The organism is Nocardia sp. NPDC052566, from assembly GCF_044547285.1.
Lineage (GTDB): Bacteria > Actinomycetota > Actinomycetes > Mycobacteriales > Mycobacteriaceae > Nocardia.
This window is the reverse complement of sequence record NZ_JBIUAF010000003.1, coordinates 570,188-626,042: the sequence shown is the minus strand read 5'-3', so window position 1 is coordinate 626,042 and position 55,855 is coordinate 570,188. Positions and strand designations below refer to the sequence as shown.

The 55,855-nt window shown below is 68.0% G+C and carries 56 protein-coding genes and 1 pseudogene (2 of these 57 cut by a window edge); 26 read left to right on the top strand and 31 right to left on the bottom strand.

The genetic code is table 11. The features are described from left to right. Both ACIG5A_RS17115 and ACIG5A_RS17110 read left to right on the top strand, forming a co-directional pair. A protein-coding gene (locus ACIG5A_RS17115) for a VOC family protein (protein ID WP_397241162.1) crosses the window boundary here: on the top strand, window positions 1-73 show its 3' portion. It extends 302 nt beyond the left edge of the window; the window shows 73 of its 375 coding nt (coding positions 303-375); the start codon falls outside the window, past its left edge; its stop codon occupies window positions 71-73. A gap of 35 nt (window positions 74-108) precedes the next feature. After that, a complete protein-coding gene (locus ACIG5A_RS17110) occupies window positions 109-510 on the top strand; it encodes a VOC family protein (RefSeq protein WP_397241161.1) in 402 nt (133 codons plus the stop codon). Window positions 511-548: 38 nt separating this feature from the next. Here the strand turns inward: ACIG5A_RS17110 and ACIG5A_RS17105 are convergent, their stop codons facing one another. From ACIG5A_RS17105 to ACIG5A_RS17090, 4 genes are all read right to left on the bottom strand, one after another. Then, on the bottom strand, window positions 549-959 hold the full coding sequence (locus tag ACIG5A_RS17105; RefSeq protein ID WP_397241160.1) for a VOC family protein: 411 nt from the start codon (window positions 957-959) through the stop codon (window positions 549-551). Window positions 960-996: 37 nt separating this feature from the next. After that, window positions 997-1,344 (bottom strand): TfoX/Sxy family protein, encoded by a 348-nt coding sequence (locus tag ACIG5A_RS17100; protein ID WP_397241159.1) that lies wholly within the window; start codon window positions 1,342-1,344, stop codon window positions 997-999. A 71-nt stretch (window positions 1,345-1,415) separates the two neighbouring features. Beyond that, window positions 1,416-1,850, bottom strand: a complete 435-nt coding sequence (locus ACIG5A_RS17095) for a VOC family protein (protein ID WP_397241158.1) — start codon at window positions 1,848-1,850, stop codon at window positions 1,416-1,418. Window positions 1,851-1,886: 36 nt separating this feature from the next. Continuing rightward, window positions 1,887-2,234 (bottom strand): TfoX/Sxy family protein, encoded by a 348-nt coding sequence (locus ACIG5A_RS17090; protein WP_397241157.1) that lies wholly within the window; start codon window positions 2,232-2,234, stop codon window positions 1,887-1,889. Window positions 2,235-2,350: 116 nt separating this feature from the next. Here ACIG5A_RS17090 and ACIG5A_RS17085 point away from each other — a divergent pair, with 116 nt between their 5' ends. Then, window positions 2,351-3,361 (top strand): helix-turn-helix transcriptional regulator, encoded by a 1,011-nt coding sequence (locus ACIG5A_RS17085; RefSeq protein ID WP_397241156.1) that lies wholly within the window; start codon window positions 2,351-2,353, stop codon window positions 3,359-3,361. 544 nt (window positions 3,362-3,905) lie between these two features. Here ACIG5A_RS17085 and ACIG5A_RS17080 read toward each other — a convergent pair. The 9 genes and pseudogenes from ACIG5A_RS17080 to ACIG5A_RS17040 form a co-directional block, all read right to left on the bottom strand. Then, the gene (locus ACIG5A_RS17080) at window positions 3,906-4,571 is read right to left on the bottom strand and encodes a response regulator (RefSeq protein ID WP_397241155.1); all 666 of its coding nucleotides are present in this window, start codon (window positions 4,569-4,571) and stop codon (window positions 3,906-3,908) included. After that, entirely contained in the window at window positions 4,568-5,746 is a 1,179-nt protein-coding gene (locus ACIG5A_RS17075; RefSeq protein WP_397241154.1) for a sensor histidine kinase, read from the bottom strand. The genes ACIG5A_RS17080 and ACIG5A_RS17075 overlap by 4 nt, the downstream gene beginning before the upstream one ends. A 65-nt stretch (window positions 5,747-5,811) precedes the next feature. Further along, window positions 5,812-6,120, bottom strand: a complete 309-nt coding sequence (locus ACIG5A_RS17070; RefSeq protein WP_397241888.1) for a hypothetical protein — start codon at window positions 6,118-6,120, stop codon at window positions 5,812-5,814. A 201-nt stretch (window positions 6,121-6,321) separates the two neighbouring features. Then, a pseudogene (gene vanY-N, locus ACIG5A_RS17065) lies at window positions 6,322-6,924 on the bottom strand (D,D-peptidase/D,D-carboxypeptidase VanY-N); the annotation flags it as partial. Window positions 6,925-7,118: 194 nt separating this feature from the next. After that, window positions 7,119-7,394 (bottom strand): hypothetical protein, encoded by a 276-nt coding sequence (locus ACIG5A_RS17060; RefSeq protein WP_397241153.1) that lies wholly within the window; start codon window positions 7,392-7,394, stop codon window positions 7,119-7,121. 89 nt (window positions 7,395-7,483) lie between these two features. Then, the gene (locus ACIG5A_RS17055; RefSeq protein ID WP_397241152.1) at window positions 7,484-8,473 is read right to left on the bottom strand and encodes an LLM class flavin-dependent oxidoreductase; all 990 of its coding nucleotides are present in this window, start codon (window positions 8,471-8,473) and stop codon (window positions 7,484-7,486) included. Then, the gene (locus tag ACIG5A_RS17050; RefSeq protein WP_397241151.1) at window positions 8,470-9,375 is read right to left on the bottom strand and encodes a helix-turn-helix domain-containing protein; all 906 of its coding nucleotides are present in this window, start codon (window positions 9,373-9,375) and stop codon (window positions 8,470-8,472) included. Before ACIG5A_RS17050 ends, ACIG5A_RS17055 begins: the two co-directional genes overlap by 4 nt. 70 nt (window positions 9,376-9,445) lie before the next feature. Beyond that, window positions 9,446-9,961: a DUF1772 domain-containing protein gene (locus tag ACIG5A_RS17045; RefSeq protein ID WP_397241150.1), complete on the bottom strand. Its 516-nt coding sequence runs from the start codon at window positions 9,959-9,961 to the stop codon at window positions 9,446-9,448. Window positions 9,962-10,004: 43 nt separating this feature from the next. Continuing rightward, on the bottom strand, window positions 10,005-10,541 hold the full coding sequence (locus tag ACIG5A_RS17040; RefSeq protein WP_397241149.1) for an AAA family ATPase: 537 nt from the start codon (window positions 10,539-10,541) through the stop codon (window positions 10,005-10,007). A 131-nt stretch (window positions 10,542-10,672) separates the two neighbouring features. On the opposite strand from ACIG5A_RS17040, the gene ACIG5A_RS17035 reads away from it, so the two are divergent. Continuing rightward, the gene (locus ACIG5A_RS17035; RefSeq protein ID WP_397241148.1) at window positions 10,673-11,467 is read left to right on the top strand and encodes an HAD family hydrolase; all 795 of its coding nucleotides are present in this window, start codon (window positions 10,673-10,675) and stop codon (window positions 11,465-11,467) included. A 69-nt stretch (window positions 11,468-11,536) separates the two neighbouring features. Here ACIG5A_RS17035 and ACIG5A_RS17030 read toward each other — a convergent pair whose 3' ends face one another. Further along, complete coding sequence (locus tag ACIG5A_RS17030) at window positions 11,537-12,766, bottom strand: multiprotein-bridging factor 1 family protein (protein ID WP_397241147.1); 1,230 nt, start codon at window positions 12,764-12,766, stop codon at window positions 11,537-11,539. A 308-nt stretch (window positions 12,767-13,074) separates the two neighbouring features. Here ACIG5A_RS17030 and ACIG5A_RS17025 point away from each other — a divergent pair, with 308 nt between their 5' ends. Further along, entirely contained in the window at window positions 13,075-13,275 is a 201-nt protein-coding gene (locus tag ACIG5A_RS17025; protein ID WP_397241146.1) for a hypothetical protein, read from the top strand. Window positions 13,276-13,282: 7 nt separating this feature from the next. Here ACIG5A_RS17025 and ACIG5A_RS17020 read toward each other — a convergent pair whose 3' ends face one another. Then, window positions 13,283-14,524 carry a helix-turn-helix domain-containing protein gene (locus tag ACIG5A_RS17020; protein ID WP_397241145.1) on the bottom strand — a complete coding sequence of 414 codons (1,242 nt, stop codon included), beginning with the start codon at window positions 14,522-14,524 and terminating at the stop codon, window positions 13,283-13,285. Between the two features lie 312 nt (window positions 14,525-14,836). On the opposite strand from ACIG5A_RS17020, the gene ACIG5A_RS17015 reads away from it, so the two are divergent. Both ACIG5A_RS17015 and ACIG5A_RS17010 read left to right on the top strand, forming a co-directional pair. Next, window positions 14,837-15,607, top strand: coding sequence for an SDR family NAD(P)-dependent oxidoreductase (locus ACIG5A_RS17015; RefSeq protein WP_397241828.1), 771 nt, complete (start codon window positions 14,837-14,839; stop codon window positions 15,605-15,607). A 286-nt stretch (window positions 15,608-15,893) separates the two neighbouring features. After that, the gene (locus ACIG5A_RS17010) at window positions 15,894-17,045 is read left to right on the top strand and encodes a lipase family protein (RefSeq protein WP_397241144.1); all 1,152 of its coding nucleotides are present in this window, start codon (window positions 15,894-15,896) and stop codon (window positions 17,043-17,045) included. A 90-nt stretch (window positions 17,046-17,135) separates the two neighbouring features. Here the strand turns inward: ACIG5A_RS17010 and ACIG5A_RS17005 are convergent, their stop codons facing one another. Further along, entirely contained in the window at window positions 17,136-17,600 is a 465-nt protein-coding gene (locus tag ACIG5A_RS17005) for a hypothetical protein (RefSeq protein ID WP_397241143.1), read from the bottom strand. Between the two features lie 117 nt (window positions 17,601-17,717). On the opposite strand from ACIG5A_RS17005, the gene ACIG5A_RS17000 reads away from it, so the two are divergent. Next, complete coding sequence (locus ACIG5A_RS17000) at window positions 17,718-18,323, top strand: PadR family transcriptional regulator (RefSeq protein WP_397241142.1); 606 nt, start codon at window positions 17,718-17,720, stop codon at window positions 18,321-18,323. 106 nt (window positions 18,324-18,429) lie between these two features. Then, window positions 18,430-19,113: a hypothetical protein gene (locus tag ACIG5A_RS16995; RefSeq protein ID WP_397241141.1), complete on the top strand. Its 684-nt coding sequence runs from the start codon at window positions 18,430-18,432 to the stop codon at window positions 19,111-19,113. 213 nt (window positions 19,114-19,326) lie between these two features. On the opposite strand, the gene ACIG5A_RS16990 is transcribed toward ACIG5A_RS16995, so the two are convergent. Next, the gene (locus ACIG5A_RS16990; protein ID WP_397241140.1) at window positions 19,327-20,175 is read right to left on the bottom strand and encodes an alpha/beta fold hydrolase; all 849 of its coding nucleotides are present in this window, start codon (window positions 20,173-20,175) and stop codon (window positions 19,327-19,329) included. 283 nt (window positions 20,176-20,458) lie between these two features. On the opposite strand from ACIG5A_RS16990, the gene ACIG5A_RS16985 reads away from it, so the two are divergent. The 3 genes from ACIG5A_RS16985 to ACIG5A_RS16975 are packed head-to-tail and all read left to right on the top strand — an operon-like array spanning window position 20,459 to window position 24,607. Beyond that, window positions 20,459-22,789: a galactose oxidase-like domain-containing protein gene (locus ACIG5A_RS16985; RefSeq protein WP_397241139.1), complete on the top strand. Its 2,331-nt coding sequence runs from the start codon at window positions 20,459-20,461 to the stop codon at window positions 22,787-22,789. A 22-nt stretch (window positions 22,790-22,811) separates the two neighbouring features. Further along, on the top strand, window positions 22,812-23,816 hold the full coding sequence (locus tag ACIG5A_RS16980) for an adenylate/guanylate cyclase domain-containing protein (RefSeq protein WP_397241138.1): 1,005 nt from the start codon (window positions 22,812-22,814) through the stop codon (window positions 23,814-23,816). A 17-nt stretch (window positions 23,817-23,833) separates the two neighbouring features. Further along, window positions 23,834-24,607: an RluA family pseudouridine synthase gene (locus ACIG5A_RS16975; protein ID WP_397241137.1), complete on the top strand. Its 774-nt coding sequence runs from the start codon at window positions 23,834-23,836 to the stop codon at window positions 24,605-24,607. Window positions 24,608-24,625: 18 nt separating this feature from the next. Here the strand turns inward: ACIG5A_RS16975 and ACIG5A_RS16970 are convergent, their stop codons facing one another. Further along, window positions 24,626-25,246: a TIGR03086 family metal-binding protein gene (locus tag ACIG5A_RS16970; protein WP_397241136.1), complete on the bottom strand. Its 621-nt coding sequence runs from the start codon at window positions 25,244-25,246 to the stop codon at window positions 24,626-24,628. Between the two features lie 51 nt (window positions 25,247-25,297). On the opposite strand from ACIG5A_RS16970, the gene ACIG5A_RS16965 reads away from it, so the two are divergent. Further along, window positions 25,298-25,732 carry a MarR family winged helix-turn-helix transcriptional regulator gene (locus tag ACIG5A_RS16965; protein WP_397241135.1) on the top strand — a complete coding sequence of 145 codons (435 nt, stop codon included), beginning with the start codon at window positions 25,298-25,300 and terminating at the stop codon, window positions 25,730-25,732. Window positions 25,733-25,902: 170 nt separating this feature from the next. Continuing rightward, window positions 25,903-26,688, top strand: coding sequence for a metallophosphoesterase (locus ACIG5A_RS16960; RefSeq protein WP_397241134.1), 786 nt, complete (start codon window positions 25,903-25,905; stop codon window positions 26,686-26,688). 60 nt (window positions 26,689-26,748) lie between these two features. Here the strand turns inward: ACIG5A_RS16960 and ACIG5A_RS16955 are convergent, their stop codons facing one another. Next, window positions 26,749-27,936, bottom strand: coding sequence for an AraC family transcriptional regulator (locus ACIG5A_RS16955; protein WP_397241133.1), 1,188 nt, complete (start codon window positions 27,934-27,936; stop codon window positions 26,749-26,751). Between ACIG5A_RS16955 and ACIG5A_RS16950 the strand changes: the two genes are divergently transcribed. The 5 genes from ACIG5A_RS16950 (at window position 27,905) to ACIG5A_RS16930 (ending at window position 33,988) form a co-directional block, all read left to right on the top strand. Continuing rightward, on the top strand, window positions 27,905-29,362 hold the full coding sequence (locus ACIG5A_RS16950) for a flavin-containing monooxygenase (protein WP_397241132.1): 1,458 nt from the start codon (window positions 27,905-27,907) through the stop codon (window positions 29,360-29,362). The genes ACIG5A_RS16955 and ACIG5A_RS16950 overlap by 32 nt on opposite strands. 142 nt (window positions 29,363-29,504) lie before the next feature. Continuing rightward, window positions 29,505-31,622, top strand: a complete 2,118-nt coding sequence (locus ACIG5A_RS16945) for an ATP-binding cassette domain-containing protein (RefSeq protein ID WP_397241131.1) — start codon at window positions 29,505-29,507, stop codon at window positions 31,620-31,622. Between the two features lies 1 nt (window position 31,623). Further along, window positions 31,624-32,364: an energy-coupling factor transporter transmembrane component T family protein gene (locus tag ACIG5A_RS16940; protein ID WP_397241130.1), complete on the top strand. Its 741-nt coding sequence runs from the start codon at window positions 31,624-31,626 to the stop codon at window positions 32,362-32,364. Between the two features lie 48 nt (window positions 32,365-32,412). Continuing rightward, a complete protein-coding gene (locus ACIG5A_RS16935) occupies window positions 32,413-33,138 on the top strand; it encodes a hypothetical protein (RefSeq protein ID WP_397241129.1) in 726 nt (241 codons plus the stop codon). Window positions 33,139-33,328: 190 nt separating this feature from the next. Further along, window positions 33,329-33,988: an ammonium transporter gene (locus tag ACIG5A_RS16930; protein ID WP_397241128.1), complete on the top strand. Its 660-nt coding sequence runs from the start codon at window positions 33,329-33,331 to the stop codon at window positions 33,986-33,988. Window positions 33,989-34,191: 203 nt separating this feature from the next. On the opposite strand, the gene ACIG5A_RS16925 is transcribed toward ACIG5A_RS16930, so the two are convergent. After that, the gene (locus ACIG5A_RS16925; protein ID WP_397241127.1) at window positions 34,192-35,418 is read right to left on the bottom strand and encodes a lipase family protein; all 1,227 of its coding nucleotides are present in this window, start codon (window positions 35,416-35,418) and stop codon (window positions 34,192-34,194) included. Window positions 35,419-35,699: 281 nt separating this feature from the next. Here ACIG5A_RS16925 and ACIG5A_RS16920 point away from each other — a divergent pair, with 281 nt between their 5' ends. Beyond that, a complete protein-coding gene (locus tag ACIG5A_RS16920) occupies window positions 35,700-36,338 on the top strand; it encodes a cysteine hydrolase family protein (RefSeq protein WP_397241126.1) in 639 nt (212 codons plus the stop codon). Between the two features lie 78 nt (window positions 36,339-36,416). Here the strand turns inward: ACIG5A_RS16920 and ACIG5A_RS16915 are convergent, their stop codons facing one another. The 5 genes from ACIG5A_RS16915 to ACIG5A_RS16895 all read right to left on the bottom strand — a co-directional run bounded on the left by ACIG5A_RS16915 (window position 36,417) and on the right by ACIG5A_RS16895 (window position 41,166). Continuing rightward, window positions 36,417-36,596 (bottom strand): antitoxin, encoded by a 180-nt coding sequence (locus ACIG5A_RS16915; protein WP_397241125.1) that lies wholly within the window; start codon window positions 36,594-36,596, stop codon window positions 36,417-36,419. A gap of 9 nt (window positions 36,597-36,605) precedes the next feature. Beyond that, complete coding sequence (locus ACIG5A_RS16910) at window positions 36,606-38,921, bottom strand: ATP-dependent DNA ligase (RefSeq protein ID WP_397241124.1); 2,316 nt, start codon at window positions 38,919-38,921, stop codon at window positions 36,606-36,608. 65 nt (window positions 38,922-38,986) lie between these two features. After that, window positions 38,987-39,265, bottom strand: a complete 279-nt coding sequence (locus tag ACIG5A_RS16905; protein WP_397241123.1) for an antitoxin — start codon at window positions 39,263-39,265, stop codon at window positions 38,987-38,989. A gap of 33 nt (window positions 39,266-39,298) precedes the next feature. Beyond that, window positions 39,299-40,441, bottom strand: coding sequence for an MBL fold metallo-hydrolase (locus ACIG5A_RS16900; RefSeq protein ID WP_397241826.1), 1,143 nt, complete (start codon window positions 40,439-40,441; stop codon window positions 39,299-39,301). Then, complete coding sequence (locus tag ACIG5A_RS16895; RefSeq protein ID WP_397241122.1) at window positions 40,441-41,166, bottom strand: enoyl-CoA hydratase; 726 nt, start codon at window positions 41,164-41,166, stop codon at window positions 40,441-40,443. The genes ACIG5A_RS16900 and ACIG5A_RS16895 overlap by 1 nt, the downstream gene beginning before the upstream one ends. 90 nt (window positions 41,167-41,256) lie before the next feature. Here ACIG5A_RS16895 and ACIG5A_RS16890 point away from each other — a divergent pair, with 90 nt between their 5' ends. Beyond that, window positions 41,257-42,360: an NAD(P)-binding domain-containing protein gene (locus tag ACIG5A_RS16890; RefSeq protein ID WP_397241121.1), complete on the top strand. Its 1,104-nt coding sequence runs from the start codon at window positions 41,257-41,259 to the stop codon at window positions 42,358-42,360. A 65-nt stretch (window positions 42,361-42,425) separates the two neighbouring features. On the opposite strand, the gene ACIG5A_RS16885 is transcribed toward ACIG5A_RS16890, so the two are convergent. From ACIG5A_RS16885 to ACIG5A_RS16860, 6 genes are all read right to left on the bottom strand, one after another. Then, entirely contained in the window at window positions 42,426-43,280 is an 855-nt protein-coding gene (locus tag ACIG5A_RS16885) for an aldo/keto reductase (protein WP_397241120.1), read from the bottom strand. Window positions 43,281-43,783: 503 nt separating this feature from the next. Next, window positions 43,784-45,331 carry a carboxyl transferase domain-containing protein gene (locus tag ACIG5A_RS16880; RefSeq protein WP_397241119.1) on the bottom strand — a complete coding sequence of 516 codons (1,548 nt, stop codon included), beginning with the start codon at window positions 45,329-45,331 and terminating at the stop codon, window positions 43,784-43,786. Window position 45,332: 1 nt separating this feature from the next. Next, a complete protein-coding gene (locus ACIG5A_RS16875; RefSeq protein WP_174867263.1) occupies window positions 45,333-45,935 on the bottom strand; it encodes an ATP/GTP-binding protein in 603 nt (200 codons plus the stop codon). Continuing rightward, a complete protein-coding gene (locus tag ACIG5A_RS16870; RefSeq protein ID WP_014981573.1) occupies window positions 45,916-46,290 on the bottom strand; it encodes a DUF742 domain-containing protein in 375 nt (124 codons plus the stop codon). Before ACIG5A_RS16870 ends, ACIG5A_RS16875 begins: the two co-directional genes overlap by 20 nt. Before the next feature lie 7 nt (window positions 46,291-46,297). Further along, window positions 46,298-46,711, bottom strand: a complete 414-nt coding sequence (locus tag ACIG5A_RS16865) for a roadblock/LC7 domain-containing protein (RefSeq protein WP_011207200.1) — start codon at window positions 46,709-46,711, stop codon at window positions 46,298-46,300. Next, on the bottom strand, window positions 46,708-50,271 hold the full coding sequence (locus ACIG5A_RS16860) for an ATP-binding protein (RefSeq protein ID WP_397241118.1): 3,564 nt from the start codon (window positions 50,269-50,271) through the stop codon (window positions 46,708-46,710). Before ACIG5A_RS16860 ends, ACIG5A_RS16865 begins: the two co-directional genes overlap by 4 nt. A gap of 492 nt (window positions 50,272-50,763) precedes the next feature. Here ACIG5A_RS16860 and ACIG5A_RS16855 point away from each other — a divergent pair, with 492 nt between their 5' ends. From ACIG5A_RS16855 to ACIG5A_RS16835, 5 genes are all read left to right on the top strand, one after another. Next, on the top strand, window positions 50,764-52,797 hold the full coding sequence (locus ACIG5A_RS16855; RefSeq protein WP_397241117.1) for an AMP-binding protein: 2,034 nt from the start codon (window positions 50,764-50,766) through the stop codon (window positions 52,795-52,797). A 116-nt stretch (window positions 52,798-52,913) separates the two neighbouring features. Continuing rightward, window positions 52,914-53,300 (top strand): hemophore-related protein, encoded by a 387-nt coding sequence (locus tag ACIG5A_RS16850; protein WP_397241116.1) that lies wholly within the window; start codon window positions 52,914-52,916, stop codon window positions 53,298-53,300. A gap of 71 nt (window positions 53,301-53,371) precedes the next feature. Beyond that, entirely contained in the window at window positions 53,372-54,088 is a 717-nt protein-coding gene (locus ACIG5A_RS16845; RefSeq protein ID WP_397241115.1) for a response regulator transcription factor, read from the top strand. Beyond that, a complete protein-coding gene (locus tag ACIG5A_RS16840; protein WP_397241114.1) occupies window positions 54,085-55,449 on the top strand; it encodes a sensor histidine kinase in 1,365 nt (454 codons plus the stop codon). Before ACIG5A_RS16845 ends, ACIG5A_RS16840 begins: the two co-directional genes overlap by 4 nt. An 84-nt stretch (window positions 55,450-55,533) precedes the next feature. Continuing rightward, window positions 55,534-55,855, top strand: the 5' portion of a protein-coding gene (locus tag ACIG5A_RS16835; RefSeq protein WP_397241113.1) for a hypothetical protein. Its footprint extends 848 nt past the window's final position; the window shows 322 of its 1,170 coding nt (coding positions 1-322); the start codon lies at window positions 55,534-55,536; the stop codon falls past the right edge of the window.

Below are 55,855 nucleotides of genomic sequence, written 5' to 3'. Positions count from 1 at the left end.
GACCTCCGGCGGCGCGTACGCATTCTTCACCGACCCCAGCGGAAACACCCTCGGGCTACTCGAACGCCCCTGAATGACACCGAACAACCACGACCGGAAGGAATCTCGATGACCGTGTCCATCGGCCTGATCTGCGTCACCATCGACGCCGCCCATCCACCGACCCTGGCCGACTTCTACAGTCGGCTCCTCGGGTGGCAGATCCAGCACAGCGACACCGACTACGCATTGGTGGGCGACGGGCACACCACCTTGTGTTTCGGCGGTGTCGCCGGGCACACCCCCGCACCCTGGCCCGACGATCCCGAACATCCGAAACGCGTCCACCTCGACCTCCGCGTAGACGATCTCGCCGCCGCGACCGCCCGCGCGGTCGAACTCGGAGCCACCGTCCCCGACTTCCAACCCGGGGCCGACCCCGATTGGGCCGGACACCAGCCATGGACCATCGTGCTGGACCCCGAGGGCACCCCGATCTGTCTCAACCTCGACACGCAGCACGCGCACTGACCGGCCATCGGTCAGTGCGCGGTGCTGGCACTCGGGGGTCAGTGGGTGGGTTGCAGGATTTCGTAGGTGCTGCCGGTGCCGTCGGTGAAGATGGCGGACACGCCCCAGGGCAGGGGCTCGGGGGTGCGCAGGAAGGTGACGCCGCGACCGGAGAGTTCGGTGTAGACGGCGGCGACGTCCGCGACGGTGAAGGTGCAGGCGGTCAGAACGCCCTTAGCCAGTAGGGCTTTGAGCTGCTCGCCGGATTCGGGATCCAGGGCAGGCGGGCCCGGGATCAGCATGGCGAGCTGCACGTCGGGCTGGCCGGATGCGCCGAGGGCCAGCCAGCGCGCGCCGGGGCCCATCTCGATATCGGCGCGTACCTCGAGGTCGAGGGTTTCGGTGAAGAATTTCTTGGCCGCGTCCTGGTCGAGCACCCAGGCGATGGCGGTGTTGATTCCGGTGATCATGATGTGTCTCCTGTCGTGAATGGGATTGTGCGGCACGCTATTTCTTCGCTGTGGTCTTCCGCTTCTTCGGCGGCAGTTCGGCGACGAACGCCCACGCCGAGTCCAGCCAGTAGTCCAGGGCGTCGCCGTGGAGGGATTTCTCTGCGACCAGGACCCAGCCGTTGGCCGGTTTGCCCCGCGACGGGAGTGGTTTCGCGCCGCGGCGGGCAAGGGCTCGGTCCATTCCGTCGGGCCCGACACGTACCATCAGGCCCTCGTCGTAGAGGTTGAGCAGTGCGTTGTCCTGCCACAGGAAGGTCAGGCCCGCGAACATCTTCTTCGCGGTCACCCCGCGCGGAGCCAGCCGCGTGGTGATGCGGTCGGCGAGTACTTCGTTGTATGCCATGGCGTCCTCGCTTTCTGTTGCCGATCTAACGAACCGAAACCAACGGTAGAAGCCCTTTAGGACAGAAGTTGTCACCATGTGCGGGAGGGTTCCAACAGCTCGTAACAGCTGCCGGTCCCGTCGGTGAAAGAAGCCGACACGCCCCAGGGGAATGGCTCCGGTTCGCGGAAGAAGGTCACGCCGCGGGCGGCGAGGTCCGCGTGGACGGCGGCGCAGTCGTCGACGGTGAAGGTGCATGCGGTCAGGATTCCCTTGGAGACAAGGGCTCCTTCGGCGAGAAGCGCTTTGAGTCGCTCGCCGGATTCGGGGTCCAGCGCGGGCGGGCCCGGCACCAGCAGGGCCACCTGCACATCGGGCCGACCGGGCACGCCCACGGCCAGCCAGCGCGCGCCGGGACCCATCTCGACATCGGCGCGGACTTCCAGGTCGAGGGTTTCGGTGAAGAACTTCTTGGCCGCGTCCTGGTCGAGTACCCAGGCGATGGCGGTGTTGATTCCGGTGATCATGAAGATCTCCTGTCGTGAATCGACTTGTGCCGCACGCTATTTCTTCGCCGTGGTCCTGCGTTTCTTCGGCGGCAGTTCGACGACGAACTCCCAGGCGCGGTCGAGCCAGTCATCGAGGGCGTCGTCGTCGAGAGACTCCTCGTCGACCAGCACCCACCCCTTGACCGGCTTGCCATGTGACACGAACGGTTTCGCACCCGCACGTCCCAGCGCGTCGTCCATTCCGTCGGGTCCGACGCGCACCATCAGGCCCTCGTCGTACAGGTTGACCAGCGCGTTGTCCTGCCACAGGAAGGTCAGGCCCGCGAACATCTTCTTCGCGGTCACCCCGCGCCCAGCCAGCCGCTCGGAAATGCGGTCGGCCAGTACCTCGTCGTATGCCATGACGCCCTCGCTTTCTGTTGCCGATCGAACATGGTCACCGATGGAACGAAAACCGAAATCGACGGTAGAAGCCCTTTAGGACAGTATTTGTCACCAATGTCTGGCACCCTGTGAAAATGGCCTACGACCTGCCCGCACGCATGCTGCGACTGCTGTCACTGCTGCAAACCCGGCGCTCGTGGGGTGGCGGAGAGCTGGCCGAACGCCTCGGAGTCACCCTACGCACCGTGCGCCGCGACATCGAACGCCTGCGTGAGATGGGCTACCCCGTCGAAGCCACCACCGGGACCGCCGGGGGCTACCGGCTCGCCGCCGGAACCGATATGCCACCGCTGCTGCTCGACGACGACGAGGCCGTCGCCATCGCCATCGCCTTGCGCACCGCCGCGAACGAGATCACCGGCCTGGCCGACACCGCACTGCGAGCCCTGGCCAAACTCGAACAGGTACTGCCGAAACGGTTGCGGCACCGGGTCACCGCCTTCGACACCGCCGCACATCCGATGGGATCGCTGCCGTGGGCCCCACCCGGATCACGGGTCGATCCCGCCGTCCTGGCCACCCTCGCCGTCGCCTGCCGCGACCACGAGATCATCACCTTCGACTACCGCACCCGCGGCGGAGCGACCGCCGCCCGCCGCACCGAACCCCATGCCCTGGTGTTCGAGGCCAGCAACTGGTACCTGCTCGGTTACGACACCCGCCACGCCGACTGGCGCATCTACCGCGCAGATCGCCTCACCGAACCCGCGGGCACGGGCCACCGCGCTACCCCACGCGAGCTACCGGCCACAGATCCGGCCGCATATGTCGCCGCCCGCCTAGCCGTGGCTCCCGCCCGTCACCACCTGCACCTCACCGTCCCCCTGGACGCCGAAACCGCGGCGCCCCGCGCCTATGCGCTACCCGGCCGCGTCCACCGGGTCGACGACCACACCAGCCGCCTCGACCTGTCCTCGGACTATCCCCGCGATATCGCGTCGCAACTGCTCGGCCTCGCCCCCGAGGCCACCGACATCACCGGAAACCCCGATCTCGCACCGCATCTCGACCAACTCGGCACCTTCCTACTCGACATCGCCGAACAGCTCACCGGCCAGGAACATCAACGCGACATCCAAACCTGAATCATAAGATTGGCAGTTGTTCGGTCAGGTCTCGGATCGCCACTCCCAGTTGATCTTCCAACGCGGTGCGCCGACCGGGTTCAACCAGCGCGGTCAGCGGCATGAGCGGTTATTCGCGACCTGCCGCCGAAGCACGCGTCGGCCCCAACGAAATGGCTTCGCGGCAGGTCTCACCAAGGTGGTCGCCGAGTCAGGTTAGGTCCGCGCTCGAGGTTCACCGGTCGGTACCAGACACCTGGCCACACCGGGACTCCGAGAGCGCGAATGTTCACGGGAAGGTTCTCGTCCACCACGATGTCCGGCGTGATGCGCCGCACCAGCGGTAGCTCCGCGCAGTCGGTGAGCAGATCGGCCACCCCCTGGGCACCGACCACGTCCGCTCCGAGACCAACGCCGATGCCCTTAGCGCCTGCCGCCGTTCAGGGCGAAATCGGCTTCTATGACCAGCCGACCAACAAGAAGATGCTGGTCGGTACTGTTCCCATCTATATGGAGCCCCGCCGAGGGCACAGTCGAGATCATCATTCGCGCGGGTTGCGGTGTGTCACATCAGGCCGTGGTCGTGGGCGAAGACCACGACCTGTACTCGGTCGCGAAGACCCAGTTTTCGCAAGATGGCTCCGACGTGGGTCTTGACGGTGGACTCGCTGGCGAAGATGCGCTGGGCGATCTCGAGGTTCGAATGTCCTTTCGCGATGGCCGCGAATACCTCCTGCTCTTTGTCTGTCAGGAGGGTGTAGGACTCCGGAATGGCTGTGCGCGAACGGAATTGGCTATCGAGCAGGGCGGTGAGATCGCGTGGGGCCAGCACGGCATTACCGGTGTGTACGGTCCGGATCGCGTCGCACAGCATGGCCGGTGTGGCGTCCTTGAGCAGGAATCCGCTGGCTCCGTGGCGGATCGCGGTCGCGGCGCGGTCATCGAGATCGAATGTGGTCAGGACCAATACGCGCAGCGGCCGCCGCCGGCGGTTCACGCGTTCGGGGGAGAACAGCTGGCGGGTCGCCTCCACCCCGTCCATCTCCGGCATGCGGATATCCATCAGTACGACATCGGGTTCGAGTTCGTCGACGCGGTTGAGCGCGTCGAACCCGTCGGTGGCGTGACCGACGACCCGCATGTCCGGGTGTGCGTCGATGATCACCGCGATACCGGCACGGAACAGTTCTTGATCGTCGACCAGGAGCACTCGAATCTCGTTGTCGCTCATAGCGTGTACCTGCGGATGGGCATTCGAGCCGTGGCGATGAAGGTGGCGGTGCCTGCGGCGGACTCGGCTGGCTGGCGGTGTACCTCGAGGTCTCCCGCGATTGCTTCCAGTCGTTGTCGCATACCTTCGAGTCCGTGCCCGCCCGGTTCTGCGGCGATCGCGTCGCCGACGGGGTTGCGGGTCCGGATTCGGAGTTCGTCGGCCCAATCCACCTCCACCGTGGTGGGTCCGGTGCCGTGCCGGATCGCGTTGGTGAGCATCTCCTGTAGTACGCGGTAGGCGACGGTGGCCAGTTCGGGTGCCAGGGTCCGGGTAGTTCCGGTTTCGCTGAGGGTGATCTCGTGTCCGCTGCCGCGTACACCGTCGATCAAGGTGTGCAATTCGCCGGGAGGTTCGGGCTGCGCGGGCGCCGCGGTGAGAACTCGACGGACATCGCGCAGCGACGATCGTGCCAAGGTCGCGATATCGGCCATGGAATCCCGCAGCGGTGCGGGTTCGGTGATGAACTGCGCGGACTCGGCCTGCGCCAGGATCACCGCCAGCGAGTGACCGACCACATCGTGCACATCACGGGCGAGCTGAGCCTGTTCTTCGCGCAACCGCGCGATCTGCCGCGCTTCCCGCGTCTCGCGGTGCGCGAGGGTGGCGTCCTCTTCGGCCGCGGACTGGGCCGCCACCGCGCGGTCGGCACGGTCGCCCAACCGCCGCAACGCCAGCCCCGCGCCCCAGCACACGGCGAACACCGCCATGACCGGAACAGCGCTGTACAGGCGTGAGCGTTCGGCGGCCAGTACTCCGGCCCGGTCCGCCTCCGCTGCCAGCAGACCTGCCATCGGAACGAACACCGCCGCGAACACCGTGGCCGATCTGCCACCCCAGCGCGCCGCACCGAACACCACTCCCGCCAGTGTCACCTGTGTCAAGAGCATCGGCACACTCTCGAAGCTCTGATACACGAACAGCAACCAGGCCAGGGCAAGCGCCGCCTCCGGCCATCGTCGGCACACCCCGACCGCCACCGCGGTGAGGATCACCACGGGGATGAGCGCACCACGGACGAAGAACGAATGGGCGTGAATACCGATCAGCGCCTCCGCGATGGCCACCAGCAGTACTGCCGAGCCTGCCAGACCCGAGATGATCCAGCCGCGCCGATCAATCGGGGTTTCTTTCATACGTCCTCCTGCAAGAGGCGGCGGTGCCGCATCAGAAGATGCGATGTCAGCGCGGTGAGCGCCGGTCACTGCTGGCGGAATGAGGCAAGCCGGCCGAGTGCGGACCGGACAAGCAGGGCACAGATCAGGACGGCCGCACCGAACAGGAAGGCAATCAACCCCAGCAGCAGGGGCGCGTCCGCGCTCTGGCCGGTGGCGACGAATTCACCGCCCCAGGTGTGCTGCGCCTTGAAGGCCACGACCACCAGGGACACCGAGGCGGCGATGGCGAGTGCTCCGATCGCCCAGACAACGCGGAACAACCAGACCGGCGCCGCGGCGTCGGGCTCCGGTCGGCGCGGGCCGGTGACGGACGAATTCTCGTTGGTCGTCATGGTGTCTCCTTCGGTTTGTGCCGTCGTGGTTCGAGCGGACGATCTACGAAGGCCCCGAAGTGGAGACCCGGGGCCCGCGGGCAAATCCCACTCTCGTCCGCGGGGTGTGCGCGCGCCTCCATCTGAGGTACCGAAGGGCTGACTGGAAGTACTATCCCGCAAACCGCCAGAAACCTCGGGATCATCTCGCCTCGCGGGTGCGCCTGCGCCGGGGTGCGGCTGTCGCCGCGGTGGTTCACCGGCCGCTTCGGGTCGATGCTCGAAATGCCACCACTCGTTGTCATAGGTGCGGTAGAGGTCGTAGCGGGCACCGTGCCGTTCGAGCCAGCGCGCCCCTTCACGCGGCCGGATATCGAGTGCGATGCCGGCGACATGACTCGACTCGGACGCAGGCAGGACCAGCACCCGCGCGGACGCCGCCGATCCGGAGCGCCGCACCTCCTCGTCGAATAATTGCTGCTGAGTGACCGGGTCGCGGTATCCGGAAGTGACGGCGATGAGCCGACGGTGTCCCCAGAATGCCTCGGTGCGCGCGGCGTCGAATGCCGCCCGCGCCGCCGGATGGAGGCCATGGAGGTCTTGGGCGGGGAAACGCAGGTGTAATGCCCAGTGGCAGGCCAATTCTCGAGCACGGGCGGGGTGTCGAGCGAAGGCGACCGGCACCAGCAGCACGGCCAGCAGGAAGGTCAGCGCCCCGTACAGATGATCACGTGCCCGTGGCGGCACGGTCCGGAATTCGTCAGCGGAGGATGTCGCCGCCACCGCGCGCTGGGCTGTTGGAGTGTCGAAACGGCTGGTTCGCATGAATACGAGGCTCGTCAGCACGGGCCGATCGCACCTCCGCCTCAGGTGCTGAACATTTGCCGTAATGGATGAGAGACGCGCAACCAGTTACGTCGACGTTTCGAGTTTCGGGTCCGGCGTGCCGATGCCGAAGCGCGACTCTGCGATGCGTCGACGGGTTCGGTAATGCGAAGGAGCCCAAGCTATCCGGGGCGCTACGGATGCGGTAGGACTTCGGGTTGGGCGAGGGCGCTGAGGGTTTCGAGGATGCCGCCACCGTTTCGGGAACGGGTGTCGGCGACGCGGGTCGGCAACAGGAACTCGCTCAGGACCTCCTGGGGCGAGTCCAGTGGCACCTCGGTGCGTTCCAGGCGGCCGTCGGGGAATTGGACGGCGAACGCCTCGTTGGTGTGGTTGATGGCGACCACGGCGTAGCCGTGACTGGCGAGGTCTTCGGCCTGAGCGGTGCTCCAGCCGGTGGTGTCGTCCATTCCCGGCGAGTTCAGCAGGACCGGGAACCGGCCGCCGGTCGCGGCGGGCCCATCCTGACGACTGCGACTGGGACCACCGCATGGTGCGGTCAGTGACCAGTGGACAGTTCCTCGGCGAGCACTTCGTAGGTGCGGACTCGGTCCGCGTACTCGTGGGCGACGGCGAGGATCATGAGTTCGTCGGCGCCGGACTCGGTGACGAGTTCGGTTGCGCGGCGGTGGGCTTCGGCTGGGCCGCCGATTATCTGGGTGCTGAGGTATTCGGCTTGAAAGACGAGTTCGTCCGCGGTGTATGGCAGTGCGGCGGCCTGCGTAGGCGCCTCGTATGGCGCGTGCTCTCCGCGCCTGGCTCGCGTGGCGGCGGCACGTAACGTCTGCGCGACCCACGCGGCGTGCTCGTCGGTGTCGGCGACGACCGAGATGGCGGCGACGATCGCGTAGGGGCGCTGCAGGCTCACGCCGGGCTGGAATGATTCGCGGTACCTGCGCAGCGCCGGAATCGTTGCGCCCGGGGCGATATGGTGGGCGAAGGCGTAGGGAAGCCCACGAACGGCGGCGAATTCGGCGCTCGCCACCGAGGAACCCAGAATCCAGATCGGCGGCGCATTTCCTTCGGCGGGAATGGCTTTGATCGCTCCAGCGGCTGCCGAGCCGTTGAAATAGCCCACGAGCTCGTCGAGTTGCCGCGGGAATCCGGCGGGCTCCTCGGTGCGGCGTAGCGCGCGTGCGGTGCGCGGGTCGGTGCCGGGCGCACGCCCCACCCCCAGGTCGATACGCCCCGGATGCAGCGCCTCCAGTGTGCCGAACTGTTCGGCCACCACCAGCGGTGCGTGGTCGGGCAGCATGACCCCACCCGATCCGACCCGCAATACCGTTGTCGCATTGGCGATTTCGGCGATCAACACCGAGGGCGCGCAACTGGCGACCGAGGCCAGGTTGTGGTGTTCGGCGAGCCAATAGCGCAGGTAGCCGAGTTCCTCGACCCGCGGGGCCAGGCTGACCGATTCGCGCAGCGAATGGCTCGGCGGGATGCCGCGGCGCACCGGGGCGAGATCGAGAACCGACAGCGGGACGGTCATCCCGGCGCATCGCCTTCGACGAGAAACCGTCCGCCCGCCGCGATCGCACGACCACGCAACCGGCCCGGCGTCAACCCGCTGAGGTCGCGCACCTCACGGGAGAGATGCGACTGGTCGGTGTAGCCGCAGATCGACGCGATCTCCGACCATGGCTTGTCGCTCTCGGCCAGCGCGAGCGCGCGCTGAAAACGCACCACCCTGGCAGCGGCCTTGGGCGACAACCCGATTCGCTCGTCGAACTGCTTCTCCAAGTGCCTGCGGCTGACGCCGAGACGATCGGCGAGCGCGCCGATCCGGATCGCCCCCGCCGTCCGATTCACTTGCCGCCAAGCATGATCGACCAATCCGACGGACGGCTCGGACCGTGCCATTCGCGCACTGATCATGGCGTCGACAACCCGGGCCCGATCCGCTCCGGTGCCCGCGTCCGCGAGCCGCTCGACGAAGAACCGCCCCTCGTTGCCGAGCAGATCGGTGAAATCGACACTGGCATTTGCCAGTTCACGCATCGGGATGCCGAAGAGCGCGTACGCGCCGAGCGGTGTCAGGTCGACGCACACCGCACGGTGACGACCGCTCTGCTCGAATATCTGCGGCCGATCCCGCGGACCGTTCACCGGCAGCCGAATCGACGGTTCCACGACGCCGTCCACCGATTCGATGCGGCGGCGCGGCGGGATGAAATCGATCAGCACGGTGACGAGCAGGTGCGGTAGCAGGCGCCGGCGCACCGTCCGTGTCTGCACGGAGTCGAGGTCGAAGTAGCCGAGCACGTACTGCCGCAGGTTGCGCTGCGGCAGATGGAAGGCGGTAGTGGACGGCAATTTCCACTGTTCCGAATCGGTCCCGTCGTTCGCCTCGTCGCCGAACATCTCGTCGCCGAACATCTCGTCGCCGAACATCGCACCCCTCCGGCCTGGCAGAACCAGTCGAAGTCCACGGTACGCCCGGCCCCTCCGGCCCGGCACCGGTTCAGCGAGTGAGGCGACCATGCTGGACCACCGCCAGCGACAGCGCGACCAGAGCGGCGGTATTGATCAGGCCACGCACGATATTCCAAGCCACCCATGGCGTTTCGAAATCCTTGCGCAACCCGGCGAAGTCCACCGCACCCGTCGCGTCGTTCGCGGTGGCCAGGTGATTGTTGAGCGGAATGTTGAATACGGCGCTGACCACCAGGCTCAGGATGTTGAGCACGACGCCGACACCGATCCAGAGCAGCACCGAGCGCAAATCGGCGCGCAGATAGAACGCCCCCGCCAGTATCGATAGACCGACCGATCCGAGAAAGCTCAGCATGAACACCGGGTTCACGATCACGTCGTTGATCTTGTTGAATACCTCGACGAAGGTCTTGTCGTCGAGTCTGCGCATCGCGAGCATGACCGAGGTCGCGTACGCGTAATAGGTGCCCGCCAGCAGTCCGGTCACGACCACCGCGATGATGAGCGCGATCAGGCCCGCGACACCGGGCGACTTGTCGTTCATTGGTTCTCCTCCCGATGGCCAAAGGCTATGGCGCGGGCGCCCGCTACGTCTTGTACGAATGCGAACGACCGGTCCGGGTGAAATCCATAATGCGCTGGAGGCCGGGGCGATATCCATCGGAGGTGTCCACATCCAGGTTCGGCAGGTCCAGGGAGATCGGCACGAAGGAGTCGACGGAATACGCCCCGGCGGCGATCGCCTCGAGCAGCGCGCGATCGGCATGCGCGGTCCTGCTCGGGTCCCGTTCGGCGCGCCTGCTGATGCGGGTGTGCGCGACGGCCGCGGGCACGACGCAACGCACCATCCGGATATCCGCGAGTTCGACGAGCGGCTCCAGGATCGGACGCCACAGCTTGTCCTGGAACGCCGCCTCGGCGACCACCGTCACGCCCGCCCGCACCAGCGCACCAAGCACCTCGGAAAACACCGCGAGCGTCTTCCGATCGAACGATCCATCGGGCGCCGAAGCGCCATGAACCATGCCCTGCTTGATCTCGTCACGAATGACCGCGGGACAGCCGAGCGCCCCCGCCAGCTCATGCGCCAAAGTCGTCTTGCCCGTACCGGGCGGTCCACTCACCACAATCAACGTCGGAACCGGCATATCGCATTCTGACAGCGCGGCCAACGTGCGGCGAGCTCGCCGCGACGCGCACGGCGAAAAGGCCGTCGCCCGCCATTTCGCCGCGCCCGCCATTAACCTGCACAGTCATGCATCCCAAGGGCCCGCGCCCAGACCCCATCAAGGCCGTCGTCTTCGACTGGCGAGGCACGCTCGTCACGGAACTCACCCCCGAAGACTGGGCGCTAGAGGCACTAAAGCGGGTACGTACCGACGCCGACCCCGAGCCCGGCCACGATGCCGCCGTAGCGCTGTTGCAGCAGATCCGGACCGCCGCGGGCCAACCGAACCGTCTGCAATCACCACAGGGCAACACCAGCTACCAACGGCACAGGGACACCTACTTCGAGGTGTTCGAAGACGCCGGGCTCGCCCCCGACCTCGCCGAAGCGCTTTTCGACGTCGACTCCGACCCCGGCTACAACACATTCGCCGTCGACGCCGCGGACACGCTCAACGCACTCGCCGAAAACGGCTACCGGATAGGCATTCTCAGCAACATCCACTTCGACATTCGCGACTGCTTCAAGCAGGCACAACTGCTCGACGTGATCGATGAATTCGTCCTGTCCAACGAAGAAGGCATCCAAAAACCCGACCCCGCCATCTTTCGCCTGATACTCGATCGGCTCGACACTCCCGCCGAGCAGACCTTGATGGTCGGCGACCGGTCCAACCGCGACGGCGTCGCCGCCGACCCCGGCGTCCGCATGCCGACCTTGCTCGTTCCCACCCTGAGCGACCCCGGGCACCGCCGCCTCCACCTCGTGATGAACACCATCGGCGCCAACCAGGGACTGCGGAGCCTGCTGCCGAATCGCAGTCTGCACAAGGCTCGCCGGACCATCGGCCGATTGGTCGGTACCGCACCGGCGATGACCTAGCCGACCATGGAGTGAGGTCGAAGGCCGAGTCCGCGCTATCGCGGGGCGGACTCGGTTCGAGCCGCATGACTAGGTCGACCGAGTTATCGCGCGTTCGATCGCGCCGAGCCCGGCATCGACCGCACTGGGCTGCGCGCGATGGCACAGCTCGTCGACGAGGTCGCGCACGGTCGGATGGTTGTAGACATACTGCGGCGCCAGGTGGGCGCCCCGCTTGAGCTGATCGACCGCCGCGGCGTCACGTTTGAGCTGACCGTAGGCGCGGGCGACTTCGATGCGATGTCGCGTGTGACGCTCCTTCGACGCCAGAACTGTCAGGTCGATGCCGGCATGGCGCTTCAGGGCGATATCGGGCTGGTCGAGCGCGACGGCGATCTCGGTGGCGTGGATACCGCAGTTCGTCGGCCCGAACACGGTTTGGAAATCGTTGCGGTCCACCCCGAGTCGTGCCGCGGCCGCCTCCGCCGCGGCCAGGTAGGCCCATGCCGTCGGTGCGTCGTGGTGCCGCGCCGATGCGACGGCGCATCGCAGATGCAGCGCGCCCCAGAGCGAAAGCACTTGCGGCGTAGGCGCTGTCATGAGGTCTTGCAGGTCGGCGAGCGCGGCCTCGGCGATCATGAAGGCCTCGTCGTCTTCGTCCGTATGGAGCAGTACCCCGCAGCGATCCCACGCCGAGCAGGCACTCATGAGCGGGTCACCCAGCCTGGCGGCGGCGGTGGCGGCATTCTCGACCGCGGTCCAGGCCAGGTCGTGATAGCCGAGCTGGTTGAGCACCGTGCGGGCGACGTGCGATGTCTCGATGATCAGCCCGTCGACGACATCTCGCTCTACCCCCGAAGCAAGCAGAGCGCTCGTGTTCAGCGATTCGGTCAGCTCCGGTAGCTGTCGCATCACCTCGAAGAGGTTCGCCGCTTGACGGCGCCGGGTGATCCGGTCGACGTCGGCACGGAGGTCCGTCAGCAGCGGCCGCGGCGTCTTCGGATGCACGGATCCGCCGGACAGGGTGATGCTGGTGCGCCGCAGCGCCCTGCGCAGTACGGGTACCGCGTCGTGCCCGTTGTCCTGGCCGAACTCGAACGGCTGCCCGAGCAGCCAGGCGACATCGACCTCGAGCACACTGGCCAGGCGATCGATCACGGAGTGCTTGTCCAGGTTGATCCGGCCGGCCTCGATGCCGCGCATCCACGACTCGGACCGCTCGACGAACCCGGCCAGCGTCGCCTGGCTCATTTTCTTGGTCCGCCGTGCCCGCCGTATCCGGGAACCGATAGTGATTGCGGCGTCGGTGCTTTCAGCCACGCTTCGATTCTATTGCCGATTTTCCCGCGAAACCGTCAACTATGTGACGGTGCGACGCGCACGGACTTGCCACTATTCGAGCAGATGGAATTCGACGAAATTGATCTTCGACTGCGAGGTGACGCGATGGTGCCGACGGAAACAGCGGACCGCGCGCAAGAGCCACGTGGCCCGCCGCAACGCACTCGAAGGTCCACGGCCGCACCATGTCTGGCCGGACGCTTCATCCGCGCACCGTCCCTTTCCGGAGCACACCGGACAGGAAGGCAATTACCCGAATGCATTCGCAACAGAACACCGGAATCCGAATGACCATGGACAAACCGCCCGAGCGAAACGATCCGCAGCAAACTCCGAACGAATACCGATCAGCGATCTACCCGATGGCGGCACTCACGCTGAGTGCCGGGCTGGCCGCCGCCGCAGGCGTTCTCACCGACTGGAACACGGCCTCGTTGATCTTCCTCGCCACCACCACCCTCCTCGGCAACGCCCGGCGGACATCGTGACCACGGATCATCCGTTCAGGCCCATGGCGCGCTCGATACCGGACAGGCCGGCGTCGAGGGCGCTCGGCTGCGCCCTGCACAGCAGGTTGGCGACCAGCCCACGGGCGAGCGGATGGTTGTAGACATAGTGCGGTGCGACGTCGGCCGCCATGCGCAGCGTGGCAACGGCGGTCGCGTCGTCGCCGAGCTGTGCGTAGGCACGGGCAATGTCGATGCGATGCCGGGTATGGCGTTCCCTGCTCGGCACCGACGCGAGATCGACACCGGCATGACGTCGCAGGGCCACCTCGGGCTGGTCGAGCTCGACCGCGATCTCGGCAGCGTGGATCGCGACATTGCCAGGACCGAACACCGTCTGAAAGTCATTGCGGTCGAAGCCGATCCGGGATGCCATCCGGTCGGCTTCGCTCAGGTACTGCCAGGCGGACGCGGCATCACCACGGCGGGCCGCCGCCACCGCACACCGCAGGCCGAGCGCGCCGTACAGCGAAAACGCCTCCGGATTCGGGAAGTTCAGCTGATCACTCAAGTCATCCATCGCGGCCTCGGCCACGGTGAACACCAGCGGCAATGATCCCGTGTGCAGCAGCACACCGCAGCGGTCCCATGCCGAGCACGCCCGCATCAGCGGATCCCCCAGCCGAGCCGCCGCCGTCGCGGCGTTCTCGACCGCCGTCCACGCCAAATCGTGATAGCCAAGCTTGTTCAGCGCCATCCTCGCGACTTGACCGGTCTCGACGATCAGCCGGTGCACCACCTCCGACTCGGCGGTGCCGGCCGTATCGAGCGCCCGAGTGTTCAACGCCTCCACCAGATCCGGGAGCACCAGCATGACCTCCGGTAGCCTCGCCGCCTGTCTACCGCGGACCACCCGATCGACATCGACCCGCAACGACGCGAGCCGTTGCGGTGCCGCCACGGCGCGGATGCTCGGATGCCCGGACAGAATGAGGCCGGTGCGACGCAGCGCTGTCCGCAGCGCCGGAACCATGGTGTGCCCGGCATTCCGGGCCGGTTCGCCGGGCTGATACGGCTGCCCCAGCAACCACGGGACATCGATGTCGAGGACATCGGCCAACTTGTCGACCACCGAATACTTGTCCAGCCCGACCTGGTTGTGCTCCACCTTCGCTATCCAGGATTCCGGCGCGCCCACCATCGCGCCGAGCTCGGCCGCGCTGAGATTCTTCGCACGCCGCGAGCGCCGAACCCGTGCGCCGATACCGCCCGCAGTCGCATTGCTAGGCATAAGCCAATTTTAGACTCGCGGCGTTGCCAGACCGACAGGTCGGCCGAGAACCATCGGCGAAACTGTAAGTGCCCCTTGGAATAGGGATGAAGATACCTGTCGCCGTGATGACACGGATTCCCGATTGCCCTGCGCACCTATTCCAGGGGAGAAGTCGACTTCACCCGCAGTGCCGCACAGCGCGCGCACAACAAGGTGGTGCCTTCAGGAGGAATGACTACTGCGCGAATCACGGTGTGCGACAGCCCGCCGTGCACCAGCATCGAGCTGGACGCGCGCATCAGCGTCCGAATGCCGACCGGAAGGAACCCCATGACATATCCGAGCGTGCTCGATCGATTTCGCCTCGATGACAAGGTGGTGGTTGTGACGGGCGCGTCGTCCGGGCTGGGTGTGGCGTTCGCGCAGGCATGTGCGGAGGCGGGCGCGGATCTCGTGTTGGCGGCCAGGCGGGCCGATCGCTTGAAGTCGACGGCGGCGCTGGTCGAGGAGCGTGGGCGGCGCGCGCTCACCGTGCAGGCGGACGTCGCCGAGCCCGCGGACGCACAGCGGATCGCCGATGCCGCCGTCGCCGAGTTCGGCCGAGTCGACGTACTGATCAACAATGCGGGGATCGCTTCCGCCGTGCCGGCCTCCCGCGAAACCCCCGAGCAGTTCCGCGAGATCATCGACGTGAATCTGCATGGGGCGTATTGGGTTGCACAGGCATGCGGGCGAGTCATGCCGCGCGGCAGCGCCATTCTCAATATCGCCAGCGTCGCGGGCCTGGTCAGTGGACAACTGCCACAGGCGGCCTACTCGGCAAGCAAAGCCGGACTGATGGGCCTCACCCGCGATCTCGCCGTGCAGTGGACCGGACGCAAAGGCATCCGCGTGAACGCCCTTGTCCCCGGCTACTTCCCGACCGAAATGGGCGAGCAGTTCCCCGACGGCTACATCGACTCGCGCATACCTCTACTCCCCGCGGGCCGCGCAGGCGACCTCACCGAGCTCGCCGCCTGCGCCGTCTTCCTATGCAGCCCGGCCGCCGGCTACATCACCGGCGCCTCACTCGTCGTAGACGGCGGCATGACCATCATCTGACCGGTCGGCGAGCTACGCCCAATCGCCCATCGGCCAGAGCTGCCGACCACCGACCGCAAAGCACGGCCGGCCCGGTTCGCAAGCGCCGAGAGTGGTATCGACGAGCGGGCGGAGATCGACGCGATCAGGGCACCCGCCTGATCGGCTGAGAGCCTCGGCACACGCAGTATTCGTGCGCGTCGATTTCGAGTTAGCTCACAATTCGCCCCCGCACGGCGGCCTGGCGACTGACCAGTCTTACGCTTCTCTCCAGGTGAGCTGATCGGTCGAGCCAGGGAGGCGTGCGATGCGTGTTGTTCGAGGTTGGAAGGGTGCACTCGCCCTGGCGACCGCGTCGGCCTGCGCGGCGATCGCGGTACAGGCCACACCGGCGCTGGCCGATGCTCCGGGGACGCTGACATCCATTACGCCGCAGGCGGCCGGCTGGCACGGGATGGCCGACGGGTCGGTGGTGACCTACTGGATGGCCGATGCGGACGGGACGCCGCGCCCGGCCAGCGGCGCGTTGTTCGTGCCGACGGGTACGCCACCGGCGGGTGGGTGGCCGATCGTCGCCTGGGACCACGGCACCACCGGGCTCGGCAAGGGGTGCGGCTCGGAATCGGATCCGACGACGGCGCCGGATACGCACTGGCACGCCGAAGAGGACGGGGTGATGCAGCACCTGGTCGCGCGCGGGTTCGCGGTGATCGCCCCCGACTACCTCGGGCTCGGGTTGTTCGACACCGGTCCGCATCCGTATCTGCAGCGCCAGACCGAGGCGACCGCCACCCTCGATCTGCTGCGCGCCGCGCGCGCCGCGCGGCCCGAACTGTCGCGCACCTGGGCCGTGATGGGTCCGTCTCAGGGCGGCCACGCCGCGCTCAGCACCGGACACCTGCAGGCGAGCTATGCGCCAGAGCTGGACTTCCGCGGCACCATCGCGATCGACCCCGCCTCCGATGTCGAGAAGGCGCTGCCTGCCATCGGCCCCTCCACTCCGGCACTGCCCGGCGCGGACGGTTCGACCGGGTTCTTCGCCGACATCATGGCCGGGCTGCGCGCCGCACGCCCCGATATCGACGTGAACCAGTACCTGAGTCCACTGGGCCGCGCCGTGCTCGACGACATCGGCACCATGTGCTCACCGCAGATCGATGCGCGGGTGGCGGGCATCGGGATCGGCGATCTGTTGTCGAAACCCCTGTCCGACAACCGCATCCGCGACGCGTACACCGACTACCTCGCGCTGCCGACCAGCGGCTACAACCGCCCGATCCTGTTGCTGGTCAACATCACCGACACCATGGTCCCCTCCCCACTGCACGCCGCCCTCGCCGCCCAACTGGCCGCCAACGGCGTCGACTTCCGCACCGTCACCGGCACCGGCTCCCACACCCAACTCAACCCCGCCATGTGGTCCGCCATCGACACCTTCCTCGACCACATCCAAAACTGATCGTCCGCACGCCGATTTCACCTACCCCACAACAGAAATATGAGAAAGTGCCCCGGCTCGAGCTGGGGCACTTCACGTTTCGCGGGCGGGTCAACGCGGGGCGTTGGCCGGGTCGGCGAGGGTGGGGGTGCGGCCTTCGCGGTGGGCGCGGCGGGTGTCTTCGAAGAACTCGCGGCTGAACATGGCCGACAGGACGGCGATGCCCGCGCGGTGGACCCGAAATTCGCTCGTTGTGCTTGCGCCGGTCAGGCGGATGACGCGGCCTGCGGCGTCTTGCGGGCGGGCGAAATCCTTGACGCGGCCGCGGCCGGTCCAGCGCAGGCCGGTCTGGTCGATCACGGCGTCGTCGGGGACGAGCAGCTTGACCATGGCGTGGTCGAGGTCGGCGTGCACCTCGATCGGGCCGTCGCCCTCGATCCGCGGGGAACGCAGGTCGATGACGACGCTGCCGTAGCGGGCGGTGACGGCGACGGCGGTGGCGTCGGTCCAGTCGCCGAGGCGCTTGGCGGTCTCGTGGTCGACGTGGATCTTGACGGGGGCGGTGGTTGTGGTCATTTCGGGGTCCTCTCGTTGCGGCTGCTCCGCTGATGAATCAATAGTGACATGAGGACTAGTTTCAATGCAACTAGTTTTTGGGAAGCTAGTCATCCGGCTACCACTAGAATGGACGCCATGACGGCATCGGCGCAGCTCAAGCGCTCTCCCCTGGCGATGGCACTGCTCGGCATCCTGCAGTTGGAGCCGATGCACCCCTACGCGATCCAGCGCCGCATCAAGGAGTGGGGCAAGGACAAGGTCGTCAATGTCGCCCAGCGTGCCGCGCTCTACAAGACGATCGCCAGGCTGCAGGAGGCCGGGCTGGTCGCGGTGCGCGGGACCGGGCGCGACCAGCAGTATCCGGAGCGCACCGTCTACGAGATCACCGACGCGGGCCGTGCGGCCTGCACGAGTTGGCTGGCCGAGATGGTCGGCGAGCCGCGCTACGAATTCCCGGAGTTCCCCGCGGCCCTGTCGTTCCTGATGCTGCTCGGACCCGATGGTGCGCGCACCGAACTGGAACGCCGCGCAAAAGTGTTGCGCGCCAAGCTCACCGAGATGAACGCCGATGCCGAGCAGATGGCGCGGATGGAACTGCCGAGGGTGGTGACACTGGAGGACGAGTACCTGCGCGCGATCACCGAGGCCGAATTGCGCTGGCTCGACGGCGTTGTCGCCGATCTGGCGGCGGGCAGGCTGACCTGGTCGCGGGAATCCCTTGCGCCGCACCAGACACCGTAGGTCCGGTGAGCGAACCGGTGCCGCGCATCAGCGGGCATCGTCCTGGCCCGCGGCGTAGGGTGACCGTCTGATCGACTTCACCGGCCCCGAGTACACGGAGAACCGTATGGGTAGCTCGACGTTGATGGTTCGGATCACGGCGGCGTCGGCGGTATTTTTTGCCGCGCTCGTCGTCCAGGCGCCCGCGCAGGCCGGGCCGGCCTCGTGCGCGGCGGGAAATCCGTTGCAGCCCACCGCCGAACTGTTCGCCACCGACAACACCGCGACCATCACCGATCCGGACGACCAGCGCCTGCGCACCCGGCTGGAGGCCTTCGAGCTGACGGTCGACGGGATCGTCGTGCAGAACGTCGCGCTGCCGGTGGGTTCCACGCTGGTCAGCGGCGTCTTCTGGTCCGACGAGCGGCAACAGGCGACCTACGAGCGGTCACGCAACTTCCACATCGCCTGCGCCGCGGGGCCCGAACTGCAACGCCTCGCCGACCAGGTGCGCAGCCGGTTCCATCAGGAGTCGGTGCTGACCTTCGAACCGCTGCCGCAGAACGCGCCCGGCGTCGACGCGTTCACCGTCGAGGTAGCGGGCATCGACGTGCACCGGTTCCGTGACGCGCTGGTCGCCGACCCGGTAGCCAGGGAACATCTCGTCGGCGGCTCGGTCACCGAGGACAAAACCCTCATCCTGGTCGCCGACCTCGCCGACTACACCCTCACCCAGCAGTTCGTCACCGCACTCGGCGGCAACTGGAACACCGCCAAGGTGAAATACGGCGACCGCGAGTTCGTCGGCTGACACCGCACAGTCGCCCACTCGGACCTCTCCGGTAAACGAGCGCAGTCGAATGACCCCTGTCCACGGCGTATCGCACGGCCATTCGACTGCGCTCGCTCCTCCCCCGGCGTGTCGCGCTACGACACAACAGAAACCCCTTGCCGCCGAGCATCATTCAGGCCGTAACCACCGAGGTGGTCAAGCCCCGTTCACAGCCCGCTGCCGGAGTGCGGGTTAGCTGGGTTGCTCTGAAGTGGTTGGTGGGGTGAGGAATTCGCGGATCAGGCGGGCTACCTCGGCTGGGCGTTCGACATTCGGGGAGTGGCCCGCGCCCGCGACCACCTCGACGCGGGCATCGGTCGCGGCGTAGCGGGCGATGGTCTTTGCCGGGTCGTACATCTGGTCGCTGTCGCCGTGGAGCACCATGGCGGGTTTGGGTAGCGCGCGCAGTTGCGCGTCCAGTGGGTCGGCCGCGAGGCGGGTGCGGCGGGCGGTGACCGTCTCGCGATAGACGGCCGGGTGCATGGCGCGGTAGTCCCGCACCGGCTGGTCCCGGCGGTCGAAGGCGTCGTCGAAGCGGTAGCCGCGGGCGAACGCGGCGCGCAGGCCGAGCCTGATGGCGATGGGTGGCGTCAGCCGGTGCAGCAGCGGGCCGAGTATCGGCACGGTCATGATCACCGCGCCGGGCGGGAAGTTCGCGTAGCTGTAATCCGGTGCCTGCCCGATGATTCCGGCCTCGCGCACCCGGTCGGAGCGGCGCGCCAAGGCGAGCGCGATATCCGCGCCGAACGAGTGCCCGAACGCCGCGGCATCGGCGATCTCCAGGGAATCGAGCACGGCCGCGATGGTGCGCGCCTGCGACTCCGGCTCGAGCCCGGTATCGCCGCCCGTGCGTCCATGTCCGCGCAGATCTGCCCGCACCACACGGAAGGTGGTGGCGAGCATCGGGGCCAGCCGGTCGAACCAATGCAGCGAGCCGCCGAACCCGTGTATCAGCACGACAGCCTTCGCCGCGGCGGGACCTTCGGTGCGCACATGCATCGAGACACCGTCAGCGACGATCATCGCATCAGAAACGGTCATGCCCCATGGTCGCCCATTCCGGTGGAAACCGTGCAGGAGGTACCGCCGAAGCACCGCCCGCGCGGAGGGGCGGCTATGGCGACGCTCTGACGCCGCCCCCCTCAGGAACCGGGGTCCATCGCAACGGCGGGATGCCGCCCCTTGGTCGCGTACGCCGCGGCAGTCTGTCCGACCGCCGCACAGAGTATCGATGGGGTCCGACAGGTTCGAACGAGTCCCGCTGTGACACAGGATGATCGGGCGATTCGCTGACGGATCGCCCGCGGGCGGCGAGTATGGACCCGTGGCGGGAGAATTCGGTGCGGTACCCGGCTGGTTCGCGTGGGAGAACCAGGATTGCGGGGTGGCGGTCGCGGATGTCGACGGCGACGGCGCGCTGGACGTCGTCGTGCTCATGGTCGACGATCCGCAGGGACAGAATGCCGGGTGGTACCGCGTCGGCGGCGGCTTCGGCGCGAACGGAGCGGTGCGCGCGTGGGGGCCGTGGCTCGAGGTGCCGGACTGGTTCGGCTGGGAGAACCAGGGCGCGGGCATCGCGCTGGCGGATCTGACCGGTAGCGGACGCCTCGACCTGATCGTGTTCGTCGTCGACAATCCGCCGGGCCAGAACCAGGGCTACTACCGAATCGGGCGCGATGTCGCCGCCGACGGCACGGTGACCGGCGGCTGGACACCCTGGCTCCAGGTACCGGACTGGTTCGGCTGGGAGAACCAGGGCGCGGACATCTGCCTGACCCGCATCGACGGGCAGCCGACGCTGGTCATCCTGACCGTCGACAATCCGCCGGGACAGAACAGCGGGCAGTTCCGCCTGGCCAAGGGCCTGACCGCGGACGGCGCGGTGGCCGCGTGGACGCCGTGGGTCGCGGTGCCCGAGTGGTACGGCTGGGAGAACCAGGGCGCGGGCATCACGGCGGCGGATCTGGACGGCGACGGGCGGCCCGAGCTGATCGTGTTCGCGGTGGACAATCCCGGCGGCCTGAACTCGGGGGTGTACACCATCGGCTGGGGCCTGGACGGTACCGGGCACGCGGTCGACGGCTGGAGCCGATGGGCGAAGACCCCGGGCTGGGGCTTCAACGAAAACCAAGGCGCAGCAATAGCTCTGCGCACCGACGGCGATGCACCGGCGCTGGTGGTGTGCACCATCGACGCACCGGAGGGCCAGAACGCGGGCTACCTGAACGTGGTCGCGCTGGAAACCGATGTGGCACATGCCCATCACGAGGGTGTCTGGCGAATCCTCGACTTCGACACCGAGATCAACCCCGTGCACGCCGCCATGCTGTACACCGGCGATGTGCTGTTCTTCGCCGGTTCCGGCAACGATCCGGACCGGCACGACGCGCACGAATTCCGCACTCGGGTATGGCATTACCCGGCTCCCGGTCTCGACGCGCCCGCCACCCCGATCGACCTGTTCTGCGTCGGCCAGGCCTTCCTGCCCGATGGCAGGCTGCTCGCCGCCGGCGGCACCGAGCGCTACGACCCGTTCTACGGACTGCCCGACGCGCTGGTCTTCGACCCGGTGTCCCGCGCCTGGAATGCCGTGCCGGACATGGCCTTCGGCCGCTGGTATCCGTCGCTGGCCACGCTGCCGAGTGGCAACGTGGTCGCGGTCTCCGGGCTCGGCGCCGACAACTTCCTCTCGGTGGTCCCCGAACTGTTCGACACCGCGACCCAGACTTGGCGGCAGTTGCCGGTGCCAGGCCCGATCCCCATGTACGGCCATCTGATCCTGCTCGCCGACGGCAGGCTGTTCTACACCGGCGGACAGTACGGCGCGAACAACGGTATGCGCCCGTCGATCTGGGATCCGGTGACCGGCGCGACGGTCGAGGTGCCCGGCCTGGCCGAGCCGGGTTCGCGCAACCAGTCGACCAGCGTGCTGCTGCCGCCCGCACAGCAGCAGCGGGTGATGATCCTCGGCGGTGGCGGATTCGATATGCACAGTCCCGCACCGGCGCTGGCCGATACCAGGATCGTCGATTGCGCCGCACCCGCACCGGCCTACGAGGCGGGGCCGCCGATGGATCACGCGCGGATGCATCTCAGCGCGGTACTACTGCCGGACCGTACGGTGCTGGCCACCGGCGGCTCCGGCATGGAGGAGATGGCGCACGCCGCACCTCCGCACGCCGAGATCTTCGATCCGGCCATGGGCACCTGGATGCACACCGCGCCGAGCCGGATCGCCCGGCTCTATCACTCGGTCGCGCTGCTCGCCCCCGACGGCAAGGTGATCACCGCAGGCTCCAATCCCGGCCGCAAGACCGAGGAGCTGCGCATCGAGATCTATTGGCCGCCATACCTTTTCCACGGCCCCCGCCCGCGATTCGAGCTGGCCTCGCAGTCCGTCGGCTACGGCGCGACCATCACCGCGGCGGGCGAAACGGCCCTGCGCGAGGTGAACATGATGCGGCCGAGCGCGTGTACGCACTCCTGCGACAACGAACAGCGCCTCATCGATATCGAATTCACCACCGCCGCACCGGATTCGGTGACGATGACGATGCCGGCGGACCCGGCGCTCGCGCCGCCCGGCTGGTATCTGCTGTTCCTCGTCGACGCCGGCGGCGTGCCGTCGATCGGACGGTGGCTGCACCTGGGCTGACGAGGGTCGTAAGGTACCCAGCATGGAGGACAACCGGATGTCCGAGCTGGTGCAGTCGGTCGTCGAGTCATATCTGCTGGACGGCACCCGCCGGTACAACCGGGCCGAGGTGGCCGAGCGGTCCGGCGTGTCGTCGGAGGTGTCGAAGCGGCTGTGGGCCGCGCTCGGCTTTCCGGCCAACCCGGACGACGTCGCCGACTACACCGACGCCGACGTCAAGGCGGTGCGCGACTTCCGCAGCCTGAACGTCGTCGCCCTCTCCGATATCCGCCAGCAGGCCGCCGCCGCGCGCACCCTCGGCCAGTCCATGGCCAGGCTCGCGGAATGGCAGTCGGATCTGGTGCTCGCCGAGATCAAGTCACGCATCACCGAAGCCATCGCCGCCGACCCGGATACCGATCCGGCCGAGGTCGCCAGGTCCGCCACCGAGGCGACCATCAGGGTGCTCGAGGAATTGCAGACCTACGCGTGGCGCCGCCACCTGGCCGCCGCGCTCACCCGTTCCTTCGACAGCGATGCCGACCCGGAGGATTCCACCAGGGAGATGGCCGTCGGCTTCGCCGATATGGTCGGCTACACCCGACTGACCAGGCATCTGCACCCGGACGAGCTGGCCATGCTGCTGGAGGCGTTCGAGTCGACCACCACGGCCGCGATCACCGAGAACGGCGGCTGGGTGATCAAGAACGTCGGGGACGAGGTGATGTACGCCGCCGAGAGCGCGCACGACGCGGCGCGCATCGCGCTGGCCATCCAGGAGTCGACGATGATGGTCGGCGGCACCCCCGACCTGCGCGTCGCGTTCGCCTACGGCCCGGTGCTGCAGCGCTTCGGCGATCTGTACGGGTCGGTGGTGAACATCGCGTCCCGGCTCACCGGCGTCGCGCGCCCCGGCACCATCCTGATCGACGACAACGCGGCGACCCAGCTGGCGGGCGATCCGGAGTTCACCGTGAACAACCTGCGCAGCGTGCGCGTGCGCGGCTTCACCCGGCTGCGCCCGCACGTACTCCGGCCCAAGGAGTAGGTCGTAGGCTCCTGCGAGTGGATATCGACTGGCCGCAGTTGCGCGCACGTTGCCTGCTCACCGAGGACGCCGCGATTCTCGCGCTGAACAAGCCAGCGGGGATCTCGGTGACCGGCGAGCGGCACGACACCGACATCGTCGAGCTCGCCGCGGCCGCCGGGGAAACGCTCTATCCGGTGCACCGGATCGACAAGGTGACCTCCGGGCTGGTGCTGCTCGCCAAGGAGCTCGGCGCGCACGGACAGCTGACGCGGCAGTTCAACAAACAGACCGCCGACAAGGCCTATCTGGCGATCGTCTCCTCGACCGGCCTGCCGGACCGAGGAGTGATCGAGCTGCCGCTCAGCGTCGGCCGCAAGAACCGGGTGCGGATCGCCGCGCCGCGCGAGAGCATCGAGCACACCGCCGACCGCTGGTTCGTCGCACCCGCGGATCTGCTCGCGGGCAAGAACTATCCGTCGATCACCCGGTTCGCCACCGTGGTGCGGGATGAGCGGCACTCGGTGCTCGCGCTGCGCCCCGTCACCGGACGCCGCCATCAGATTCGGGTGCATCTGGCCTGGATCGGTCACCCGATCGTCGGCGATCCGCTGTTCGACAGGTCGGCGACGCACGCGCGCACCCACCTGCACTCCTGGCGCCTCGGCCTCGCCGCGGACTGGCGCACCCCGCCCGAGCTGGCGCTGGAAGCCGTTCCTGGCCAAGACTTCTGGGCGCCGCTCGCGCTCGATACCGAACGCGAAGCCGAACTGCTGGGACGAGCCGCCGAAATGCTGGACACTCTGGACTGACGGCAGAGTTTCCGGCGGTCACCGCACGGCAGGCGCCCAGTCCGGGTCGCGGCCGAGCAGGCGCAGCGTCTGGTCCAACAGCGAGTCGTTGTCGAGCAGGTCGAGTGCGGGCGCGAAGGCGGCGCTCGGCTCCAGCCTGTTCTCGTCGTCGGGTACGGCGGCCGCGATGCGCAGCGCCTCGTGCGCCAGTTCCTCGTCCGGGTCAACGGTCAGGCCGATCGACCGCGCCACGTCCCAGGCGTGCACGACGCTGTCGACCAGATGCATGGTGATCGCGACACCCGCCGGAAACGGCATTCCGGGAACGATCTCCGGGAGGGCGAAGCTCCGCTCGAAGATGTCGTCGACCGCGAAGGCGGCGACCACATCGACAGAGGCGGCGAGATAGTCACCGACCGGATCGGACCATTCGCGCACCTCCCACAGCTCCAGATCGTCGCCCCTGCCGCGCGCCGCGGCGGCGAATCCATAGTTCTGCGTCGTCATATGCGCCAGCAGCGCGCGCAAATCCCATCCACGGCAAGGGGTTTCGACTCCCAGCCGATCGGCGGTCACCGCACCGGCCGCATCCGTGCTGAGCCGGACGGCTCGTTCGTGCATCGCGAGCAGCAGTTTTCGATCTTTCTCAACAGTAAGCATGCGCCTATCGTATGCAGACGCTTACGATTTGCCAAGCAGTATTTTCGACCCATGCCGGAAGTGACTCGACCCGACCTCGCCGCGATGATCGCACCGCTGATGCGGGCGCTCATGGCCGCGGAACAACCCGTGCTCGCGCGCCACGACCTGACCATGTGGGGCTACGCCGTGCTGCTCGGACTCGGCAACGAACCGGTCTACACCCAGGCGGCGCTGGCCAAGGCGGTCGGCGCCGACAAGACACGCATCATCGGCGTACTCGACGAACTGCAGCGCCGCGGATTCCTGCGCCGCGAACCCGATCCGGCCGACCGCCGCGTCAACCTGGTCTCGCTGACCCCATCGGGCCGCACCGCCCGCGACGACGCACAGCGCGAAATCCAGCAGGAGGAAGAACAACTGCTCGCCCAGCTGTCCGCGCCCGACCGCCGCGCATTCCTGCGCGCACTGCGCACCCTGTCCGAGATCGCCCGCCAGGCGGACTGAAAACACCCCGCTGTGGCCGCCGACACAGACCAGCGAGCGGGTTTTCGCTGGTGGCGAGCCTCATGACGACGCGTAAAGCGCTGGTCAACTAGCCTGATGGGGTGCCGCACCCGAGGGCGCGGGCACACTCTGACGCAATGGAGCGATCCCCCCAGAGAAAGCGAACGCGGATGATCCTGGTGGCTCAGGTCAGCGATACACACTTCGATCTCGGCGCGCGCAACGCCGAACGCGCGGAGCGCGCCATGGCATTCCTCGCCGGTTTGCGCCACAAGCCCGACGCGATCCTGGTGACCGGTGACATCACCGACTCCGGCCGCCCCGAGCAGTACGCCCAAGCCCGCGCCGCGTTCGCCGCCGCCAACGACATTCCGGTGTACGCCATTCCGGGCAACCACGACGACCGCGCCGCCTTCCGCACCACGCTGCTCGGCGAACCGGCCTCGACCGCACCGATCAATCGCAGCTTCCGGATCGGCGAACTGACTGTCGCGCTGCTCGATTCGAGCATCCCTGGCGAACCCAGCGGCCTGCTGGCCGACGACACCTACGAGTGGCTGCACGGCGTACTCGCGGGCGCGCCCGCCGACGGCCCGGTACTGCTCGCCATGCATCACCCGCCCGCGCACCTGTTCAGCCCGGTCGTCGACGAGATCGCGCTGGCCGAACCGGATCGGCTCGCCACGCTGGTCGCGGGCGACGATCGGATCGTCGCGGTGCTGACCGGGCACGCCCACTCCTCGGCCGCGACCACGTTCGGGGGCCGCCCGCTGCGGGTCGCACCGAGCACCGCGTCGGTACTCGGCGGCATCTGGGAGCTCGACCTGCCCGATCACGTGATGGACTACGCACCGGATCCGGCCGTCTCACTGCACGCCATCGACGAAAACCGTGGTGTGACAACCCATTTCCGCACGGTACCGATGAGCGGCTGGGTCGGCGTACAACCGGCTTAAGCGTACCTCCGCATTCGCTCCGGCCATGCGCGGGTCTGACGACGGCTTCGCCGACAGCGCCTATCTGGGACGGGCGAGCCGTTCCCGCCGGAAGGCGGCCGGTGTGGCGCCGGTCCAGCGCTTGAACGCGTAGATGAAGGTCGACGATTCCGCGTAGCCGAGCCGGATGGCCACATCGCTGACCGAAAGCGGTGTGGCGGTGAGCATTTCCTCGGCGAGCGCACGGCGTACCTCATCGAGCAGTGCGCGGTAGCTGGTGCCCGCCGCGTCGAGATGGCGGCGCAGCGTGCGCGTGCTCATGTTGAGATCCCGTGCGACGGCGTCGATGCCGAGCGGTGCGGTGAACCCGTCGGCGCCGCCGGGTACCAGCAGCTCGCGCACCTCGGCGGCGATGCCGGTGCGGGCACGGCGGCGGTCGACCAGATCGCGGCACTGGGCCAGGCACATCGCCCAGGTCTGCTCGTTGGCCTGCGGCAGCGGCTGGTCGAGCATCACCGGATCGATGGCGAACATGTTGTGCGGCATGCCGAATCGCGGCACCACCACGGTGACCTCGGCGATCCGGTCGGCGTATTCCGGCTCAGGGAACCGGAATTCGGCCTTGACCAGCGGGAGCGGCTTGCCGATCAGATCGCTCATCACCTGATTCATCGCGGTCACGTCGCGCTCGACGAGGAACTGGCGCACGTCTTCCGGAATGGATTCGTCGTGCACCCATGCGACGAATTCGCCCGCCCGCCACTGTGCGACCGGCAGGCAGAAGGTGAAGCTCAGCTCCAGATAGCGCAGCGCGAACGTGATGGCCTCGCCGAGGGTCCGGCTGCTGACGCAGGCGAAGCCGAAGATGCCGAAGGTGGTGATCCGGTAGCGGCGGCCGATCTCGACGCCGAGGGCGGGCCGGTCCACCTCGCGGACCAGATTGCGGATCACCGCGAGCTCGGCGCGCGCATCGATCTGCGCGTCCGGATCGCGCAGCGTCGCCTCGGCCAGGCCGGTGCCCGTCAGCATCCGGGCGACGGGCACGCCGTACTCACCCGCGTAGCCGACCATCAGGGCGACGCTGGCGATCCCGCGCGGAAAGTTCCAATCGCGGATTCCCGGATCCACTACCCGCTCCACCGCATCAGTATGGCCGAATTTGTCGATCCATCCGGCCGCGCGCGGCGTCGGCAGGCTCCTACAGTGGAACCAGTCACGCGGATGTGAGGAGCGCCACATGGCAGTGGGACAACCGTCGATCATCATCATCGGCGCGGGGTTCGGCGGCATCGGCATGGCGATCGAGCTGCGCCGGGCCGGATTCGACGACATCACCATCCTGGAGCGAGCGGCCGACCTCGGCGGGGTATGGCGGGAGAACACCTATCCCGGCGCGGCCTGCGATGTGCCGTCCCCGCTGTACTCGTATTCATACGAGCCGAAACCCGATTGGCCACAGCGATATTCGGGCCGGGAGGCGATCCACGCCTATCTGCGCGACGTAGCCGAGCGGCACCGGCTGCTCGATGCCGTCGAGTTCGGCGTGGAGGTGACCGACGCCGAGTTCGACGAGGCCACCGCCCGGTGGACCGTGCGGACCGCCGACGGCGCCACCCGCAGCGCGCAGGTGCTGATTCCCGCGGTGGGCCAGCTGTCCCGGCCCGCCATCCCCACCATCCCCGGCATCGACAGCTTCGCCGGTGCGTCCTTTCACTCCGCCGAGTGGGATCACAACGTCGACCTGACCGGCAAGCGGGTGATCTGCGTCGGCACCGGTGCGAGCGCCATCCAGTACATTCCGCAGATCCAGCCGAAGGTCGCCGAGCTGACCCTGTTCCAGCGCACACCCGCCTGGGTGCTGCCCAAATTCGACACCGACTACAAGCCGATCCAGCACAAACTGTTCGCCAAAGTGCCCGGCGCACTGCTGGTCGAGCGGTTCGGCTGGTGGTCCATCGCCGAATTCGTCTCGCTCGGGCTCGTCGAATTCCCGCCGATCACCACGCTGGTCGCGCGCATCGCCGCCCGGCACCTGCGCAAGCAGGTGACCGATCCGGAGCTGCTGGCCAAGCTCATGCCCGACTATCCGATCGGCTGTAAGCGTGGCCTGTTCTCCAACGACTACTACCCCGCGCTCACCCAGCCGAATGTGCGGGTGCGGACCGCGACGATCGCCGAGGTGGTCCCCACCGGTGTGCGCACCACCGACGGCACGCTGATCGAGGCGGACGTCATCATCTACGGCACCGGCTTCAAGGCCACCGAATTCCTCTGGCCCATGCGGTTTTACGGCCGCGGCGGGCGCGAGCTGTCCGATGTCTGGGCGGACGGCGCGCACGCGTACTACGGAATCACGGTGCCGGAGTTCCCGAATCTGTTCCTGATCTACGGGCCGAACACCAATCTCGGTGTCGGATCGATCATCTACATGATCGAGTCGCAGGCGCGCCACATCCGCCAGGCCGTCCAGCTGCTCACCCCCGGCCACAGCATCGAGGTACGCGCCGAGCCGGAGCGCGAGTTCAACACCGCACTCCAGCAACGCCTTTCCAAGACCCCGTGGAACTTCTGCACCAGCTGGTATCGCAACGCCGCCGGCCGGATCACCAACAACTGGCCCGGTTCGCAAACCAGCTACCGCCGCCATACCCGCACACTCGACCGCGACCACTACACCCTCACCAAGGCCGCCTGATCCATCCGGATGTGCGCGACGGCGCTCGCCGAACCACTCGAGCCAGACGGCACGCCCCCGCCATCACACGACTCGCCGCATACGGGCCTCCGCGAATGCGCACGGATGCGGGTAACGGCCGACGAGCTGGCAGACTTGGTGCGTGAGTGATCTGCCCAGTAGTGCCGGACCGATCGAGCATGGGCCGCTGCGTCCGATCGAACTCGCCACCGGCGCGGTGCTGGGCGGTGTCACCGTCGGACTGGTGACCGTCGGCTCGATCATCCCGCTGGCGGCGGCCTTGAACCTGGTCGCCGCGGTACCGCTGGCGCTGCTCGCCCATCGGCACCGGCTGCGCGCGCTGGTCACCGCGACCATCGCGGCCACCCTGGTCGCCTTCGTCGCGGCGGGCGTGCTGACCGCGGTCGGCATCGTCGCATCGGCGAGCGTCGCGGGCATCATCGGCATCATGAAGCGCCGCGGCCGCGGCTTGTTCGCCGTATTCGGCTTATCGCTGCTGACCGGACTGTCCTGGGCCCTTTTCTCCGTCGGATCGCTGCTGCTTTTCTCGCACGCCCGCGCGCTGCTGTTCGACAGCATCCGCAACTCGGCGCGCGGCATCCAGGAACTCGCCGCCAAACAGCCCCAGCTCGAACCGCTCGGCCGTGCCGTTGCCGACCTCACCGAATCCGCGCTGCGCTGGTGGTGGGCGCTGGTCGCGGGTGGCGTCGCGTCCGGCGTGGTGCTGACCGCGCTGTTCTCCTGGTTCGTGCTCGGCTCGGTGCTCGACCGGCTGGCCTGGCTGCCCGGCACCGATCGGCTCGACGCACCGGCGGACGACCGGCCCATCGCACCGCTGCCGGTGACGCTGCGCAAGGCCGCGTTCCGCTATCCGGGCGCGCGCACCGACGCGCTGCGCGATATCGATCTCACCGTCGCGGTGGGCGAATTCGTCGCGGTGGTCGGCCACAACGGCTCCGGCAAGTCGACGCTGACCAGGTTGCTCGCCGGGCTGCCGCCCACCGCGGGCGCGGTGGACCGGCCGGGTTCGGCCGGGCTCGGTCATCTCGGCGGCACCGCGCTGGTGTTGCAGCGGCCGGAGAGCCAGACGCTCGGCGTACTGGTCGCCGACGACGTGGTGTGGGGGCTGCCCGCCGAACTCGCGGCCGAGGTCGCGGTGGACGATCTGCTGCGTGAGGTCGGCCTGGATGGCATGGGTGGCAAGGAAACCGCCACCCTGTCCGGCGGCCAGCAGCAGCGGCTCGCGGTCGCCGCGGCGCTGGCCAGGCGGCCCGCCCTGCTCATCGCGGACGAGGCGACCTCGATGATCGATCCGGACGGCAGGCGCGATCTGGTCGCACTGCTCGCGCGGCTGCCCGAGCGGCATCCGATGGCGGTGGTGCTCGTCACCCACCACGAGGCCGACGCCGCGGCCGCCGATCGGGTGGTGCACCTGGCCGACGGGCGCACCGTCGACGCACTGCCCGCATGGCCGCAGCCGGTGCACGACACCAGGCGCAGGCCGATGGGCGACACCATTCTCGAACTGCGCGACGTGCGGCACACCTACAACCGGGGCACGCCGTGGGAGGCGCCCGCGCTGCACGGCGTCGACCTGGCGGTGCGCCGCGGCGAGGCGCTGGTCGTGGTCGGCGGCAACGGCTCGGGCAAGTCGACGCTGGCGTGGATCATCGCGGGCTTGATCGAACCGACCTCCGGCCGTTGCGAAGTCGCGGGCAAGCCGGTAGCCGAGCAGATCGGGCGGGTCGGCCTGGCCTTCCAGCATTCCCGGCTGCAGCTGCAGAAGCAGACGGTCGGCGAAGAGATCGCCGACTGGGGCGGGCGCGCCACCGGCTCCGGCGCGGTCGGCCGTGCGCTCGACGCCGTCGGCCTCGACCGCCTGCTCGCCGCGCGCTCCGTCGAGGAGCTCAGCGGCGGCCAGGCCAAGCGAGTGGTGCTCGCGGCGATCGTGGCCAGCCACGCGCAGATCGTCGTGCTCGATGAACCGCTGGCCGGGCTCGATCCGGCAGGCCGCGCCGACATCGTGGAACTACTTGCCCGGCTACGCGATTCGGGACTCACGCTGATCGTCATCTCGCACGATGTGGAGGATATGGCGCGGGTGTGCGACCGCACCGTCCACCTGGCGGACGGCCGGATACTGGAACCCGGCACGCTGCGCGATACCGCGTCCGTGGCGAAAGCCGCGGTGCGCCGGGCGGATACCGCCAAGCAGCCCGCCGCCGACGCCGCATGGCGGCTCGAACACGGAGGCCACTGACGTGACTACTGTTCTGCTGCGCGAAGTTCCGGTATCGAGCCCGGTGCACAGCCTGTGGGCGGGCACCAAGATGATCGGCGCGTTCCTCATGACCGCGCTGCTGATGCTCCTGCCGTCCTGGCCGGTACTCGGCGTGATGACGGCGTTCCTGCTGCTGATCGGCGTGACGGCACGGCTGCCGCTCGGCACGCTGCCGCGGCTGCCGTGGTGGTTCTGGGGGCTGCTCGTGCTCGGCGGGCTGATCAACGCACCGGTCGGCCTGGACGCCGTGCTCAGATACACCCAGGTCACCGTGCTCGGCCTGATCGTGGTCGCCTCGTCGTTCCTGATCGCGTGGACGACCCCGATGGGCGAAATCGCGCCGGCGCTGGCCACACTCGGCGCACCGCTGCGCAAACTCCGCCTCCCGGTGGACGAATGGGCGGTCGTCATCGCGCTCACCCTGCGCGGCCTGCCATTACTGCTCGAGGAGATGCGGGTGCTGCGCGCGGCGCGCAAACTGCGCCCCAAGGACAACCTGATCTCCCGCGCCGCCGAGAACCCGTGGATCGATATCCTCACCGCCGCGATGGCCGTATCCACCCGTCGTGCAGGCGAACTCGGCGAGGCGATCACCGCGCGCGGCGGCACCGGCCAGCTCACCGCCAACCCGAGCGCACCGACCCGGCGCGACGCCGTCGCCCTCACCGCCGTCGTCACCGTCTGCCTGGGCGCCATCGCGCTGCATCTGTTGCTGTCGTGATCCGCGCGGCGAGGCCGAAAGCGCCTGCCGTCGAGTAATACTGCCCCGGTGAGCAGCCCCGACGATGACGTGCCCGCCTGGCAGCGGCGGACCGATGGCGAGTCGCGGATCATGGCGACCGCGGCGGTGATCGTGCTGATCGGGCTGCAGTTCGTGCTGCCGAGGAACTTCCTGCCCGACCCGATGTGGGTGCTGCCCGCGCTGGAGACGCTGCTGCTCGTCGTCCTCGTGATCGCCACCCCGGTGCGCATCCCGCGGAACGAGAAGTGGTTGCGCGCCATCGTGAACTCGGCGCGGATCACCCGGGAGGACAAATGGCTGCGCGTAGCGGGTCTGGTACTCATCGGACTGCTCAGCCTGGCGACGGTGTGGTCGGCGGATCGCCTGGTGCTCGGGCTGATCGATGGGACGCTCAGCGACGATCCGGCGCGACTGCTCGGATCGGGCGGCGCGGTGTGGCTGACGAACGTCGGCGTCTTCGCGCTCTGGTATTGGGAGTTCGACCGCGGCGGCCCCGCGGCGCGGGCGAACGCGCGGAAACCGCTGCCCGACTTCCTTTTCGTGCAGATGCAGAACCCGGAGCTGGCGCCACGGGAATGGGAACCCGAGTTTGTCGACTACCTATATCTGTCGTTCACCAACGCGACCGCATTCAGCCCGACGGATGTCATGCCGATGTCGCGCTGGGCGAAAGCTGCGATGATGCTGCAGTCCGCCGTCTCGCTCATTCTGGTGGTGCTGGTGATCGCGAGAGCGATCAACGTGCTGAAGTGATGCGCAGTACGTATAGCCAACCGCTATAACGATTTTCGTCATCCCGGTGAGTGAAATTCGCGTTGTTCAGAGCGGTCGGTGCGGTAATGTTGGCGGCGGAGTAGCTGTCCTGTAGATCACAAATTGTCTTCGCGCGATGCCAGGGGAGGAAATTCGGTGCGCGAAACGTTCGGTACGGCTGGAACACCTGATGAAGATTGGAACTCCGAAAATGATTCTCCGCAAGATCACCGCGGCCGCCGTGCCCGTGGTCGCCGCCATCGCTGTCGGTTCGGGCACCGCGCACGCCCAGCCCACCGTCACACCCGACATCGGGTATGAGGCACAACTGGTGGGTGACAAGATCGTCACCACGCTGACCAACGGCCGCTTCGAACTTGCCGGCAACACGGTCGACATCAAAGACATCGCGGGCAACACCGTCGTCACCATGCCCCTGTCGATCAAGCAGGACGGGCTCGAATTCCCACTGCCGCGCGCGGTGCGGAACGAGGGCCGGGTGCTGGAGCTGACCGCGGTCAAGGACTACACGCAGGCCCGTCCGGCCACGGTCACCCCGGTGGCCTCGCCTATGGAAAACCACCGCGCGCAGAACGAGTTCCTGTCGAACTTCGGTATCGCCACGGCTGTCGGCACTTTCGTCGGCACCGTCCTCGGCGCCATCGTCGGCCTGACCGGCATCGTCAGCGGCCCGGGTATCGTCGCCAGTGTGATCGCGGGCGCCGCCATCGGCGGCATCATCGGCACCATCGTCGTGGGTGGCCCCGCCCTGATCGTCGCGGGCATCGACCTGATCAACACCCTCGGCGCCGCCCCAGGCACCACCCGCTGGGCCGACCCGAACCGCTGATCTCTACCGTCACCACCATGGCGCGCACCACTCCCGGTGCGCGCCATGTTCTTTCCACCCCCAACCCCTCCCCAAGCAGTGCCACCAGAGCCGGTCAACCCACCTACACAGCCAACCGCCGAGCGCAGTCGAATGGCCCTCGGTTACGGCGTGTCGAAGGGCCATTCGACTGCGCTCGACGATCCTTTGATCTTGGAACGGGCCTAGTTGCCGTTGCAGCCGGTGGGGGCGGGGAGGCCCGCGAAGCGGTCGGCGAGGTAGTTCATGGCGCCCGCGGCCTCACCGATGGCGGCGGGGTTGTGGCCTGGCAGGCCCGAGTGCTTGTAGGTGATGTCGGCGCCGAGGGCGCAGTAGCGTTCGACGAGGGCGGTGTAGCCGGCGACGGGGATCACGTCGTCGGAGTTGCTGTGGTACAGGTACATTGGCACCCGGGGTGCGGTGCCGCCGAGTTCCTGACGATCGGTGGCGGCGCGGAATACCGGGTCGGACAGCACATTCGGGTTCAGCGCGTAATCGTCGACGTGCGCGTTCAGATACTTGACCACCAGATCCGAACCGCAGGACGTGGCTTCGGTTTCCATCAGCGCGCGGCCGCGATCGTTGAGCAGGTCGAGCACGCCGGGTTCGGTGCGTGCCACCGCGATCAGGATGAGCATGGCGAGACCGGCCTGGTAGCTACCGTCCACGCCGCGGGCGATAGCCGACCAGTCCGCGGGCACGCCGCCGGAGGTGAGACCGGCGAACCGCACCTCCGGCGCGTACCACGGTTGCATCTGGGCGGCCCACAGCGTGGCGAACGCGCCGCCCGAATATCCCCATGCCCCAAGGGGACTCGCCGATCCGACGCCGCCCGGCGCGAGCGCGCGTGCGGCGCGGATACCGTCGAGCACCCCGCGCCCGGAGTTCACCCCGTCGAGAAACCGGGACTGCGGGCCCTCGTAATCGCTGGTCACCACGGCCCAGCCGCGGCGAAGCGCCTCGGCCATGAACGGCGTGTCGATATAGGTGTTCACCACGCCGAAGTCCAGGCCGCCGCGCAGCGCGAACGACGGGGCGCAGCGGGTGCCGAGGCTGTCCTCGGCGACCTGATACGACAGCAGCGGCCGCTGACCGGGCCCTAACCACGGCAGCATCGGCACCAGCACCGTGGCCATACCCGCGATCGGCCGATCGTCCGCATCGCTGGTCCGGTACTGCACCTGCCAGGCCGATACCGGCAGCGGCAGCCCGAACAACGCGAACGGCCGCGAGCGCAGCACGGCGCCGTTGGGATAGTCGGCCAGGTTCGGCGGCGCCGCGTAGAACGGATCGCTGTCCGGCTGCGGCACCTGTGCCAGCCCCGTCGGCGTCACGGCGACCAAGGCGCCCACCGAGATCAAGACGCCGACGCGGAGCAACCGCGAGGCACCCCGGCGGACCCGGGCACGCATCCTTCCGCCGGTGGTAGCCCCCTTTCGGAATCCCCGACTCCCGTCATCCCCGACACCAACTCCGTCACCGTGCCTCATCAGGGCCTCCAGTGGTCGACGAGACACGCCCCTGCCTCGAGGCCACTCACGGTACGTCGACGGGTGGTGGGTGGGCAATGGCCACCGGGAGGTCAGCCGGGTCGCCTGAGTTGTCCGCACCGCTACAGTGGTCCGAAAGTGCCCGGCGCGCAATCGAATCGCCACTCGACGGTGATCAGTCAACAAGGAGGACCGGCCCGACCATGCGACACGGCAACGGATTGGACATTCCCGAGGGACTCGCCGACGTCTGCGACCCGCGCAAACTCGCGCTCATCGTCTACGACATGCAGGTGGGCGTGCTCGGGCAGGTGCCGGACAGCCGCGAAATCATCGAGCGGGTGGCCGGTCTGGTCGACGCGGCGCGCCAGGGCGGCTATCCGGTGATCTACCTAAGGCACATGTTCCTGCCCAAGCGATTGAGCGGAACCTTCGCGCTGCGCATGGCGATGGCCTGGCAGCGGGTGGATTCGGTGGACGAGGTGAAAGCCATCCTGCAGCGCGATACGCACGGTTTCCAGCTGGTCCCCGAATTGCGTCCGCGCGCAGACGAAATCGTCTTCGACAAGACGTCGATGTCGGCGTTCGAGGGCACCCCGCTCACCGCGACCCTGCGCGATCTCGGCATCGTCGCCTATGCGATCGCCGGTGTCGCACTGGAGGTCGGCATCGCGCCGACCGTCGCGCATTCCACCGACCTCGGCTTCATCCCGATCGTGATCAGCGATGCCTGCGGTGGCCGGGACAAGGAGGCGATGGCGCGCGCGTACGACGAGTTCGCCTTCCAGGGCCACGCCATCGTCACCGACAGCGACACCATCACTCCGCTACTGGCGAATTGACCATGATCATCAGGAACTGAGGTAACCGGCCTCTCGAACGTTACCGCCCTCAGTTCCTGATGATCACCTGTCCAACACTCAACCCTGGTTGCGCAGCGCCTTCTTGGCGGCATCCTGCGCGGAATCGACCTGCGCGGAGTACTTTCCGTCCGTCTTCTGATCGACGAGATCGCCCGCCTTGTCGATGACGGTGTCCAGCTTGTCGGCATTCTGCTGGGCCAGATCGAGCGCCTTGTTCGCTAGGTTCTTGAAATCCACTGCCTCACCCTACAACTCGGCGAGCCACGCCGGATGCCACAGCCTGCCCTGCTCGGTCCAGTTCATGAACCGCACGGTGCCACCGATTTTCGGTGTCACCCAGACGGCGCTCTCCCGCTCCTCCGCGGTGAGTTCGTTGTCGAACGGGCTGGTCTTGCGCTCGAGCCTGCCGAGGCGCTTGGCCAGATCCCGCATATCGGCTTCACCGAACCCGGTGCCGACCCGCCCCACGTAGTACAACCTGCCCTCGTGCGGGATGCCGACGAGCAGCGATTTGAACTCGCGCGCCTCGCTGCGCCGCCAGCCGCCGATCACCACCCGCTGGGTGCGCCAGTTGCGCTGCTTCACCCACGAATGTCCGCGCTTACCAGGCAGATACACCGAATCCTTGCGCTTGGCGACCACGCCCTCCAGTCCCTGTTCCCGGCTGTAGCGCAGCGCGGTATCGCCAGGCCCGTCCAGCCGGGGCGGCACGCGCATCGACGGCGCGTTCGCCGCGAGCGCCTCCAGCACCCGGCGCCGATCCGAATATCGTTTGCGGACAAGGGAAGTGCCGTCCAGATATAGCACGTCGAAGGCGACGAAGACCGCGCGCGCCGCATCCGCCTGCAGCAGGCCGAGATTGGCGACGCCGTGATCGTCGAACACCACCGCCTCGCCGTCGAGGACTACGCGGTGCCCGGCCAGTTCCCGTGCCAGCGCGCCGATCCCCGGATAGCGCGAGGTCACCACGTTGCCCTGGCGGCTGCGCAATATCATTGTGCCGGAATCTATTTCGGCGATAAGCCGGAAGCCGTCCCACTTCGTCTCGAAGCACCATTCGGCATCGGTGAGATCGCCGACCGCCCCCTGGGTGGCGAGCATGGGAGCGAGCCCGCGTGGCAACGGCGCCGATCCAGCAGGTCCGTTCGACAACTCACCGGCTCTGATCGGCTGCGCATCCGCCCCGTTCGGCTCCTCCTCCGCGCTCGCACGCGACGGCTGCTCACGCATCAGATGCATCAGCCACTGGTTGCCGTTGGTCCGGATCAGCGCGTACCGGCCGTTGAGCCGGTGGCCGTGGAATTCGACGATGACCTCGTCGTCGCGCCACTTCTCGGTGTCGTAGGTGCCCGAATCCCAGATCGTCATCTCCCCCGCGCCGTACTGGCCCTTCGGGATCGCGCCGTGGAACTCCAGGTACTCCAGCGGATGATCCTCGGTGTGCACGGCGAGCCGGTTCTGCTCCGACGAGGTCGGCGGGCCCTTCGGCACGGCCCAGGAGACCAGCACCCCATCGCGTTCCAGCCGCACGTCCCAATGCAGCCGTCGCGCATGGTGCTCCTGGACGACATACCGGTTGCCCGCACCCGGCGTCGGCCGTTGCGCCGGAACCGGTTCCGGCGTACTCGCCGGATCACGCATGGAGCGGTATTTCGCCAGCGCGTCCGGCGCGGTGGACTCCGGCGTATCGAGCTCGGCCAGCAGATCACCGTCCGCCCGCCAGCGGGCGAGCACCTCGTCGAACCGTAACTGCCGCAAGCGTTTCCGGTCCTCGATCTCCGCCCAGCTGCGCGGCGCCGCGGCATTGGGCTCGCTGCGGCCGCGCATCGAATAGGGCGCGATGGTGGTCTTGGACGGGTTGTTCTGGCTCCAGTCGAGGAAGACCTTGCGGCCGCGCGCGGCCTTCGCCATCGTCGCGGTCACCAGATCCGGGTGCAGCTGTTCGAGATTCGCCGCCACCTGCTTGGCCACCGTCGACGCGCCACCGGGGCCGAGCACCCGCTCCAGCGGAACGTAGATGTGAATTCCCTTGCTACCACTGGTCACCGGGTATGCGCGCAGCCCGATGCCCTCGACCATCTCGCGCACCGCGAGCGCGACCTTCGCGCATTCGGCCAGCCCGGCGCCATGGCCGGGATCGAGATCGAAGACGAGCCGGGTGGCGGGCCCCATCTCGTCACCGTCGAAACACCATTGCGGCACATGGACTTCCAGCGCCGCCTGCTGCCCGATCCAGGCGAGCCCGGCCTCGGAATCGATCACCGGATAGACGACACGGCGATCGGAATGGTCGATGGTGTGCCGTTCGATCCAGGACGGCGCGTGATCGGGCAGATTCTTTTCGAAGAAGGACGGCTCGTCGACCCCGTTGGGCCAGCGCTTGCGCGTCACCGGGCGGGCCGCGATATGCGGCAGCATCGCGGGGGCGATCGCCGAATAGTAGGCGATAACCTCGCCTTTGGTGGTGCCGGTCGCCGGATACAGCACCTTGTCGAGGTTGGTCAGATCAACCTCGATGGGCGGCTTGCCCGTTCCGCCACCGAATTCCCGGCGCGACACCATAGCTGAAGTTTAAAGGCGGGGACCGACAGAATCGCCGTCCCCGCCACGACATCAGGGCTGCGACATCAGGGCTGCGGCGGCTGGGGTTCGCCGGGTTCCGCGGGCGGCTCCGGCGCGGGCTCGGGGGCGGGCGGCGGTTCCGGCGCTGCCTCTGCCTGTTCGGTCGGGACCGCGTTCTTGGCGGCCTCCTTACCCTTCTCGATCTTGTCCGAGTATTTGTGCCCGGTCTTCTCGTCGATGAAGTTACCGGCCTTGTCGACCGCTTCGTTGATCTTGTCGGCGTTCTTCGCCGCAGCTTCCTTACCCTTGCCGACCAGGCCCTTCAGAGTGTCTGCGAGACTCATCCTGCGTTCCTTCCATTAGCCGAACCTAGGTTGTCATCCCACATCTTCCCACCAGGAATCCCGTGGTGGGACGCCATTGGGGTCCAGACGCTGCCCCGGCATCGGGACGGCTACCTCGGTACCGGCCGCCCGTGCCGCGGCGACCATCCGCCGTACCGGCTCCGACCAGCCGTGGAAGGCCAGGTTGAAGGTGGCCCAGTGGATGGGCACCAGGATGCCGGAACCGGCGTCGCCTAGGCACAGATCGGCGTGTGCGCGCACCGCCTCCTCCGGATTCATGTGCACATCCGGCCACCGCGCGTCGTAGGCGCCGATCGGCAGCAGTGTCAGGTCGAACGGGCCGAGTGCCGCACCCGCCTGCGCGAACGCCTTCGTATAGCCGGTGTCGCCGCCGAAGTAGACCCGCCGGGTCGGGCCCGCGATGGACCAGGAGGCCCACAGCGTGGTGTTGCGCACCAGGCCGCGACCGGAGAAGTGCCTCGCCTCCGCACAGGTGATCGTCAGGTCGGTGCCGTTCCGCATCCGATCCAGCTCGGACAGCGAAATCGAAGCACCCCAATCCAATTCGACGATCCGGCTATCGGGCACACCCCAGTGCCGCAGATGCGCGCCGATACCGATCGGGACCAGGAACGGCGCCGTCTGCCGCTGCAGCAGCTCCCGGACGGTCTCCTTGTCCAGATGGTCGTAGTGGTCGTGCGAAATCAGCACGGCGTCCACTTGCGGCAGCTCGGACAGCGGCGCGGGCACCGGATGCAGGCGGGCAGGCCCGACCAGCGTCGACGGCGAAACCCGTTCGCTCCACACCGGATCGGTGAGAATCCGGTAGCCGTCCACCTCGATGAGCGTGGTGGCGTGGCCGTACCAGGTGACCGCGAGATCGGCCGCGTCCACCGGCGCCGACGGCGGATACAGCGGAATCACCCCGCGCGGATGACCTGCGTTGCGCCGCGTCAGCATCGAATAGAGCAGCGACACAGCCGATCCCGCGACGATCTGGGTGCTCGGCTCGGTGTTGTGGAACTGCCGGTCGCGGTAGCTCACCGCACCGGTCGCGCGCGGCTGGATGGCCGACATCGACGCGCCGATCGCGGAGGGAATCCCCCACGCGGCCCGCACCACCCAGGTGATCCCGATCGCGCCGGCGGCGAATCCGACGATACGTTTCAGTGTCATCATCGCCCCACAAACTTGGCCGGTCGCTTTTCCTGCCTGGCCAGCCTGCCCTCCTGGGCATCCGCGCTGGTCCACGCCGCCTCCAGGGCCGCGCGCTGCTGCACGGTATCCGGATCGCGGGTGCCGTCATCGTTGAACACCAGCTTCATGTGGCGCAGCGACAGCGGCGCGAGCTGGGCGATCGACTTGGCCCAGGCCTGCGCGTCGGCCAAGGTGCCGAGCTTGTTGGCGAATCCGAAGGCGTAGGCATCGGCCGCCGACACCGGCTCCGCGCCGAGCAGAATGGTGCGGGCCGGGCCGCCGCCGATCAGCGAGACCAGCCTGCGCACGGTCCAGCGGTCCACCGTGATGCCGAGCTTCGCGGCCGGAATCGCGACGTAGGCGTCCGGGGCGATCACCCTCAGATCCGAGGCGAGCGCCAGCTGCACACCGGCGCCGAGCGCGCCGCCGTTGATCGCGGAAATCACCGGCACCGGAATGGATTCGACGGTGTGCAACATATCCATCAGGCCGTTGAGGAAGTCGTCCGAGTAGACGCCGTTCAGGTCGGCGCCCGCACTGAAGATCGGCCCGCGCCCGGTGAGCACGATGACCCGCGCCGTCTGGGACGCATCGAGCACCGCTTCGCGCAACGCGGCGACGAGATCGCTGTTGAGCGCGTTACGGCGCTCCTCGCGCTGTAGTTCGATGGTGACGACGTCACCATCTCGGCTAACTCCGAGCATGCATCCTCCCCAATTGACGATTCCATTGGTTACGTTCAACTCTGCCACAGTTGACGGCGTAGACCATTGAAGGCGATACGATCACCGGCTGTGCCGACTGACTTGGACATATTGGTGATCGGCGCTGGTCAGGCAGGGCTGTCGGCCGGTTATCACCTGCAACGCCTCGGATTGCGCCCCGAACACGACTTCCTCATCGTCGATCACTCCCCCGGACCGGGCGGTGCCTGGCAATTCCGCTGGCCGTCGCTGACCCTCACCACGGTGAACCGGGTACACGACCTGCCGGGCATGTCGTTCGCGGAGACATTGCCGCCGGACGCCGCCACCGCGCCCGCCGCGACGGCGGTGCCGCACTACTACGAGCTGTACGAGAAGCGCTTCGATCTGCGTGTGCGAAGACAGGTTTCGGTGACCGTGGTCTGTGATCGCGACGCCGACGGCAACCGCTGCGACGGCCGCGGCTCGGTGCTCAACGTCGAAACCGATTCCGCCGGAACGATTCGCGTGCGCGGCCTGATCAACGGCACCGGCACCTGGGAGCACCCGTTCATCCCACGGTATCCCGGCGCGGAGACCTTCGCGGGACGCCAGCTGCACACGCACGACTACCACAGTCCCGACGAGTTCGCGGGCAAGCACGTGGTGGTTGTCGGCGGCGGCATCTCGGCGGTGCAGCTGCTCGACGAGATCTCCCAGATCACCACGACCACCTGGGTGACGCGCACCCCGCCGCGCTTCCGCGACGGCACCTTCGGCGAGGAGATGGGCCGGGAGGCGGTCGCGGTGGTGGAGGACCGGGTGCGGCGCGGCCTGCCGCCCGGTTCGGTGGTTTCGGTGACCGGGCTGCGGCTCGACGACCGGCTGCGCGCGGCCAAGGCGCGCGGCGCGCTCGAGCGACTACCGATGTTCCAGCGGATCGAACCGGACGGCGTGCGCTGGGCCGACGGCTCGTTCCAGCGGGCGGACGTCATCCTGTGGGCCACCGGATTCCGCAGCGCCCTCGATCACCTGGCGCCGCTGCGGCTGCGCGGACCGGGTGGCGGCATCACGATGACCGGGCGCCTGGCCACCCAGGTCGCGGTCGACCCGCGCGTCCACCTGATCGGCTACGGCCCCTCCGCGAGCACCATCGGCGCGAACCGCGCAGGCCGCGCCGCCGCCGTGGAACTGACTACCTACCTGGGGAAATAGCCCCAAGCCCTCCGTCAGGAGCGAGTCTTACCAGCGACCGTTGGCGGCGCCGCAGGCGGCGCAAATCAAACACCGCCGACGGTGAAATCGTCGGGGTCGGGGCCGATGCGGCCGCCGTTGTCCAGCGCGTTGACGGCGTCCATCTGCTCCTGGGTGAGCTCGAAGCCGAAGACGTCGAAGTTGGCGACGATGCGGGACGGGGTCACCGACTTCGGGATGACGATATTGCCGAGCTGCAGATGCCAGCGGATGATCACCTGCGCCGGCGTACGGCCAACCTGCTTGGCGATGGCCGCGATGGTCTTGTCCTCCAGCAGCGTGCCCTGACCGAGCGGGCTCCACGCCTCCGTCGCGATGGCGTTCGCGGCGTGGAACTCGCGTAGCTCGCGCTGGGCCAGCCGCGGATGCAGCTCGATCTGGTTGACCACCGGGATCTCGCCGGTCTCGGCGATCACCCGCTGCAGATTGGCGACGGTGAAGTTCGAGACCCCGATCGAGCGGACCCGCCCCTGCGCCTTCAGCGCCTGCAGCGCGCGGAAGGTGTCGACGTACCTGTCCGCGACGGCCACGGGCCAGTGGATCAGGTAAAGATCCAGGTAGTCCAGGCCGAGCTTGGCCATGCTCGCGTCGAAGGCGCGCAGCGTGGCATCGAAGCCCTGGTCGGCGTTCCACACCTTGGTGGTGACGTAGACCTGGTCGCGCGGCAGCCCGAACTCGCGGATGGCCCGCCCGGTGCCCTCCTCGTTGCCGTAGATCGCCGCCGTGTCGATGCTGCGATACCCGGCATCGAGCGCGGCGGTGACAACCGGAACCACATCGTCGGCCGGCACCTGGAACACGCCGAAGCCGAGCTGCGGGATGACGTGCCCGTCGCTCAGCACGATGGACGGAACTGCGCAGGTCTCGCTTCTGAAGGTCACCACCCGACCGTAAGAGCGCCACGCCGAACCGTCAACGAACCCCCTGGCGTGTTGACCACCAGTTTTCCAGACCGTCCAGTCTGCCCAACCTCACCGCCCATGAGCCACGGACCCCCGAACACCCAGCGGCACCCTCGAGCGCAGAGACACGCGGCGTGTGCCGACGACGCCGATCCCAGTCGACCGAGCGTAGTCAGATAGTGATCGCACACGGCGTGTCACACCACCATCTGACTACGCTCGCGGGATTTGATCTCGAGAACGGCACCACAGCCAGATGACCGGGCTGGAAGCCCAGCACATGCACTTGACCCGACTTCCAAGCCGGGTACGGCAGGCGACGTGCCCAGCACTGCCCGGGTGAACCCGTTGCCGCCGAGCCCTTTCCAGCTAGTGGCCACCGAGGCAGTCAAGCCCGTACACAGCCAACCGTCGAGCGCAGTCGAATGGCCGCTGTTCACGGAGTGTCGGAGGGCCATTTCACTGCGCTCGACGGGAGAGGGTCAGGAGGGGAGGCCTAGGCGGCGGTAGCGGGATCGGCGGAGGGTGTGGAGTTCTTGGGGGGTGAAGGCGTGGAGGTAGGCGAGTTCGTCGGCGATCGCGGCGACCATGCGGCGGGCGAAGTCGATGGGTTCGGTTGCGGCGTTGGGGAGTTCGGGGACTATGCGGTCGACGATGCCGTCGGTGTGCAGGTCGGCGGCCCGGACTCGTTGGGAGGCCGCGAGTTCGGGGGCGTGCTCGGTGTCGCGGTAGACGATGGCGCTCGCGCCCTCCGGCGGCAGCGGGGCAAGCCAGGCGTGGGTGGCGGCCAGGACGCGGTCGGCGGGGAGCAGGGCGAGCGCGCCGCCGCCGGTGCCCTGGCCGAGCAGCACCGAGACCGTCGGAGTGTCCAAAGTCACCAAATCGGCGATGCAGCGGGCGATTTCGGGGGCCAGACCGCGCTCCTCGGCCTCCTTCGTCAGCGCGGCGCCGACGGTGTCGATCACCAGCACCAGCGGCAGCCGCAACTCCTGAGCAAGCGCCATCGCGCGCCGCGCCTCACGCAGCGCGGCCGGGCCCATCGTGTGTTCGCCCTGCTGGCCGGAGCGGTCGTGCCCGAACACCACGCACGGCTGGCCGCGGAACCGTGCCAGCGCGTGCACCACGGTCCGGTCCGACTCGCCCTGTCCGGTCCCACTCAACGGAACCCGTTGCGTCACATGGCGAAGCAGCTCGCGAATGCCGGGACGATTGGGATGCCGCGAGATCAGCACCGACTCCCACGCCGGAACATCAACGGCACCATCGGCATTCGCGATCGTCGAATCGGCCTCATCCCAGGGTGAGTCGGGCACAACGAATTCCGGCATGCCGCTGAGCACGCTCAGCGCCCGATGCGCGATCCGGCGGAACACCGAGATCGGCACCACGCCGTCGATCACACCCTTGCGGTAGAGGTTCTCGGCCGTCTGCACGCCGGGTGGAAACGGCTTGCCGTACAGCGCCTCGTACACGCGCGGACCGAGGAAGCCGATCATCGCGCCGGGCTGGGCAAAGGTCATGTGCCCCAACGAACCCCAGGACGCGAAGACGCCGCCCATGGTCGGCTCGCGCAGGTACACCAGATACGGATTGCCCGCGGATTTGTGCGCGGCCACCGCGCCCGCGATCTTCACCATCTGCATGAACGCGACGGTGCCCTCCTGCATGCGGGTACCGCCGGAGGTGGGTGAGGCGATCAGCGGCAGGCGAAGCGCGGTCGCCCGCTCGACGGCGGCCACGATGCGTTCCGCCGCGGCAACGCCGATGGAGCCGGCGAGAAAGCCGAACTCACAGGCGATAACGACGACACGACGACCACGCAGCTGTCCCTCCCCGGTCAGCACCGCCTCGTCGGTACCTGCCGCCGCGGCCGCTCTGCGCAGTTCCGCACGGTATTGCGGAGAAGCGGCCACCTCCACGGGTGGCCGATCCCAGCCTACAAAGGACTCCGGGTCGAGGAGCTGAGTGATCAACTCCCGCGCGGAGATTCGCGCCCTGTAGGTACGTTGCTGCCCGCCGGCAGTTGCCAAATCAGTATCCCTGCATGACCTTGCGCAGGGCGTACTCGGTGAGCGCGACCAACGCCTGCTTGGCGGGCTCACGCCGCCTGGCGTCGATCGACAGGATCGGCACATCCGCAGGCACGGCGAGTGCCTGGCGGATGTCCTCGATCGGGTAGCGGGGCGCGTCGTCGAACTCGTTGAGCGCCACCAAGAAGGGTAGGTTGCGCGCCTCGAAGTAGTCGACGGCCGCGAAACTGTCCTCCAGCCTGCGGGTGTCGACCAGTACGACCGCGCCGATGGCGCCGCGGATCAGGTCGTCCCACATGAACCAGAATCGGTACTGGCCCGGCGTACCGAACAGGTACAGCACCAGATCGTCGGCGAGGCTGATCCGGCCGAAGTCCATGGCCACGGTGGTGGTGGACTTCATCGGAATGCCGGTCAGATTGTCGATTCCGGTACTGGCATTGGTCACCAATGCCTCGGTGCGCAGCGGAACGATCTCCGAGACAGCACCGACCAACGTGGTCTTGCCGACACCGAAACCACCGGCGACCACGATCTTCGCCGAAGTCGGCTTGCTGGTGCGGGTGTCCACCTGCGCCGTCGAATCAAATACGCCGGAGTCCACTGAGAACCCTTTCGATCAGCTCGCGACGTTCATCGTCGCTGGAATCGTCTTTCAATGTCGCCGAAACGCGTACGTGCCCGGCCTCGATCAGGTCGGCCACGAGCACGCGCGCCACCCCGATGGGGATGCCAAGGCGGGCGGCTACTTCGGCAACGGACGGCGATTCTCTGCACAACTCCACGATTGACGTCTCGATGTTGGTCAGTTCGAACTGCCGCTCCAGGGCGACCGGATGCGATGCGACGAGCGCCTCCAACGCCAACTCGACCGCGGGCCTGGTACGGCCCGCAGTCAATGAGTACGGGCGGACGAGACTCGGCTCGGCGCTCCCCACGCGGTGATCTTCTATGTCCATCCCACCATCAGGAACCCATCGTGACGCGTGGCGTGGCCTGCACTGTCTGGCCCACACGCTCGACCAACAAAGCCATTTCGTATCCGACCTGACCGATGTCACAGGACGTATTGGTCAGCACAGCAAGGTAGGAGCCGTCGCCGACTGCCATCAGTAGCAGGTAGCCGTGCTCCATTTCGACGACCGACTGCAACACGGTGCCGCCCTCGAACAGGTTCGAGACACCCACCGAGAGGCTGGCAAGGCCAGCGGTCACCGCGGAAAGCTGTTCGGCGCGATCGACAGGAAGCTGTGCGCTCGCGGCCATGAGTAGTCCGTCAGCCGAGACCAGGACGGCATGGGCTACGCCAGGAACCTCGTTGGCGAAGTTCGAAACCAGCCAATCCAGCTGACGATTCGTACCACCTAGATCGGGGTTCATCGGTCTCCTTTATCTCCGGTTAGGTTCATTGCTCTCATTGCGCGGCCATCCCGGACGCCTTGCTGGTGACGACTCAAGCTGGACCTGATGGTTTCGGGGTCTCGTTGCGGTGTTCGGTCCACGGCCCCGTTCACGGCGCCGGGTACGAGTCGACCACCTGGATTGCGTTGCGGCAACCCCGCGGCCGTCCTTGTTTCCGGTTGCGCCTCGCTGGCCCGGCGTGCGGCCTGCCAACCTTCATCACCCGGTGATTCGAAGGAGTGGGCCACCTGGGACCGGTCCTGGTTCGGATCCGACAGCCAGGCCGACATCATCTCCTGGAAGATCGGCGTGCCCATCGCGGCACCGTCGGTGTCGACGGCGGGCTGTAGGCGGGTCTGGAAGAACGAGGCGGCCTTCTGCGGGTTGGACCGGAAGCTGTGCTTGCCGGGATCTCGCGGTGTGGCATCGCCGAGCTCGACCGAGGGTTGCTCGCCGCTGGCGGCGGGTGCGCTCGGTTCCCGTTGCGGCAGACCGATTCCGGGGGCGGACTCACGCCGCGGCAGTGCGCTCGCACCCGGCTCACGCTGCGGCAGGCCCGGCGGCACCTGGGTGCCCGGCTGCCGCTGCGGCAGACCGTTCGGCGCCGGATCGCGCTGCGGCAGGTTCGCCGCGGCGTGCCGTTGTGGCAGGCCACCCGCACCGGGCTCACGCTGGGGCAGGCCACTCGATCCCGGCTCACGCTGCGGCAGCCCACTCGCGCCGGAATCACGCTGCGGCACACCGTTGGCGGTCGGTTCCCGCTGCGGCAGACCACCCGGCGCGGCGTCACGCTGCGGCAGACCACCCGGCGCGGCGTCACGCTGCGGCAGACCACCCGGCGCGGCGTCACGCTGCGGCAGATCGCTCGGTGCGGCATGGCGCTTGGGCAGACCACCCGAGGCCGAATCCCGCTGCGGCAGACCACCGGCACCGGGCTCACGCTTGGGCAGGCCACCGGCGGCGCTCTCGCGTTGCGGCAAGCCACCGGCACCCGGCTCACGCTTGGGCAGGCCACCCGCCGCGGGATCGCGCTGCGGCAGACCACCGGCAGCGCGCTGCGGCAGGCCGTTCGCACCGGGCTCACGCTGGGGCAGACCACTCGATCCGGCGTCACGCTGCGGTAGATCGTTCTGTGCGGCGGGCTGGCGCTGCGGCAGACCACCGGCACCCGGCTCGCGCTGCGGCAGGCCGGTGGGACCGGAATCACGCTGCGGCACACCGTTCGTGCCCGGCTGACGCTGCGGCAGGCCGCCCGCGCCGGGCTCACGTTGCGGCAGGCCACCCGGCGCCGCCGCGTCGCGCTGCGGCGGCGTGCCGTTCACCCCGTTCGCGCCGGGCTGCCGCTGGGGCAGACCACCGCTGATGCTCGGCGTCGGACGCTGTGGCAGCTCACCGGAATTCGAATCGCGGGGCGGCGGCGGTGGCACCGCGCTGCCGAGCACCGTCGGCTCGGCGCCGCCCGGCTGGCGCGGCGGGCCGCCCGGCCCGGCATTGCGCTTGGGCAGATTGGCCGCGGCGAGCTTGCCACGCTGCGGCGTATTCGACGCCTGGCCGGGGGCCGGACGCAGGGTCGGGCTGGATTGCGCCTGGTCCGAACGAAGCCCGGCGGCCATCGACGAACCGGGCGAGCGCTGCGGCAGACCACCAGGTCCCGCGGCGACCGGACCGCTCGGCGCCGGACTCTGCACCGGAATCGGGCCGCTCACACCGGGATCGACGGTGACCATCACATTGCCACCCGGCGTCCGCGTGATCGCACGCATCTGCATCGAGTTCGGCGCCGAACGCTGCGGCACCGCGGGCGAAGCCTGCGTCGGCTGGATCGCGGGGCCCTTGCCCGCGACGATGAGCCCGCCGGGCACGTGCACGGTGACGGTCACGCCGGGATCGCGCGCCGTATCGAAGGTCGGCCGCAGCCGCACGGTGAGACCGTGCCGCTCGGCGAGCCTGCCGACCACGAAAAGACCCATGTGCCTTGCGGTATCCGGGCCCGGCTCGGCGGTCTGCTCGAGCCGCCGGTTGATCTCGGCCATCTCCGACGGCGGCATACCGATGCCGCGGTCGGCGACCTCGATCAGCATGCCCTGATCGTGTGCCTGCGCGAAGGTGAACTTGACGTCGGTCTCCGGCGGCGAGGCGCGCAGCGCGTTGTCGAGCAGCTCGGCGAACAGGTGCGCCATATCGGAGGCGGCGGGCTCGACGAGCGAACCGCGCGGGGTGGCACCGAGTTTCACCCGCTCGTAGTCCTCGACCTCGGAGATCGCGGCGCGCAGCACGTCGGCGATCTCGACCGGGGCGGACTTGGCGCGGCGCTGCCTGGTGCCTGCCAGAATCAGCAGGTTGTCGCCGTTACGGCGCATGCGGGCGGCGAGGTGGTCCAGCCGGAACAGGTTCTCCAGCAGGCGCGGATCCTTCTCGTCGTACTCCATCGCCTCGATGAGGCTGAGCTGATGGTCGACGAGCGACTTGGAGCGGCGGGCCAGCGTCTCGAACATATCGTTGACCTGCGAACGCATCTGCGCCTGGTCGCTGGCCAAACGCAGTGCCTGGCCGTGGATGTCGTCGACGGCGCGGGCCAGCTGGCCGATCTCCTCGGTGCTGCGCACCGGCATCGGCTCCAGCGGCACGTCCTCCGGCGACGCACCGTTGCGCAGCTGGGCGACCTCGTGCGGCAGATCGCTCTCGGCGACCCGCAGCGCGGCGAGGCGAAGGCGGTGCAGCGGCACGATCATCGAGCGCGCGACGAAGACCGCGAGCAGCAGCGCGGCGAGGATGGTGGCGACGACGACCGCGGTGTAGGTCCACGCGTCGCGGTTGGCCCTGGACACCAGGGTGTCCATCGCGTTGTCGATGTCCTTGGTCGCCTTGGCCACCACGCGTTCGTAGACCGCGAGGCTCGCGGTGAGCGAGTTCTTCAGATCACCGACGGGAATCTGGCCCGCCTGCGCCTGCGGGCTGCTGACCAGCGACGACCTGGTGTCGACACCGACACGTAGGTCGGCGATGGACGGATCGCCGTCGGAGAAGCGGTGCGCGAGCACGTTGAGCAGTGAGCGCTCGGTGTTGGCCGCGATGAGGAAGCCCTGCACGCCGGTCTGCGGATTGCGCAGCACCTCGGGGAACGCGCCGAGTTCGCCGACGAGCGTGGCGCGGGTGTTCAGCGAGTCGACCAGGCGCAGCTTGGCCGCGTCGACCCCGGCGTCACTGACCTGCGCGACAACGTCTTCCACGATGCGCACACTGTCGCTGCGGACGCTGTCGATCACCTTGATGATCTCGGCGGGTGGCTGCGTCGAGGCCGCTTTGCCCTGCTGGCGAATGGCCTTGGCCTGGGTGATCATGCCGTCGAAGGTGCGCCGGGAATTCGGCACGCCGTCCAACTGGTCAATTGACTTCTCAGCGTTGCCGATCGCCTTGTCCAGGTCCGCCAGGTTCTGGTCGGTCACCACGGAAACGCCTGGCAGCAACGAGATCATCTGCGAACCGGCCACGGTCGCCATGTTGGCGCTGAGCGCCGTGACGGCCGGGATCGTGCTCACATTGACCGAGGCTCTTTCCAACCGGTTCGCGTCTGCGAACTCGGACGAAATCCTCGACACCCCAAGCCCCACCGCGACCGCCAGCGGTACAGCGAGGACCGCCGTAACCTTCCAGCGCAGGTCCCAGTTGCCGAGCGCCCAGCGCTTTCTGCCGGACCTTGCGGCGTCACGCATCTCCCACTCACTTTCCAAACTGGCCCCAACCACGCGCCATCAGCGAACCTCCACAATCGCATGCTGGCTCGACAGGCGGAGCTGGCCGAGAACTGCTGCAGGCCGAGAAATTGCGTCTACGACGGCCGAAATAAGTGACATCAGATTCTAACGGATCAATAACTTCTTGGGTGACTTCGAGTAAGCTTGCCCCCCTTGACCTGCCCGTTCCAGGCAAAACCAAAGGTCGCGGCACCCACCCGGGCGTCGCGTGAAGTCTGCCACAATCATCCTGATCTATCGAGGCGGGCATCGAGGCGAGGCTAGGGAGTCCGGGAGTTGAACGGAAGGCACGAGTATCGGCCGGTCTATCAGACCAGCTTGGTCGATCCCGCGGAGTTCTGGACCGGCGCGGCTGAGGCGATCGATTGGGATGTGCCACCAACCCAGATCGTCGACACCACCGCTCGCCCGGTGGCCAGATGGTTCCCCGACGCTCGCCTCAATACCTCCTTCAACGCCCTCGACCGACATGTGTACGGCGACACTGGCGATGAGGGGGGCCGAGCTGATCAGCCCGCCTTAATATACGACTCCGCTATGACCGACACCAGAGGCGTTTTCACCTACGCCGAACTGCTCGCGGAGGTAGCCACGTTCGCCGGGGCGATGGTCCGGCTCGGTGTCTCACAGGGCGATCGCGTCATCATCTACCTGCCGATGATCCCCGAAGCGGTGATCGCGATGCTGGCCTGCGCGCGCATCGGCGCGGTGCACTCGGTGGTCTTCGGCGGCTTCGCCGCACCGGAGCTCGCGGCGCGCATCGACGACGCCGAGCCTGTGCTCATCATCACCGCATCCGGCGGCCTGGAACCGAACCGCAAGATCGAATACCCGCCAATCGTCCTGCAGGCGTTGGATATCGCGGAGAGCACCGCGCCTCGCACGGTGATCGTCAAACAGCGGCCGCAGTTCCCGACCATCCCGTTCCCCGCGCCGCAGGAGGCGACCGAGTCGCTGCCGAGTTCGGCACAGACCGTCGCGGCCCAGTGGCTCGACTGGGACGACGCGGTGCGCGGCGCCGCACCCGCCGATCCGGTATCGGTCGCCGCGACCGATCCGCTCTATATCCTCTACACCTCCGGCACCACCGGGAAACCCAAAGGCGTAGTACGGGACAACGGCGGACATGCGGTTGCCCTCACCTGGTCCATGCGCAATATCTACGACGTCGGTCCCGGCCAGGTGTTCTGGGCCGCCTCCGATGTCGGCTGGGTGGTCGGGCACTCCTATATCGTCTACGCGCCGCTGCTCGTCGGGGCGACCACGCTGCTCTACGAGGGCAAGCCGGTCGGCACGCCGGACGCGGGCGCGTACTGGCGGGTGGCGGCCGAGCACAACGTGCGGGTGCTGTTCACCGCGCCGACCGCGCTGCGCGCCATCCGCAAGGCCGACCCCAACGCCGCGCTGGCGCACAGCCACGATCTGTCCGGCCTGCGCGCGCTGTTCTGCGCGGGCGAGCGGCTCGATCCGGCCACCTATGAATGGGCCACCGACGTGCTGCTGGCCGACCGACCGGACTGCCCGGTGGTCGACCACTGGTGGCAGACCGAAACCGGCTGGCCGATCTGCGCCAACCTGCTCGGGCTGCAACAGCTTCCGATCAAGGCCGGCTCGGCCTCGGTCCCGGTCCCCGGCTTCCACCTGCGGGTATTGGATGCCGAGGGCAACGCGGTCGCGCCGGGCACCGAGGGCAATATCGTGGTCGGGCTGCCGATGCCGCCCGGCACGCTGACCGGGTTGTGGCGCGATGACGAGCGCATGGTCCGCTCCTATTTGTCCGCCTTCCCCGGCCACTACGTCACCGGCGACTCGGGCTACTTCGACGACGAGGGCTACCTCTATGTCCTCGGCCGCAGCGACGACGTGATCAACATGGCCGGGCACCGGCTGTCCGCTGGCAGCATCGAGGCCGCCATCGCCGGGCACGAGGCCGTCGCCGAATGCGCGGTGATCGGGCTGCCGGACGAGCTCAAGGGCCAGCGGCCGATCGCGTACGTGGTGCTCAAGTCCGGCGTGGAGATCGATCCGGCACAGCTACGCAACGAACTGATCACCCGGGTGCGCGAACAGATCGGCGCGATCGCCACGCTGCACGATGCCGTGATCGTGGCCGCGCTGCCCAAGACCAGATCCGGCAAGATCCTGCGCAGGACGATCCGGCAGATCACCGCGGGCGAACCCTACGACATGCCATCGACCATCGAGGATCCCGCGGTGCTCGTCGCGCTCGCCGACCAGATCCTCACCAGCCCGCCGCGCAACCTCGAGGCCGACCTGGAACGACTGCCCGTGGATCCGGCGCACCCCTAGACCCGAATTCGATTGCGCCCTCAGAGTTTTCTCAATCCCGGTTCAACCGGCTGCCAGTCCTTACCCATAGCGTCGAGTGGACTTCTCCATCCCCCCTCGATGATCTTGGAGGCACCATGAAGCGTCTGCGCACTCGGGCAGGCTTCGCCGCACTCGCCGTCGGCGGACTCGCCGTCGGCACCGTATTCCTGAGCCCGGCCATCGCGTCCGCCGACCCGATGGGCCTGGCCGGGCCGCTGCTCGATTCGACATGTACCTTCGCGCAGGTCGACGCCGCACTGCACGACAAGGCGCCGCAGCTGGCCTCGATGCTCGACTCGAACCCGAGCCAGAAGGCCGAGCTGCAGCGCAAGTTCGATCAGCCGGTGGAGCAGCGGCGTGCCGAACTCCAGGCGGCGATCGACGCCAACCCGGGTGCCGCGAAGGACGCCGAGAACGATCCGCGCGCCAACGGCCTGCAGGCGACCATCCGCGCGGTGGCCGAATCCTGCCATAACTACTGACAGCGACGATGAGCGCGCCGATGGCCGGGGAATGCCTCGCTTCCCCGGCCGAGGTTCACCTCCCAGGCACAATGAACGGCGTGAGTGAGCGGACCTCTCCCCCCACCGTCCTTGTTGTCGACGATGACGAGGATGTGCTCGCCTCGGTCGAGCGCGGGTTGCGGCTGTCCGGCTTCCAGGTGCTTGTCGCCAGGGACGGCGCGGCGGCGCTGCGCAGCGTGAACGAGCACGCGCCGGATGCGATCGTGCTCGATATGAACATGCCGGTGCTCGACGGTGCGGGCGTGGTGACCGCGCTGCGCGCCATGGGCAACGAGGTGCCGATCTGCGTGCTCAGCGCACGCGCCTCGGTCGACGATCGGATCGCCGGACTGGAATCGGGGGCCGACGACTATCTGGTGAAGCCGTTCGTCCTCGCCGAACTGGTGGCGCGGATCAGGGCGCTGCTGCGCCGCAAATCCGATGTGCCGGCACCCGCGACGCCGGGCGCGATCACCGTCGGACCGCTCGAGGTCGATGTCGCCGGTTACCGCGCGCTGCTGCACGGACGCGAAATCGAGCTCACCAAAAGGGAATTCGAGCTGCTGTCCACGCTGGCCCGCAATGTCGGCGTCGTCCTCAGCCGCGAGCGGCTGCTGGAACTGGTGTGGGGCTACGACTTCGCCGCCGATACCAATGTGGTCGACGTCTTCGTCGGCTATCTGCGGCGCAAGCTGGAGGTGGCGGGCACGCCGCGGCTGCTGCACACCATCCGCGGCGTCGGCTTCGTGCTGCGAGCCCCTAAATGAACAAGGCCGCCCCGGCGAAAATCCGTCGGCGCCGGACCTTTTCGCTGCGCACCAGGGTGGCGGGGGCGGCGGCGGCCGGGGCGGTCATCATCGCGACGCTGTTGAGCGCCATCAGCATTCAGGCGATCGAGCGCAACAATGTGCAGCAGAGCGATCAGCAGCTCACGCTGGCTTCGCGGCTGGTGCTGATCGAACCGGTGATCGCGGTCGGGCTGGTCAGCTTGACCGGGCTGAACAACGACATCGTTGTCACCGTGCGCGACAGCGGCAAGGTGGTGGCGAGCAGCCCGATCCAATTGCCGGACACCGCACTGGGTTTCCACACCGTCGACGTGGGCGGCACCCCCTACCGCGTGCTCAGCACCACCGAGAATCAGCCTGCGGGACGGACGGTTTCGCTGGGCATCCCCACCGCCGAGGCGGCCCGCGCGACCGCGCAGCAGCGGCGCTGGGTGCTGGCGGGCGCGCTGATCGCCATCGCCGCCTCGGCCGCGCTCGGCTGGCTGTTCGCCGGGCGCGCGGTGCGCCCGATCGTCGATCTCACCCGCCAGGTCGGCGCGCGCAGCGGATTCCCGAATCAGGACGATCCACAGGCGCCGGTGGACGGTTCCGGGGTGCGCGAGGCGGAGAAGCTGGCCGAGGCGGTGAACACCATGCTCGCGCGGGTCGACGAGGCACAGACCGAGACCGCCGCCGCGCTGGAGACCGCGCGCGATTTCGCCGCCGTCTCCGCGCACGAGCTGCGCACACCGCTCACCGCCATGCGCACCGACCTGGAAGTGCTGCGCACCCTCGACCTCGACGAATCCCAGCGCACCGAGATCCTGACCGATCTGCAGCGCAGCCAGGGCCGGGTGGAGACCACCCTGGCGGCGCTGGAGCGGCTGGCCACCGGCGATCTCACCAACGAGCGCGATCACGTGGCCACCGATGTCGGCGACCTGTGCGACCAGGCCGCCCACGATGCCATGCGGCATTTCCCCGGCCTGAAGGTGCGCATCGACTCCGATGCCGAGCTGGTGACCCGCGGCCTGCCCGCCGGGCTGCGGCTGGCCGTGGACAACGCGCTGACTAATTCGGTGAAGCACGGAAGGGCCACTCTGGCACTGGTTTCCGCGCATCGCGCGGCGGACGGGCAGATCGTCATCGCCATCGATGACAACGGCCGCGGCATACCGCCCGCCGAGCGGGAGGCGGTGTTCGACCGGTTCTTCCGCGGCAGCCAGGCCAGCAAGGGCGGCTCCGGGCTCGGGCTCGCGCTCGTCGCGCAGCAGGCCCAGTTGCACGGCGGCCGCGCCTATTTCGACGACGGCACGCTCGGCGGCGTCCGGCTGGTATTGCGCCTGCCCGCGCGCGGGTAGCACGTTTTATCGAACTCTCGCCTTACCGAACTCTCAGAGAAATACCGGGCGAGGGATTAATTCGGACCCCTAGGGTCTGCTGGGGTGACAGCGAAACGCACCCGATGGGGACTACTGGCCGTTCTCGTGACCGTGGGGACGATCGCCGCGGGCATCGTCGCGTGCGGGCGGTCGGCGGATGTGCCGTCCGGCATCGCACTCGTCAACGCCGACAAGGGGCCGACCGGCGCCCGGGTCATCAAGGCACTGCAGGAGGCGGGCGGCTACGAATGGGCCGAGGCCAAACCGGGCGAGGCCGATATCGACGACTACGCGGCGGTGATCACCCTGCCCGCCGATCTGACCGATTCGATGACCACGCTGGCCACCGCCGAACCGCGCAGGGCCAAGGTATCCGTCGCCACCC

What these genes read in the sequence shown, in the direction of transcription:
- ACIG5A_RS17110 (WP_397241161.1), top strand. Translation starts at nt 109, where the DNA reads ATGACCGTGTCCATCGGCCTGATCTGCGTCACCATCGACGCCGCCCAT.
- ACIG5A_RS17105 (WP_397241160.1), bottom strand. Translation starts at nt 959, where the DNA reads ATGATCACCGGAATCAACACCGCCATCGCCTGGGTGCTCGACCAGGAC.
- ACIG5A_RS17100 (WP_397241159.1), bottom strand. Translation starts at nt 1,344, where the DNA reads ATGGCATACAACGAAGTACTCGCCGACCGCATCACCACGCGGCTGGCT.
- ACIG5A_RS17095 (WP_397241158.1), bottom strand. Translation starts at nt 1,850, where the DNA reads ATGATCACCGGAATCAACACCGCCATCGCCTGGGTACTCGACCAGGAC.
- ACIG5A_RS17090 (WP_397241157.1), bottom strand. Translation starts at nt 2,234, where the DNA reads ATGGCATACGACGAGGTACTGGCCGACCGCATTTCCGAGCGGCTGGCT.
- ACIG5A_RS17085 (WP_397241156.1), top strand. Translation starts at nt 2,351, where the DNA reads ATGGCCTACGACCTGCCCGCACGCATGCTGCGACTGCTGTCACTGCTG.
- ACIG5A_RS17080 (WP_397241155.1), bottom strand. Translation starts at nt 4,571, where the DNA reads ATGAGCGACAACGAGATTCGAGTGCTCCTGGTCGACGATCAAGAACTG.
- ACIG5A_RS17075 (WP_397241154.1), bottom strand. Translation starts at nt 5,746, where the DNA reads ATGAAAGAAACCCCGATTGATCGGCGCGGCTGGATCATCTCGGGTCTG.
- ACIG5A_RS17070 (WP_397241888.1), bottom strand. Translation starts at nt 6,120, where the DNA reads ATGACGACCAACGAGAATTCGTCCGTCACCGGCCCGCGCCGACCGGAG.
- ACIG5A_RS17060 (WP_397241153.1), bottom strand. Translation starts at nt 7,394, where the DNA reads ATGGACGACACCACCGGCTGGAGCACCGCTCAGGCCGAAGACCTCGCC.
- ACIG5A_RS17055 (WP_397241152.1), bottom strand. Translation starts at nt 8,473, where the DNA reads ATGACCGTCCCGCTGTCGGTTCTCGATCTCGCCCCGGTGCGCCGCGGC.
- ACIG5A_RS17050 (WP_397241151.1), bottom strand. Translation starts at nt 9,375, where the DNA reads ATGTTCGGCGACGAGATGTTCGGCGACGAGATGTTCGGCGACGAGGCG.
- ACIG5A_RS17045 (WP_397241150.1), bottom strand. Translation starts at nt 9,961, where the DNA reads ATGAACGACAAGTCGCCCGGTGTCGCGGGCCTGATCGCGCTCATCATC.
- ACIG5A_RS17035 (WP_397241148.1), top strand. Translation starts at nt 10,673, where the DNA reads ATGCATCCCAAGGGCCCGCGCCCAGACCCCATCAAGGCCGTCGTCTTC.
- ACIG5A_RS17025 (WP_397241146.1), top strand. Translation starts at nt 13,075, where the DNA reads ATGACCATGGACAAACCGCCCGAGCGAAACGATCCGCAGCAAACTCCG.
- ACIG5A_RS17020 (WP_397241145.1), bottom strand. Translation starts at nt 14,524, where the DNA reads ATGCCTAGCAATGCGACTGCGGGCGGTATCGGCGCACGGGTTCGGCGC.
- ACIG5A_RS17015 (WP_397241828.1), top strand. Translation starts at nt 14,837, where the DNA reads ATGACATATCCGAGCGTGCTCGATCGATTTCGCCTCGATGACAAGGTG.
- ACIG5A_RS17010 (WP_397241144.1), top strand. Translation starts at nt 15,894, where the DNA reads ATGCGTGTTGTTCGAGGTTGGAAGGGTGCACTCGCCCTGGCGACCGCG.
- ACIG5A_RS17005 (WP_397241143.1), bottom strand. Translation starts at nt 17,600, where the DNA reads ATGACCACAACCACCGCCCCCGTCAAGATCCACGTCGACCACGAGACC.
- ACIG5A_RS17000 (WP_397241142.1), top strand. Translation starts at nt 17,718, where the DNA reads ATGACGGCATCGGCGCAGCTCAAGCGCTCTCCCCTGGCGATGGCACTG.
- ACIG5A_RS16995 (WP_397241141.1), top strand. Translation starts at nt 18,430, where the DNA reads ATGGGTAGCTCGACGTTGATGGTTCGGATCACGGCGGCGTCGGCGGTA.
- ACIG5A_RS16990 (WP_397241140.1), bottom strand. Translation starts at nt 20,175, where the DNA reads ATGACCGTTTCTGATGCGATGATCGTCGCTGACGGTGTCTCGATGCAT.
- ACIG5A_RS16980 (WP_397241138.1), top strand. Translation starts at nt 22,812, where the DNA reads ATGGAGGACAACCGGATGTCCGAGCTGGTGCAGTCGGTCGTCGAGTCA.
- ACIG5A_RS16970 (WP_397241136.1), bottom strand. Translation starts at nt 25,246, where the DNA reads ATGCTTACTGTTGAGAAAGATCGAAAACTGCTGCTCGCGATGCACGAA.
- ACIG5A_RS16965 (WP_397241135.1), top strand. Translation starts at nt 25,298, where the DNA reads ATGCCGGAAGTGACTCGACCCGACCTCGCCGCGATGATCGCACCGCTG.
- ACIG5A_RS16960 (WP_397241134.1), top strand. Translation starts at nt 25,903, where the DNA reads ATGATCCTGGTGGCTCAGGTCAGCGATACACACTTCGATCTCGGCGCG.
- ACIG5A_RS16950 (WP_397241132.1), top strand. Translation starts at nt 27,905, where the DNA reads ATGGCAGTGGGACAACCGTCGATCATCATCATCGGCGCGGGGTTCGGC.
- ACIG5A_RS16955 (WP_397241133.1), bottom strand. Translation starts at nt 27,936, where the DNA reads ATGATGATGATCGACGGTTGTCCCACTGCCATGTGGCGCTCCTCACAT.
- ACIG5A_RS16930 (WP_397241128.1), top strand. Translation starts at nt 33,329, where the DNA reads ATGAAGATTGGAACTCCGAAAATGATTCTCCGCAAGATCACCGCGGCC.
- ACIG5A_RS16925 (WP_397241127.1), bottom strand. Translation starts at nt 35,418, where the DNA reads ATGCGTGCCCGGGTCCGCCGGGGTGCCTCGCGGTTGCTCCGCGTCGGC.
- ACIG5A_RS16920 (WP_397241126.1), top strand. Translation starts at nt 35,700, where the DNA reads ATGCGACACGGCAACGGATTGGACATTCCCGAGGGACTCGCCGACGTC.
- ACIG5A_RS16910 (WP_397241124.1), bottom strand. Translation starts at nt 38,921, where the DNA reads ATGGTGTCGCGCCGGGAATTCGGTGGCGGAACGGGCAAGCCGCCCATC.
- ACIG5A_RS16905 (WP_397241123.1), bottom strand. Translation starts at nt 39,265, where the DNA reads ATGAGTCTCGCAGACACTCTGAAGGGCCTGGTCGGCAAGGGTAAGGAA.
- ACIG5A_RS16900 (WP_397241826.1), bottom strand. Translation starts at nt 40,441, where the DNA reads ATGACACTGAAACGTATCGTCGGATTCGCCGCCGGCGCGATCGGGATC.
- ACIG5A_RS16895 (WP_397241122.1), bottom strand. Translation starts at nt 41,166, where the DNA reads ATGCTCGGAGTTAGCCGAGATGGTGACGTCGTCACCATCGAACTACAG.
- ACIG5A_RS16870 (WP_014981573.1), bottom strand. Translation starts at nt 46,290, where the DNA reads ATGGACATAGAAGATCACCGCGTGGGGAGCGCCGAGCCGAGTCTCGTC.
- ACIG5A_RS16865 (WP_011207200.1), bottom strand. Translation starts at nt 46,711, where the DNA reads ATGAACCCCGATCTAGGTGGTACGAATCGTCAGCTGGATTGGCTGGTT.
- ACIG5A_RS16850 (WP_397241116.1), top strand. Translation starts at nt 52,914, where the DNA reads ATGAAGCGTCTGCGCACTCGGGCAGGCTTCGCCGCACTCGCCGTCGGC.
- ACIG5A_RS16845 (WP_397241115.1), top strand. Translation starts at nt 53,372, where the DNA reads ATGAACGGCGTGAGTGAGCGGACCTCTCCCCCCACCGTCCTTGTTGTC.
- ACIG5A_RS16840 (WP_397241114.1), top strand. Translation starts at nt 54,085, where the DNA reads ATGAACAAGGCCGCCCCGGCGAAAATCCGTCGGCGCCGGACCTTTTCG.